This window comes from Glaciimonas sp. Gout2, from assembly GCF_035018905.1.
GTDB lineage: Bacteria > Pseudomonadota > Gammaproteobacteria > Burkholderiales > Burkholderiaceae_D > Glaciimonas.
In genome coordinates this window covers 403,700-461,370 of record NZ_JASJXA010000001.1, presented here as the reverse complement: position 1 = coordinate 461,370, position 57,671 = coordinate 403,700, and the positions used below count along the sequence as shown (strand labels likewise).

Sequence of the window (57,671 nt, the reverse complement as noted above, 5' to 3'; positions counted from 1 at the left end):
CTATGTCAACGGGCAGGTCGTGGCGGTTGATGGAGGCTTTGACGCCACCGGTGTTGGCCTCCCGACGCTGCGGCGGCAGAAAGCCGGGGCAGGGCAGACTAAAGAATAAAATCCGACGACACGATTCGGCAGGAGCCGTTTTGAAGGCGCAGTTCTTTGCGTTGAGAGGCGATATCGTGCATGACTTCGACCACGTATTGCCGTTGGCGCGGTGGTGCGCCAACCTTCTCAGGCATCAAGCTGGCAACTGCGATCGCCTTTTCCACGTTTCCGGTCAACGCCACTCCGCTAACAGAGCATTTCGAGCATCTGGTGCATTCTGGAAGCGTTGGCGGCTTCGGTCTGGTTTCCAGGCGGCCTATGCTAACCGCATCAACGGCATAACGGAGTTGGATTAACTCTCGCGGAAATGCAAGCGCTGCGGCCGTCCGCACAACATCAGCAATGTGGTTAGCAAACACACCAGCGATTACATATAATCCAATTGTCTTACTGCCAGTGGTTTCCTTCACTTTTCCGACCATAAACGGACTGAAGATGCTGCCTGGTTGACCAAATGAATTGATGAAAGCGATACCTGTTGCAGTCACCATCTGAAAGTCGTGCAGACAGTTTATGCAGTTCCATCTTGAAAGCTGCAAACATTCACACCACCGCACCGAGTTTAAAGATCGGCAAGTACATCGCAATGACAAGTCCGCCAATCAGGACGCCCAAGATGACCATAATCAAAGGTTCCATCAAACTCGACATGGATGCCACTGCATCATCCACTTCAGCCTCATAGAAGTCAGCGACTTTACCGAGCATTTGGTCGAGCGCACCGGACTCTTCACCGATTGAGACCATTTGCGTCACCATATTGGGGAACACTTCGGAGTTTTGCATGGCGACTGTCAAACTGGTACCTGTACTGACTTCACTTTGAATTTTTTTGGTCGCGTCCAGGTAGACTGCGTTGCCGGAAGCACCACCGACGGAGTCCAGCGACTCTACTAAAGGAACGCCCGCCGAAAACATAGTGGCAAGTGTGCGAGTCCAGCGTGCGATGGTCGCTTTACGTATTACGGCACCGAAGATGGGCGCTTTTAATAGGGCAACATCCATAAAGCGCTGTACTTTTAATGAGCGTCTCCATGATTGGAACAGCAGGTACAGTCCGCCGAAAATACCGCCAAAGATGAAGTACCAGTTTGCAACAAAGAAGTCGGATATCGCCATCACAACCAACGTTGGGCCGGGTAAGTCAGCGCCAAAGCTCGCGAATACGGTCTTGAACGCAGGAACGACCCAAATCATGATAACTGCGGTGACGACGAAGGCGACGACCAGGATTGATACTGGATAAAACATGGCCGATTTGATCTTACTTTTGATGGCGAGTGTTTTTTCTTTGTACGTTGCCAGACGCGCCAACAAATCTTCGAGAATACCTGCCTGTTCACCCGCGCCGACCAGATTGCAAAATAGTGGATCAAAGTAGAGCGGAAATTTTCGAAAGGCCTGATTCAGACTTGTGCCGGTTTCCACATCCGCCCGGATATCGTTAATTAGCTTCGACACAGATGGATTGGCATGTCCCTTGGCGACGATGTCAAATGATTGCAATAGCGGCACGCCAGCCTTCATCATTGTTGCCAATTGACGAGTGAATAACGCGACGTCTTTTTCGGAAATTCTTTTGCCGCTGCGGAATGTCTTTTTCTTTAGCTTGACGACCAAAATGCCTTGCCGGCGCAACGTAACATTGACCAGCGTTTCACCGCTGGCACGCATCTCACCGCGGACCAATCGTCCTTTTTTGTCTTTACCTTCCCAGGCGTAGATAAATTCTTTGACCTGGCGCGCACTTGTGGTGTTTCGCGCATTTGGTGTAGCAGTTGCCATGACTTTCTTCCTCTTTATCAGGGTTTACGCAAAATCATCCAAGTTATTCAGATCGCTCTGGTTTCGCGGTAGTTGCTAACCTTACAGTTGCCATGTTTTCATTGGTATGTCGTACTGGAACGATATTGCGTAAGTCCTATTCATGCATCTAGTTATTGGTGCAGCCGAGCACTTCTTCGAGGCTGGTCATTCCTTGTTTGACCTTGATCAAACCTGATTGACGTAAAGTGCGGACTCCCTCCAGTTTTGCCTGTGCCTCAATTTCCAGCGCGGTACCATGCGTCAGAATGATACGTTCTAACGCTTCGGTAATCGGCATAATTTGATAGATACCAACGCGGCCCTTGTAGCCCGTGCCATTACAGCGCTCGCAGCCAAGCGGTTTATACGGCGTCCAGGTACCATCGAGATCATCCTCTGCGAGGCCTGCCTCGATCAGTGCTTCATCCGGAATAGAGACTGGTTGTTTACAACTACATAGTCGCCGCGCCAAACGTTGTGCAGTGATCAGGATCACGGATGACGCAATGTTGAATGGTGCTACACCCATGTTCATCAGTCGTGTCAGCGTTGATGGCGCATCGTTGGTATGCAACGTAGAAAAAACCATATGCCCGGTTTGCGCGGCTTTGATCGAAATATCCGCCGTCTCTAAATCGCGGATCTCACCAACCATGATGATGTCGGGATCTTGTCGCAGGAAAGCCTTAAGCGCCACTGGAAATGTCAGGCCGGTACGATCATTGATGCTCACCTGATTGACGCCGGGCAAGTTGATCTCGACCGGATCTTCAGCCGTCGATATGTTGATGCTGGGTTGATTGAGAATGTTCAGGCAGGTATAGAGGGAAACGGTTTTACCTGAACCGGTTGGTCCTGTGACCAGCACCATTCCATATGGCCGCTGGATGGCTTCCATCAAAATTTCTTTTTGCTCGGGATCATAACCAAGTGCATCGATCCCCATCTGGGCCTGACTTGCATCCAGAATCCGCATGACGATTTTTTCACCGAACAAGGTTGGTAAGGTACTTACACGAAAATCGATTGCACGGGTCTTGGACACAACAAGTCGCATGCGGCCATCCTGCGGCACGCGTTTTTCGGAGATATCCAGTTTTGACAAAACCTTGATGCGAGAGGCGAGTTTTTCTTTGATCGATAACGGTGGTTGGGCCATATCGCGTAAGACCCCATCTACACGGAAGCGAATGCGATAAAACTTTTCAAACGGTTCAAAATGAAGATCCGACGCACCTTGATTGATGGCATCGGTTAATATTTTTTGCAAAAAACGCACTACCGGCGCGTCGTCGATTTCATTGGGTGCATCAATCGCAAGCGGAGCGTCTTCCTCTACGAAGTTTATGTCGTCCGAAACCCCGATCATTTCGTTGAGGGTTTGCTCGTTGCTTTTCGTGTACTTTTGAATCTGTTTTAGTAAGGCGGGATGTTCGGCAATGATCGGTTCGACCATCAACTCTGTATGAAACTTGATTTGATCGAGCGCCTGCGTATTTGTTGGATCTGAAATCGCGACATAAATTTTGTTGCCGCGTTTTGCCAGGGCCAGAACTGACTGACTTTCCATCAACTTGGTGTCAATGGCTTTTGCAGGTAACAGACTTATATTAAAGGCGGCGAGATCCACAAGTGGATAGCCAAACGTTTCTGCGCAAAATTGCGCAAGGCCTGAGGCATCCAATTGCCCGCTTGCAAGCAATGCATCAATAAAGCGCATCTGTTCATTGCTGGCGGTTTTATGTAAGCCGTCAACTTGATCGACTGTCAGTCGTCCGGCCTGCACCAGTGCACGCGCCAATCCGGACATTGGACTGCTTAGATTAATATTAGGAAGAACTGCAACCATAGAAAATTTACGTAAAAAGAGCTACTCGGGCAACCGCCATACCGACGATCATGCCTTTGCGAAACTGTTCTGTAAAGACTTTGTGCGCGATTCTGTCGTAGTTTTAGGCGATTACTTAAGTAACGTGTTGTTATAAAGTTGTCTATAGTAAATAACATCCTTTACTTAATAGTCTGACTAGTTAAATCCTGTCGCAAGTCACTAGCCAGATTGCCATGCGAAGAGTTGCATGCTTTATAACGCGGGATGGGCTATTTGCTGCGTAAGTGGTTGGCAGGACGAATGAGCTTGGCGACCTTGATTGCCTGATTCTGTACTTGCGTGATTTCGATCACACAACCAGAAATTTTGACGCTGACGGTATTTTCAGGAATATCCTGAAGCCATTCGAGTACCAACCCATTGAGTGTTTTAGGTCCGTCGATCGGAAAGTTTAAGCCCAGACGTTTGTTGATATCACGCAACGATGTGACGCCCTCAAGACGGCATTCACCTTTATCATTCCAACCAAAACTATCAGCGCGCGCGGCACCTGGTTTGGAGGTTGTGAACTCGCCGATCATTTCTTCGATAATATCTTCTAGTGTTACCAGGCCATGCACTTCACCATATTCATCAACGACGATTCCGAGGCGCTCATGGTTTTCTTGAAAGTATTGCAATTGGGTAAAGACGTCGGTGCCTTCCGGTACGAAATACGGCGGTGTTAGCAGTGCGCGAAAATGGTCAACGGTGAGTTCGTCCTCTTGGTTGAGGAGTGCCATTGCCTTGCGCACGTGCAAAATGCCAACGATCTGGTTGATTTCACCTTCATATACCGGCAATTTGTTGTGATAACAGGTTGTTAATTGATGCTGAATTTCCTCTACCGAAACCGATAGATTCAATGCTTCGACCTGTGCTCGGGGTGTCATCACATCTTCGACCGAGATTTTTTCGAGATCGAACAGATTTAATAGAATGCTTTTATGTTTTTGCGGCATAAAATTGCCGCCCTCTAGAACGATTGAACGCAACTCTTCGGGCGATACACGCAAATCCTGAGCGTGCTTGCCGGTCTTGATGCGCAATACTTTTAATATGCCGGATACAAATAAGTTGACGAACCAGATAATGGGTTTAACCAACGTCATTAAGGGTTTCAGTATGAAGCTGGTGAAAAGGGCGATACGCTCGGGATAGGTCGCGCCAATGACTTTGGGTGTGATTTCACCAAATACAATTAACAGGAACGCAACGCAAGCGGTCGCGATGGTGATGACTTTTTGGTGATTGCCAAATGTATTGATGGCAATGGCAGTCACCAACGCCGTGGCAAGCGCGTTCACCAACGTATTGATGATGAGAATAAGGGATAACAGTTTGTCGGTGCGGTCAAGCAACCACATTGTGGTAGTCGCCGCTTTGCTTCCACGTTTGGAAAGGTGCCGCAGACGATGTTTGTTGGCCGCCATCAGCGCTGTTTCCGACATGGCGAAAAAAGCCGACAATAAAATTAGTAAACCAAGTGCAAGAAATTGCACCCATAAGGGAACGGCATCCAAAGGGTCACCGTATAAGGTATGTGGAAGGGAAAGTAGAGATGGTCATTTTTACATGGAGTGAAAGATGTTGAGTTAAAAAAGCAACTCTTTTCTTGAGGTCGGATTACATACAAACACATTATGCGATCCAGAACTTCACTCCGGTATTCCTTATTTTCCTGAATGGATACTACTTGTTGTGATAGCACTGGTGAGACGCTTTGAGCGCACTTCTTGGTTGCTTCTTTACCGCTTACGGAGTCTGACTTAATGACTGAACTCGTTGCTTCAACGCATTGTTAAACTTAATGTTTTTACTTGGTTTTCAACTCAGTTACTTAATCAACTCAGTTACTTAGCTCAGTTATGTAACTGCGCTAATTAGCTCAATGATTGCGGTCCACTGCAAACGACGCTAACTCTAGCAACGAGGTTTTATATTCGCTCTCTGGCAGCTTTGCAATCGCAGCGGTGGCTAGCTGTGCTGATTTTTTCGCTTCGGCTCGCGTGTAATCGAGCGCTCCAGAATTTGTTATTGCTGAAAGAATAGCATCAAAATGTTGCTCGTCGCCATTTTCGATGCAACTGCGTACCAGCGCGCGCTGCTCGCCGTTGCCATGCTGCATTAAATAGATCAGTGGAAGGGTGGGTTTGCCTTCGCGCAAATCGTCTCCCACATTTTTTCCGATATCTGCCGCATTGCCAGAATAATCAAGCACGTCGTCAATGAGTTGGAAAGCCGTGCCCAGTGAGCGGCCGTATTCGCCCGCCGCGTCAATTGCACTATCATTTGCACCCGCAATGAGCGCGCCTATTTGGGCTGCCGCTTCAAATAACTTTGCAGTTTTGGAGCGAATAACTTGCAGATAGCGCTCTTCACTGACATCCGGATTGTGCATGTTTAACAATTGCAGCACTTCACCTTCTGCGATGACATTGGTGGCATCAGCGACGATTTGCATGACGCGTGGATTGCTGACATCAACCATCATCTGGAAAGCGCGAGAGTACAAAAAGTCTCCCACGAGGACCGACGCAGCATTACCAAACATCGCATTCGCAGTTTTGCGACCACGGCGCAACGATGATTCATCGACTACATCGTCATGTAGCAGGGTCGCGGTATGGATGAATTCGATGACTGCGGCGAGTTCATGGTGCTTGCACCCCTCATAACCAAACGCTTGTGCCATCAGAAGTACCAGCACGGGACGCAGGCGTTTGCCGCCAGCACTGATGATGTATTCAGCAATCTGGTTGACCAAAGGAACTTCGGAATGCAATTTTTCACGAATGACCGCATTAACCGCTTCCATATCGGTCAGGATCGGGTTCATGATGGACTGCTGAGTTGGAATATTGAGAGCGACGGACAAAATAAAGACCTGTTCGTAATCGTTAAAATCGTAAATGCCAACATTATACGACGTCAGCCTTGGAAGGCTGCTTCGTTTATGCATCATGGACTTATTTTGGCACTATTTAGGTGTAATACTTGTTGTGCGCGATGAAGTTGGGCAGAGCAATTTGCACACTCCGCGTCCATTTTCATCAGCCAAAGTCTGGCGTTACCATCCGCCAGACCCGGACTCAGCCCTTCAATTTGGCGAATGCCGCAGCCATCGCGCTATTTGCCGATGCGGCAACTGGTGCGGATTGTTGTCGTTGATGCTGGGAAAGACGTTTGGCGTCGTTACGGTCCCCGCGTTGTTCCGGTTTGCTACCCGGCACCGGCGCACTATCATCCAATCGCATGGTTAACGCAATTCGTTTACGCTTTTCGTCGATTTCCAGTACTTTCACCTTCACGACTTGTCCGGCTTTCACCACGCTGTGCGGATCTTTGACGAAGGTGTTGGATAATGCAGATATATGGACTAATCCATCCTGATGCACGCCGATGTCTACAAATGCGCCGAACGCTGCAACGTTGGTGACAACGCCCTCTAATATCATGTCTGGGCGCAGATCGCGCATTTCTTCTACGCCATCTTTGAAAGTGGCGGTGGTGAACTCAGGGCGGGGATCGCGACCTGGTTTTTCCAGCTCTTTGAGGATGTCGGTAATAGTCGGTACGCCAAATTTCTCGTCGGCGTATTTGGCGGGATTGAGCGATTTCAATAGTTTGTCGTCGCCAATGACGCCTTTCACATCCTTTTTGATGTCGGCCAGAATTTTTTCGACCAACGGATACGATTCAGGATGAACTGCGGACGCATCGAGTGGGTTATTGCCGTTCATGACGCGCAAGAATCCGGCGGCTTGCTCAAATGTTTTATCGCCAAGACGAGGCACTTCGCGCAAACCGGCGCGTGAGGTGAACATCCCTTTCATGTCGCGATAAGTCACAATACTTTGCGCGACGCTGGAATTGAGGCCAGATACGCGGGCCAGCAATGGTGCGGATGCCGTATTTACGTCAACCCCGACCGCATTCACGCAATCCTCGACCACAGCGTCAAGCGAACGCGCCAATTGGGTTTGACCTACATCATGCTGATATTGCCCAACGCCAATTGATTTTGGATCTATTTTGACCAGTTCGGCCAACGGATCTTGTAGGCGGCGGGCAATCGACACCGCACCGCGTATCGATACATCCATGTCTGGTAGTTCGCGTGAAGCGAATTCGGATGCTGAGTAGACCGATGCGCCAGCTTCTGAAACAACGATTTTGGTCAACTTGAGTTCAGGGCGTAGTTTGATCAAGTCCTGCGCGAGCTTATCGGTTTCACGCGAGGCTGTGCCGTTTCCGATCGAAATCAGCGAAACGTTATGTTTTTCCGCCAGTTGCGACAAGGTGTGCAGCGAACCTTCCCAGTCGTTACGTGGTTGATGGGGGTAGATCGTGCTGGTGCCGACTACTTTGCCAGTGGCATCGACAATCGCGACTTTTACGCCGGTACGCAATCCTGGATCGAGGCCCATGGTGGCGCGTGGTCCGGCTGGTGCAGCCAACAAAAGCGCCTTCAAATTGAGCGCGAAAACGTGGATGGCCTCGACTTCGGCTTTTTCGCGCAGGTTGGTCATCAGCTCTGTTTCCAGATGCATGAAGACTTTGACGCGCCAGGCCCAACGTACGGTGTCGGATAGCCATTTATCGGCGGGACGATTTTTGTTACTGATACCGAAACGCGCGGCAATACGCCCTTCGCAGGGATTGTGTGGTGCGTCCCACTTTGGCTTTTCTTCCTCGGTATCGAGTCGCAAGACCACGTTCAGCATCTCTTCACGCCGCCCACGGAACAACGCCAGCGCGCGGTGTGATGGAATGGTGCCGATGGTTTCGGAGTAGTCAAAATAGTCTGCGAATTTTTCGCCAGCGTCTTGTTTGCCTTCGATCACTTTAGATTCGACTACGCCGTGCTCTGTCAGGTATTCGCGCAAGGCTTGCAGCAGCGATGCATCTTCAGCAAAACGCTCCATCAGAATTTGACGTGCGCCGTCAAGCGCAACCTTGGCATCGGCGACGCCGGGATTGTCGCCATTGTCGGTGCTGAAAGCGGGCTTGAAATATTTAATCGCCTCCTCTTCCGGTAGCAATTCTGGATTGGATAACAGCGCATCGGCCAATTCGGTCAAACCGGCTTCAGCCGCGATCTGAGCTTTGGTGCGGCGTTTTAATTTGTACGGTAAGTACAGATCTTCGAGACGGGTTTTGTCTTCCGCCAACGAGATGGCGCTCAGCAATGCCGGTGTCATCTTTCCCTGTTCCTCAATCGAACTCAGGATAGCGGCACGGCGTGCCTCGAGCTCGCGCAGATAGCGCAGACGCTCTTCCAGGAGGCGCAACTGAATGTCATCGAGGCCGCCAGTGGCTTCTTTGCGGTAACGGGCAATAAATGGCACCGTCGCACCTTCATCCAGCAGGGTGACAGCAGCGGCTACTTGGGCTGGTTTGGCAGCGAGTTCTAGGGCAAGACGTTGTTCGATCGAAGGCAGCATGGGTGTCTAGAGAATCAGATTCAGGCGTTGGACAAGAAAGCGATCATACGCAATTCAGATAAATTCGCTAGTCTTGACAAGCTTAAAAACATGGTTTTTGTAAAAAGATGATGAGAATTGGGAATGAAATACGAGTAGTTACGTGCTTTAGTCTCCGTGAGCGCCCCACAAGGGATGTTCATTTGCTATTTTCTTACGGCAAGTATATTTATAAAATTTAATCTGCCTGTATAAAATGCGGGTCGAGCATTTGGACGTAATGTTCGCGCTTTTTTCAATCGGGGTTTGGCGTGATTGGTTCATGTCTTATCTCGGCTGCGCTTTTTAAGCGCCCGCCGCTGACACGTGCAATCCCGGCTAAATCCTGCCAACTTTGTATCGCTTCAAACGGCAGCGTCTGCAATAACGCGATGACGGCTTCGGCCTGATCATAGCCGTGCTCCATGAGCAACCATCCGCCTTGATTTAAATGGTCCGACGCATTGTTAGCGATGATGCGCAAGGCGCTTAGTCCATCTGCATGATCGGTAAGTGCGTTAAGCGGTTCAAAGCGCAGATCGCCTTGCGAGAGATGGCGGTCGCCCTCAACAATATAAGGCGGATTTGCGACGATCATGTCAAAACGCTGAGGCGTTGATTTGCCTAGTGCATCTGATGTATTTAGGGCCGCGTACCAGTCGCTATGTACCAGATTGAATTTGTCGGCACGTAAAGCCAAATGGCGCGCAGCATTGCGGCGTGCGACCGCTAACGCTTCGATGCTGACATCAACTGCCGTGACCTGCACATGCGGGCGCGTAGCCGCAATAGCGATAGCAATAGCGCCAGAACCGGTGCCGAGATCTAAGACGGTTTGAGGCGTGATGTTCTGACTTGGTTGTGCATCGGTCAGGCGTTCTAACGCCAGCTCTACCAACAATTCGGTGTCTGGGCGGGGAATCAAAACGTCTGGCGTCACTTCCAGCATGAGTCCAAAAAATTCCCGTTCACCGAGAATGTAAGCAATCGGCTCGCCCTCCATGCGGCGACGGAACAGCTGCGTTAAAAGCGCCGCTTGCTGAGCGTCGACGCTACGCTGATCTTGTGTGATCAGTTGTGTGCGGGTAAGACCTAGCGCGTGCATGATCAGCAGGCGATTCTCGAGCGGTTCCAGTGGCGCGGTTTTAAGAATCCCCGCAACGCTGAAACCGTGCTCGATAGCGAATGCCGTTTGGGATGATGCTGACGGCGTCGTTTGTTGCTTATCAGTCATTCAAAATCGCCGTGGTTAGTGCGTTTGAGCAAAACTTTACCCAATATGACAGTCAATACGACAAACCAGAACAACGACCATTGCGGAATGGATAAACCGAGAATTGCATCGTAAGAAGCCGAGCATAAGGCCCAGGCGTCGACTTTAAAGACGGATGGCAACAGGATGGCGGTCGGCAATGCGTTTAACGGGGCTTCCAGCGCGTCACGACCACAAGTCGTTGCAGGGTGCGCAATAACCCACAGATGCCAGCCCGCGGTTGCAGCACCACCAAGACCCGCGATCATGCCGATCGCCGCACTGGCTTTACGAATACTGTCGGGCATGCTGGCCGAAACCAGACAAATCAATGCGATGATCGCAAAGGCGTAACGCTGGATCACACAAAGAGGGCACGGCTGCATGTCTTTAACATGTTGCAAATAGAGGGCGGCGCCGATCAGTGCAAGGGCGATAAAAGCGACGGCTAGCAAAATGTGTTTAGATGATTTCATTTTTTTATTGAGGATGGTTAATGTCGATCAACGCATTACAGGCGTGGTGTGTTCGTAGCGTATTGCTTTGAAACCTTGAAGCGGTGATACAACCCAATTTAATATTCATACTCAGACTTGGAACTCTACAGCGGCATTTGGTTGCATTTTGTCATGCATCAGTATAAATCAGCTTACCTTAAAGGTGACTCTAAAAACCTTAACGAGCGGATTTTTCACCCCGCCGGGCAACGCCGGATTGCAGCGTCCTACGAAGAAGTGAATTCGACTGATCGGAGGCTGCGCCTCCGACATGCCAGCTTGGTTTGAGTGTTTGTTTTATCGTTCGTCAGCCAGGGCGGCCAGCAATTCAGCCTGATGTTCGGCTGCCAGCGCATTGCTTAATTCTTCAAGATCGCCATCCATGATGTGGTCGAGTTTGTATAACGTCAGGTTGATACGGTGATCCGTCATGCGTCCTTGCGGAAAATTGTAAGTGCGTATCCGCTCGCTACGATCCCCGGAGCCGATCAGCGATTTGCGGGTTGCGGCTTCTTTCGATTGTTGTTCGCGCAACTGGCCATCTTTGATGCGAGCGGCCAGGACTTTTAGCGCGGACGCCTTATTTTTGTGCTGGCTACGATCATCCTGACATTCGACCACGATTCCGGTGGGGAGATGCGTGATACGGACCGCCGAGTCGGTCTTGTTAATATGCTGACCACCGGCACCGGATGCGCGATAGGTATCGATACGGATATCTGCCGGATTGATCGCGATGTCTGCAACTTCATCTGCTTCCGGCATGATCGCTACGGTACAAGCGGAGGTGTGAATTCGGCCCTGCGTTTCTGTGGTTGGTACGCGTTGCACACGATGCCCGCCTGACTCAAATTTCAGTTTGGAGTAAGCGCCAAATCCAACCAGGCGCACGATTACCTCTTTGTAACCGCCGACTTCGGAATCCGATGCCGATACCATTTCGATCTGCCAGCGATTGCGTTCTGCAAAACGCGTGTACATGCGCAATAAATCTCCCGCAAAGAGAGCTGACTCATCGCCGCCGGTACCTGCCCGAATTTCCAGAAAGATATTGCGTTCGTCGTTAGGGTCTTTTGGCAGCAACATTTTTTGTAAATCTGCTTCCAGTTGCTCCATGCGAGATTTGGCGCTATTGATTTCTTCTTGCGCAAATTCGCGCATGTCAGGGTCCGACAGCATGCCCATGCCGGTCTGGACATCAGCATCGGCTTGCGTATAGCTTAAATACAGAGCAACTAACGGCCCCAACTCCGCGTGTTCACGCGACAGCTTACGATAGCTGTCCATGTTGGAAGTCGCTTCTTCCTGATTTAACAGATCGTTAACCTCGACCAGTCGATTCGACAATTGGTCAAGCTTGGCAAGCATTGATGGCTTCATAGCGTACTTTGGTGGCTTGCAACGAGGGAATCGCTGCGGATGGTGAGCAAAAAAGATATCGTGCAAAAACAGGATGTGCCGACTCAATATGCTGAGTGGCAGACGATAGCGGATGGCTTCGCTAACGCTTGCTGCGGAATAGTTGTGGCAGCAGGACTGCGAGGCGAGCACGTTCGTCGCCTTGTGCATTGTGCAGCGCTTGTTGTGGTCCGTGCAGAAATTTGGCAGCGAGACCTTTAGACAGTGCCTCAAGAACGGTATCGATGTCCTCACCTTTGGCGAGCATCTTGCGTGCCCGTTCCAACTCCAGCATTCGCATTAACTCACTGCTTTCATGCAGATCCTGAATCACAGGGACAACAGCGCGCGTGTCGATCCAGTGCATGAAGGATTGCACGCGGGTTTCGATAATGGCTTCGGCTTGCGATACAGCGGCCAGACGACTTTCCATACCGGTCTGGACGACGGAGGCCAGATCATCCACCGTGTATAAAAATACGTCGTCAAGGCGACCAACTTCACTTTCGATATCACGCGGTACGGCCAGATCGAGCATAAACATCGGTTTGTGGCGACGCGCTTTGACCGCGCGTTCCACCATGCCTAAACCGATAATCGGCAGCGACGACGCAGTACATGAAATAATGATGTCGTAGTTGCCTAACTGATCTGGCAAGTCGGCCAGGCGTAGCGCTTGACCGCTAAAGCGATGCGCCAATATTTCAGCACGGTCAAGCGTACGATTTGCCACGGTCAGAGTTTTTGGATTCTGCGCGGCAAAATGCGTGGCGCATAATTCAATCATTTCTCCAGCACCGATAAACAGCACGTTCTGACCTGAAATGGCGTCGAAAATCCGTTCCGACATGCGTACAGCAGCGGCAGCCATTGAGACGCTGTGCGCGCCTATTTGGGTAGTGCTGCGAACCTCTTTTGCGACAGCAAAAGTGCGTTGAAATAATTGATGTAAATAAGTCCCAAGGCCACCGACGGCTTCCGCATGGCGCACAGCATCCTTCATCTGACCGAGGATTTGCGGTTCGCCCAGCACCATTGAATCCAATCCGGAGGCGACGCGAAAAGCGTGACGTGCCGCGTGGTCATGCGGCAATGTATACAAATGCGGACGCAGATCAGCGTATGAAAGCTTGTGATAATGCGCCAGAAAATGCGCGGTGGAATCAATTGCCGTATCAATGTTGCGGGCTTCGTTCGTCCCGATTACGCTGCCGGACAGGTCACTTGCGGCATATAACTCGGTACGATTGCACGTCGATAAAATCGCTGCTTCGTCTGTGACACCGGACGCGCTGTTGTCACTAAACCATGCACGCGCCGCCGTAACTGCCTGACCAATCTGGTCAGCAGGGAAAGCCACCTGTTCGCGCAATGAAACGGGCGCGGTGGTGTGGTTAAGTCCGACGGCTAGCAAGTGCATTTTGGTAACAACTCAAGAGGAAAGAAGGGGACTCTTTATAGCTCGACATTATACCCCGCAGCGTGGCTGTTGAGATTAAGTGCGCATTTCTTGATGGAATGATAATAATATACAAGAATTGATTGCCAACGAACATGGGACGCTCCCGGCAAATTAAGCCCCGAAATGTTTTTTGGCGCAACAAAATATCCCTTTAGTCAGACTGTCGACAAGGGCAAGATAATGGTAAATGTGGTGCCTTCGCCAACAACACTGCAACAAGATAACGTGCCGAAATGGCGTTCGATCACTGTTTTGACGAATACAAGGCCAAGCCCTACGCCGTCTGTTTTAGGTTGGTCAGGAATGTTGACGCGCTGAAAACGTTGAAATAATTTTGCCTGATCGGCGGCCGCAATGCCATAGCCTTGATCCTGCACCTGGCAAATGACGTGCAAAGGTGTGCCGTCGGATCCCTTTTCTACACTGTAGAGCAGGCTACACGTGATGGTCGTTCCTGCGGAACTGTAGTTGACCGCGTTAGAAATCAGATTGCACAAGGCGCGCGCCATCAAGGAGCGGTCAATTTTAGTAATAAATTCGCCCTCCGCGATCTTTGTAATCAAGGTGATTTTTTTGTTATTGGCTAGTGTCCACATTTCGTCGCTAGCATCCAAAACAACGTCTTGAAAGTCGACTTCTTCAAGCCGATAAGACTCTGATTCAGCGCGTGCCAGTTGGACAAAGTTATCGGCCAGTCCCAAGGTTTTGCGGGAGGCGCGCTCGATTCTGGAGAAAAATTCCTCTTGAGGTAACGCTGAAGACGGGTCACTTTGTAGTTCCAATAACGCTAAAATTGATGCTTGTGGTGCACGCATATCGTGCGATAAAAAGCGTAACGTTTCATCCCGGCTGCGCTCTGCGGCACGAATACTGGAGATGTCCACGATACTGACAATCCAGCCGCTAAGAATCTGTCTGGCCGAATAGCAGGGCGCACTCTTGATTAATAAATCGCGTCCTTTTTGGTCTTGAACGGAAGTGCCATTTGCGAGAGCGGGCTGATACTGGATGTCAAGCAAATCGGGCCACGAGAACGGATGATGCGGCGCGGTTTCAAATGACGGTGGTGATGCGATGTAAGAAAACAATGGCGGCAGGTTTGCGCCGTAAATGTTATGGATGTTCAATGTTGCGAAGTAATCATTGGCCACCCGATTGACGACAACGATGCGACCATCAATAGTGGTGATCAATGTTGCGTCCGGCAAACTATCGAGATTGTCAGAAATGAACTGGCGTAAGTCGCGCACCCTGCGCGCCGCGGTGCGCATCGCGTTGATACGCTGTTCGAGTACGTCTTCACCTTGATAAAGTACGTTGCCGGGAAGGATTGCTTCGGGTAATAAATGCGGCTCCTGATCTAGCAGCATAAATTCTTGTCCGAGGTAGGAAATAGCTGCTTCCAAACGACACCAACTCCACAGCGGATAGGTTAGCCCCGTACCTATCAGGGCTGCACTGGGTGCGACCCACAATCCATGGGTGAACATGAAGTAGCTGGCCGCGACGGTGGTCGCCATCAGTACGGCGGTCAGGAATAAGGAAAAGCGAGGGGTGAGCAGCAAGTAACTGAATAACGCGAGCAATACCGGGAGTATGCTCAATAAGGTAGTCTGGAGGGTTGGCGCGATGTTTATGGATCTGTGGTCCAGCAAACTGGCTAAAATATTGGCGTTGATCTCGATACCCGGCATGACCCCCGATGTTCCCGAAACAGGTGTGGGAAAAGCGTCCGCCATGCCGACCGCCGTGGCGCCTATCAAGACGTATTTATCTTTAAAAAAATCTTTTGGCACCTCGCCTTTGAGGACCGAAACATAAGGAACCGAGCGAAATAGTCCAGAGCCGCCCGCGTAAGGAATATGCATTTGATAGTCGCGTTGCCATTGTCCCGCCGCCACCGTGGGGCCGTTTGCATCCGTCGATCCTTTTAAGTTGTTGTCGACGCTGCTGTCCTTGCCAAGGGGATCAAGAGGATGATTGTCATGCCGGCCTGCGCTTAGATGCGCACCAGGCAATTCGCCGCGAGAATCGGTCACCGCTTGCCCGCCAATGTCAGCTAAAGCCAGCGCAAAGTGTGACCACCAAATGCCATTTTGGCCCTCTTTTAGAAATACGCTGCGTGCCACCCCATCTTTATCAAGCTCCAGATCAATATGACCAATGGCGCGTGTAGTGTGCAGAAATTCCGGGATGGGCAACAGGCTTGTGACGCCACTTCCCATCATCGCCGTGACCATCGGCAACACGACCTTATTGCTGGCCTGTAAAGCCTGCGATAGTGCTGCGTCATTATTGGGTGAGGTGGCAGTCGTGAGCGCTTCAGGCTCCGTCATGATCACGTCCAGACCAATTGCTTTTGGTCTGGCCTGCATGATCGTGTTGATAAGCTGCGCATGCAGAGTGCGCTGCCATGGCCAACGTCCAAGTTGGGAAATACTGTAATCGTCAATTCCGACAATAATAATGTCATCGCGCGCGGGACGCGAATTGAAGCGCATAAATTGGTCATAAAGCGGAAGATCAAGTTGCATCAAACCGTTTTGATAGCCGAGCGCCGCAGTGAGCGAGAGTAATGCGATGGTGAGCGCCAGCCATTGACGTAACGCTACCCGTTTAACATTGCTAATGAAGGCACTGCTGGTCGGTTCGACCATTCTATGCTCCGAAATGGGTGGTTTCCGTTGGTGGCGTTTTAAAAGCCAGTTGGCGTGATACCACCTGTATTGATGAGCGGTGCACCGTCACTGGTTCTCCACAATCCGCCAATGACGATTTTTTGGGCTTCAGAAAACTCGCCAGTGTAGCCATCAGAATCAATCGCCTTGACGCGCACAAAGTAAATCCCGTTAGGCGGATTTGCGATCGAAATTTCCGGAGCTGTTGATTCTTGCGTCAAAAAAAGCGCCGTAAACGCAGCATCACGGGCTATTTCAATCACAAATGTTTGACCGGATTCCCCGTGCCACCTAAAAGCCAGTGTGCTGCCGGCTGGTTCAATTTTTGGTAGTTCCAATGGCGCCATCAGGGTAACCGCCTGCGCATCGCCGAAAGGACCCTGATCATCTTTGCCGTCTCGTGTCACCACGGTTGCGACGTGCCAGAAATAAGGACCAAGTGCCAATTTTGGTGGACTGAATTGCGCGGATGTCAGGGTCGCATCATCGCTGACCAGTTGTGTGAACTGGTCATCGGAGGCGATCTGGATATGATAATGAATGGCGTCGGGGACTTCGGACCAGCTTAAGGATGGATTGGCAATTCGCGCCTTTCCTTTTGGACCGATAGGAAAAGGAGGTTCCGGGCGGGCTTTGAGTTTGAATGCGGTGATGGATGGATAACCTTCGAGACCCTGATTGTCGATGGCGGTCACGCGTGCAAAATAGTTGCTGTCGATCAGCCCATCAAGTCTGATTTCAACGGTATCAGACTCTATTTCGGACAACGTATTCTGGAACGCCTGATCGGTCGCAATCTGTGCCCGATAGCGCCGCGCACCCTGCAATGGATCCACGGTAAGGCGCACGGTTGGTCGTTGCTGTAAAGCAGAGTTTCCCGTAAGCGTTGGCTCTGGAAGCAATGGCACTGCCTTGCTTACTGCTTGCGCATCGGTTATTGATCCTTGTCCAGCCTGTAAGGGCAATCCCGCAGGGCGATTGTTTTTGGCTACGGCAACGGCGCCATGCAACACCTCAGTTGCCATCTTGTTATCGCTGACATTGACCCTGAAATTGGTGCCACGAACGCCAGCAACGGCAAGTGGTGAGCGGACCTCAAAGCGTCCTTTATTTTCTTTCAGCGGGGATACCTGAGAATCAACGCGTCCACGTACAAGCGTAATCTCCGTAACCGGGCTTTGTGTGAACCGGGCGCTTCTTAAGTGGCTGAGTTTTATCTGACTGTTGGAGGGCAAAGCTACTCGTGAGTTGTCTGCAAGCGCCAGCGTGATAAAACTGTTGGGGCCAGTTTCAATGCGCGCACCCTCCTGAAGCGTTGTGTCAATTGCCAGGGGAATATCTTTTCCGTCGGCGGTATTTGCGCTAATAGCCCCCGAGAAAGCAACTATTCTTGCGCTAGCGGGAATTTGTTCCAGCAATGCGACAGGAATAAGGATCGGTGTTCCGATGGGAATGGTGCGTTCATTAGGAATTTTGTTGATCTTTTGGAGCGCAACCCAGTTACGACTCGTGGTCGTCAGGTACTCGGCAATCGTACTTAGCGTATCGCCTTTGCGTGCCCGATACGTGATGGTGGAGGGCGCAACACTGAATGAGTCAGCGTCTAATTTTATCGATGGAGCAGCAAAAACCGGTAAATAGGGGCCCGTTAATAACAACAATAAACTGCCTCGCCATAATTGCTCAAAATTCGTCTTTTGATCCGTCTTTTTTTTGGGGTTCCTGCTGTACGTCGGGTGTTCGATGTAATGCTGCATTTTTTCTCCGACGACCGTTTTACGCGTGATTTGCGCATTCGCGCATTATTCCGACAGTTGTTCCAAACGATATCCGTAGCTATACACAGGTGCAAGTCGAAAACCGTTTTCTGGTCGTAATTGTAGCTTACTGCGAACCCGTGAAACGTGCGTATCCATCGTGCGCGAGGGAATGTCGATGTCACGCGACCACACTGCTTCGAGAATGTATGCACGCGATAGCGGACGACCCATGTTGCGGAAAAAAAGCAGCGCTAAATCGAATTCTTTTTGCGTAATTTCAATTGGCACGCTACTGACGGTCAGGCGTGCAGCGCGGGTTTCGAATATGTAGTGTCCGAACGTAATTTCCTCGCTCGCATTTTGAATGGGATAAGCGCGACGTAATAATGCTTGTACCCGCGCCACCAGTTCACCACGGCGGATAGGTTTGATCATGTAGTCGTCAGCACCAGCCGCGAGTCCGGCCACAATGTCATCCTCGCCAGAGCGACTGGTCATGAACAACACCGGCAGTTCGGGCGGCAATTTCTCTCGCACCCAGTGCAAGACTTCGGACCCACTGAGATCGGGCACTTGCCAATCGAGGATGAGCATGTCGTAGCTCTCTCGTCGCAACTGGCTCAAGATTTCTTTGCCGCTTTGAAAAGGATGGCAAACATGGCCGCTAGCGGTCAGGACTTGGCAAACCAGATCGGTTTGGCTCAAATCATCGTCAAGGACAGCAATTCTCATAGTTTTCTATTATTGGCTTAGTGTTAATTATTGTAAGCCAGTTAGAGCCGATAGCTTGGCCAGTATCCTGACTGCCGATGAAATAGCGAGTGTCCCTGCGTTTTCCCTAGTCTCAAGCTTCGCTGTTGTTGAGGTGTCGTCGGTAATGAGTTTATGTTAACACTTATCACTCTTTGATAGATGCTCTATATGAACATTTTTGTAGTGTACGTGTGGCATTGTGTACGTTTTCCACAGCTGCACTAACGCCATTATAGTAGAAATGTGAAATACTGAAAATTAACGCGTTACAATATTAACTCTATCGCAACATTATTCTGGGAGGTGACCTGAAGCGATATTTTTGGGGCGCTAAACTTGAGCAAAGCACGCAACTTACGAGATCAATAGTGAGGAAATAGCGGACGCGACAGGCGTCCGCAGGTAAAGACTTTGCAGAGCGCTACTTGTAAAAGTAGATGGACTCAAATATCAGGCAGCACAACATTAACATCTAATATTTCCAGGTCACCTTGGCGATCCAGTGAAATTTTGATATCGCTGGCATTGACTTTTGTGTACTTGGAAATAACTTCAATTAATTCTTTATGGAGTGCCGGTAAAAAATCAGGACCTTGGCGACCGCTACGCTCACGTGCAATGATAATTTGCAGGCGCTCCTTAGCGGCAGATGCGCTTTTCGGTTGCTTGGTGAACAAGAACGAGAGTAGAGCCATATTACTTCCCTCCAAAGAGGCGCGAGAGCAAGCCCGGTTTTTGATAGTTGGCAAAGCGCAACGGCACGTCTTCGCCAAGGAAGCGGGAGACCACATCCTCGTAAGCCATAGCGACATCGCTACCCTTTACGTGGATGGCCGGGTTGCCTTGATTTGATGCGTGTAGCACCGCTTCTGACTCAGGAATAATACCGATCAAAGGAATGCGCAAAATATCCTGCACATCGGTATGAGATAACATCTCACCCGCTTCAACGCGCTTAGGTGAGTAGCGGGTAATGAGCAGATGTTCCTTGACTGGTTCTCCGCCATTTTGAGCGCGGCGCGACTTGGCCTGAATGATCCCCAAAATCCGGTCTGAATCACGCACCGACGATACTTCGGGATTGGTCACGATGACGGCTTCATCGGCGAAGGTCAGCGCCATTACCGCACCGCGTTCAATACCCGCTGGCGAGTCGCATACAATAAATTCAAAATCCATTTTTGCCAGATCGTTCAATACACGTTCAACGCCTTCTTCGGTCAGCGCGTCTTTGTCTCTGGTTTGTGATGCTGGAAGAATAAACAAGTTATCGCAATGTTTGTCTTTAATTAAGGCCTGATTAAGTGTTGCTTCGTTGTTAACTACATTGATCAGGTCATATACTACGCGTCGTTCGCAGCCCATGATCAGATCAAGATTGCGTAGGCCAACATCAAAATCCAGGACAGCAGTTTTATGACCGCGCATGGCCAGGCCTGAGGCAAAGCTGGCGCTGGATGTCGTCTTGCCGACGCCCCCTTTACCAGATGTTACAACGATGATTTTTGCCACGAAAACTCCTATTTTTTTAAGAATTAAAACTATGATCTGGAAGGCGAATTAAGTGATATCACATCAATTCGGTCGCCGTTAAGCTGAATTTGTGCCGCCTGTCCCTTCAATTCTGCAGGAAACCCATGTTCAAAGGTCCGATATACACCCGCTATCGATACCAGTTCAGGCTCCATCGCAGTGGCGAAAATACGTGCTTTGGTATCGCCGCTGGCACCCGCTAGCGCCCGGCCGCGCAAGGGCGCATAAACATGGATACTGCCATCTGCAATGATTTCGGCACCGTTATTGACCATCGCTGTAATGATCAGGTCGGAGCCACGGGCATAAATGCGTTGACCGGCGCGCACTGGCGTGTCGACGATCATGGGTTGCTGGAGTGGTGTAGCCGCCGATGTGGCTAGCGTCGCCGGAGGCTGGGATACCACCACCTCTGGGGCGTTTATAGTCAGCACCTCAGTCGGTTGGACAGCGGGGGCATTGGGTTCTGCTCTGGGCGCGATGACGGTATCAATACTGAGGCCATTCGCGATAATCGCAGGATGAATGGTATCCGGCGCATTGCGTACTGCAACTGCATTAAGTTGATACGTTTTCAGCAGTTTGACGAGGGCGCTCCATTCAATGTAGTCATTTGACTCGCCCAAAGCTGCGATGTCGATTACGGCAAATTCATTGTCAAAAAAGTCCGCATTGCCGCCGGTCATCTCTTTTAATGCGTCATCTAAAACGGCAAGATCCACGTCATGAAGAATGACTGAAACTGCTACCACCGTTGCTATCTTTATTTCAATTGGCTTGCGTGTCTTATTTTTGGGCATAAAGCAACAGATTGAATAAGCGAACCACAGTGCAACCAGAGGCCGCTAACGACTCGCAAATAGGGTTAGGAATCAGTTTGGCATGCATAAAAATAACGTATCCAAAAAAACTTGGAATGAACGATCTTACCAAATCTCCGCCCGATAGCAAAAAAAAGCTACGTCGGCGGTTGCCTCGCGACACATAAGTGGTAAACCCGCGACAAATCGAAGAAAAGCGCCGAACCTCAGATAATGTCCCGGTTATTGAAAGAAAATGAAAGATAAGGACCGTTTTATAGCCAACACAGGAAGCGTTTGTTGGCTATTTAACGGGGCAATGGCTCACGCCTTTTTATTTCTTGTAGCCGTTGCCTGTTTTGATAGAAAGCGGCAAGCAATGGCGATTTTGTTATGAATAGCGTCTATGCGTAGATTAACGAACTTATCGAACGCAGGTCAACTGCGGTTTAGGCGCAGTTCTAATTGCGTAATCACGCGCTGCAAATTCGCTTCCTGGTCTTTAGGAACAGTCAAAAACCGGCACCCGAAGTGATAAACCGGATCATTAAACGTTTGGCTATTATGAATAAAGGTGATTTGTATATCCAAAGTCATTTTTCCCAAATCATGAAAGTCGAACGTGGCGTCTGTTAGGTTCATAGCAATAGCAAGCTCACCGATACTGGCATCGGTCGAGCGAAGTCGAACCCCCGATGGTGACAAGTCGACAATGTAGAACGACATCCGGCGTTGATCCGGCAAGGTGGCGGTACAAATATAGGGATTATTCGTCGGTGTCTCTACGCGGAAGTGTTCGCGTCGTTGGATGCGATACAGACTTTCCGGTAATTGCGACTTAAATGCTGGCAGGCCGTCATAAAGCTGGGGTTCGGGATGGCCGCAAACAAACTGGATATGCGCACCGGATTGCAAGCTCGAAAACAGATTTTCTCCAGACTCCTGATGCTGTTGATTTTCAGCATCACTGCCGCTGTAATCGTAGAAAAAAGAACCTGTCGTTTCATCGACTGCCAAAATACGCGTGATGATGCGTGATCCTGATCTGCCGAAGGAAATACTTAGGGGGTCTTTTTGGTGCGCGAGTTGGCGCAGTACGTACACGACTTCTTTCGGATGGATGACCCGAAAATCGTCCAATGCGGCGAGTGATGCCGCCAATGTTGGCGAAGGAGGGAGATCAGTGCTTGTTTCCGATACTGGACTGGTGTTTTTCATATCTTTCCAATGTGTATCAAAACTCGCTTTTAAATGCGAGAAGCAGAAAAAGAGAGCAATTGTCACAAATATTACCTACTTTATGGCAGCTTGAGACAGTTTTTTGCGGGCAAGTATTTAATCTACGCCATAGCCATCAAACTTGCCAGGCATCATCTCTGTAAATAACGCACTCGTCGAGGGTGACCGTGTTCGTCACCGCAAAGACGTCAATATGGTATCTGGCATCGGCGCGCTTAATTGCCGCTTTATTGTAGACCCCATGCTTAGCGCCCAGCGATAAATGTATGCCGCACATCCTCTCATAAGTGCCAATATCGCTCACCATACGGTTTTGCGAAAATGCACGATTCATACCAAAACCAAGTTCACGCAGCCAGACTTCGCCTTCGGACGCGCGGATGTTTGCCAGCACCTGATCAAACTCAGGCGTGGAATCAATGGCCTCCGTCACGCGGCCTTTGACGATCACCAGCGTGATCGGCGTAGCGGGTTTGTTGACGTGAAATTGCGTGTCGCCGAAAACAAAAATACGTACGCGGCCATTGACTGCTTCCAGGTCTTGCGCTTCGGTAAAAACCTCACCAATAGGAAACTGACCGCCGACATTTTTCATGCCGCTATAGTCACCAATGTTGAGTTTTGCAGATTCAAATGGCGAGTCAAAAACCAGGATTTCGCCGCCGCTATCGATGACGCCGATGCTCGCGCTATCAATGCGCGCCTTCAGTGCGACCCCAACGTCGCGATAGTACGTCGGGTCATAGGCCAATGCGTCGATGTAATACAGCGCTTCTGGTCCGGTCATGCGCGAAAGATGAGGATGTTCTATCACCTTTAATGCGCGTTTAAAAAGTTCAACGCGCAGTCGAAACGCTTCAAGCCTAAAGTTGGTGGATTGAATCAATATCACCAAATCGTTCGGCGCAAGGGGTGTAAAAGAGGCAAGCACTACTTCGGGCGTTACTGCGTCGAAGTCGATAAAGGTGGCAGTTGGAAGGCATCGCCGATACGCTTGCGTCAACGCTACTGAGAGAGTAGAGCGGGTATCAAACACCACTAACGCAGCCTGCGCTGGACTGTGTTCGATCGCTATCGATAATACGTCGCGGAGATGGTTTGCTGCCTTACCGACAACCGTCTCGGTAATAAGGTCGCAGACTGGTTCGGAAAGTGTTGCGCTCGGAGTGGAGGTCATTGTCATTTCATCGCATCAAAAATAGTAAAAACGTCACGCGGCCCGGCTTTTCGGGTGTAGCGACGTTTTCTATTGGAGACACATTTTAATCGACAACCACATCAGTGCACGAATAACGTAAGGATGAATGCCAAGACTAGATACAGCGCGAAGTCTGAGACTTCATGCTGTCATTTTAAATGACAAAAAAACCATGCGTCCCATCAAGCGCTAATTGATCCACTAAGCCATACTCCCAATCGAGATAGGCTTGCATGGCAGCGGCTGGATTGTCGGTACCTTCATAAGGACGACGGTAGCGATCTATTCGCGGCGATGCCAGCGCTGATTCACCAGATTCTTGGGGAAGCCCGGCTGCAATCCACGCGGATGTGCCACCTTCTAGCAGCCACACCGGCGTCGTTGTTAACGCTTGCAGGTCTTTGAGGATATAGCGTGCCAGCAAACTCGTGCCGCAAGTGAGTACATAGCGACATGCTGGCGGAACGTTATCCAGCGCGGCGGCGAGTTGCGAGCGGAGTGCAAACCAAGCCCCGGGAATGTGGTGTTTGACATAATTGGCGCTGCTGGTGAAATCAAGGATGACCGTTTCGCCCTCGGCGGCGTTGCTTGGCAGGTCATTTTCCAACCAAGCCGCAAGCCCTTGCGCTGTCACACTGTTTGCGGTTGGTACAGGCGGCAGAAAGGCTTGATCGTTATCGGCGTTCGTACCCTGTTGCGTGAAGTCTTGCGGTCCAGCACCATCAATGACGAACACTTCCCATCCCATTTGCGCTAACCAGGATGCGGTCATATTGGCGCGCACGCCGTCATCATCGGACAGGACGATACGCGCACCGCGCACCGGCGCAGCGTGATCGGTTTCTTGCACGAGCTGCCCACCCGGAGCAGAGCGAAAGTCGGGAAGGTGACCGGCTGCGTATTCCTCGGGCGTGCGCACGTCGAAGCGATAAGTCGTCCGCGTGTTGTCTTTTTTCCATTCTATTAATGTTTGGGACTCGTCTTGTAACGATACTCTTGATACGCGCGCCTTATCAGCCACTTTGCGCGCTGCACGTTGCGCCTGCGCGTGATCCTCAGGCGATAGCGAACCAAAGTCGGCAAATTGGCGAGTTTTGCGGGTATCCAGCGTTTGACCGGCCAGCGTCCAGCCTATCGTGCCGTTGCGTAGTGCAGAAACCGGGTTAGGAATACCCGCATTGACCAGAGATTGTGTGCCGATGATGCTGCGCGTGCGTCCAGCGCAATTAACGATGACGCGGGTTTCGGGGCGCGGCGCAAGCTGTTGCACGCGTAATACTAATTCTGCGCCAGGTACGCTGATGCCAGTGGGAATACTCATCGTGTTGTATTCATCAAACCGACGCGCATCCAGAACCACCACATCCGCATTGGCATTCAATAGCGCCTGCACTTCTGGCGCCGACAGCGAAGGGGTGTGACGTTGTACGTCAACCAGTTCGCCGAAGGCTTTGCTCGGCGCATTCACATCGCGGAAGATTTCACCACCGGCGCTGCGCCAGCCAGCCAAACCGCCATCCAGCAACTTGATGTTGCTATAGCCAAGTTGCTGTAAACGCTGCGCAGCATTTCTCGCAAGGCCTTCGCCATCGTCATACACGACAATCAACGTATCAAGCCGCGGTATGCGTGCGGCACTATCCAACTCAATTCGAGACAGTGACATATTGGCAGCAAATAGCGGATGAGCTTCTGCGAACGGCGCCTCTTCCCGCACATCCAGCAATGCGATTTCCTTGCGCTGCAATAATGCTGTGCGGCATTGTTGATAAGAGATCGTCTCAAAAATTGGTTGAGAAGAACTGACATCAACAGAGTGTGGGACGTTTGGCGTGTTCGTGGAAGGGGATGGCGTCAGGCGGGTCATGGATCGTTGGGATGAATTTATTTAAATGGTTATTGAGTTTTGTTGCATTTTGTTGGATTCAGCAGAGCGATCCCAAATATTGGGTAATAGTGTGTTGGAATAGCCCGAAATAAACTGTTTGGTGCCGCCATCTTCCGTGTAGACCGAGCGTTGCACAGCGCCGATGTTCGCACCATAAACATGGATGCTGATGGATGGCCGGTCGATGAACGCATTCTGTACTTTATGGATATCGCCGATCGTGGGCGAGACGGCCTCGACATCTCCCGGCAATAGATGGGTTGGCGCGCCAACGGGGGTGAAGCGACCATCCCGATCTTTATCTGGCTGATAGCTTTGCGAATATTCAGCGCCCCGCAACATGCCGATCAATCCCCATACGGTATGATCATGAATTGGTGTGGCTTGTCCGGGACCCCAGACAAAGCTCACAATCGAAAAGCGCTCACGCGAATCTACGTGGAGCAAAAATTGTTGATATCGTTCTGGATTTGGAAGCGCGAATGCAGGCGGTAGCCAGTCGTCGACAGCGATAAGCTGTCGCAACAACGCGCCGCCATCGCGCAAAATCTCGGCCTCCGAGGGTCTGCGGTCAAGCAATTCCGCCAGTTCCCCGATAAAACCCCGCAGACGGGCTACGTTCGGCGCGTTATTTTTTCCGATATTTATTGAGTTTGAAAGTGGAGACATGCTGACACGCCTTATTTCTGTAGCGGAAAACTACGATCGAAACCATTGGAAACACTGATCTTATGCTGGATGATACCCGCTTCCGCATAAACGTCGGCAGTATGTTGCTGGGTTTTGATCACAGTATCATCAATCGGTATCCATTTGCCCTGTCGCCGCTCCCAGGATAGTTTGGCTACTTCTTTTGGTACACCAATAAGTTCGGCTAATGACGCGGAATAGGCATCTATATGATCGTTAGACCAACGTTGAGATCGCACCAGGCGTTGCAGCAGATCCTGTAGTGCAGCGTGTTTGGGTTTGATGGCGTCCTCATGGACGATCAGATAACTAAGCCCGGCTGACAAGCCGCGCCCATTCACAACAATTTTCGCGTGGTCAGTCAGTTCAGCCGTTGCCGTATAAGGCTCCCATGTCGCCCAGGCATCAACGGAATTGCCAGCTAACGCCGTCTTGGCGTCAACTGGTGACAAAAATCTAAAAGAAACATCACTGGCCTTGAGGCCAATAGATTGAAGCGCGGCCAGCGTCAGATAGTGACCAATGGAGCCTTTTCCGGTAGCGATGCGTTTTCCCTTCAAACTGGCCGGGCCGGAAAGTGGAGAATTTGCATTGGCAATAATGGCTGTACCAAAGGGATCTGATTTGTTCACTCCTATCGCTTTGAGCGGTGCGCCAGCCGCCAAGGCAAATACCAGTGGTGCATCACCTGCGTAGCCGACGTCGACTGCGCCAGCATTTAAAGCTTCCAGTAACGGCGCTGCGGCCACAAACTCCGACCACTTGATGTCATAGGGCAGATTTTTAAGTTCACCGGCGGCTTCCAGTTGCGATCTTAAGCCGCCTTTCTGATCCGCTACCTTGAGTAGTATTCTGGCCGGTACATCGCCCGCTGATGCCAGTGAAGTGGCTGCAAGACCAAGCGTCATCAAGCTAAGTCCGATGAAACGTTGCAAGCGAACACTGAATAGATTGGACATTTACTTCTGCTTTCGTTGAGCGATACGATCGGCGCTGCGTGCAGCAACTAGTTGCCGTGTTAGCGGTATCAATTTTCGGCCGTAATCGATAGCATCCTCCAATGGATCAAAGCCGCGGATCAAAAATGTCGACACACCAAGATCAACGTAATCTAGCAGCGCATGGGCAACCTGTTCCGGCGTCCCGACCAACGCTGTTGAATTGGATCGCCCACCAATTTCTTTGGCAATCGCGGTCCATAGGCATCTATCGTGACGATCGCCGCGTTCCGCTGTCGCTAACAGACGCCGCGCACCTTCGCTTTGTTTTGAATCACCCGATGCGCTGCTTAAACCACTGGCTTTACGAATACGCCTGGTTTCCGCCAGGATACTTTCAGCGCGTGCCCATGCAGCCTCTTCCGTATCTGCCAGGATGGGGCGGAATGACACAGAAAAGCGTGGTTTGCGACCGTGTTTTTCCGCTTCCGCGCTGACTTGGCGAATGATGTCTCGTACTTGTTCATGGGTTTCTCCCCATAGCGCATACACGTCGGCATGTTTGCCCGCGACCTGCACGGCGGGTGGTGAAGCCCCGCCAAAATAAATGGGAATATGCGGTTTTTGTACTGTCCTGACTTCAGAGTAACTATTTTTGAATCGGTAATATTTTCCCGCATGGTCGAACGGTTGATCATTGGTCCACACTTTGCGCAAAATGCCGAGATATTCATCAGTGCGCGCATAGCGTTCATCGTGGGATAAAAAATCGCCATCGCGTTGCTGCTCTTCATCGTCACCGCCAGAAATAATATGTACCGCCAATCGTCCACCACTGAGTTGATCAAGCGTCGCGAACTTGCGCGCTGCCATTGTAGGTGCAATAAAGCCGGGGCGGTGGGCAAGCATAAAACCGATTTTTTTCGTGGCAGCGGCAGCGTGGGATGTCACCAAAAATGGATCGGCATCGGATGAGTGCTGCGCGATCAAAATCCGATCAAAACCTGATTGTTCATGCGCTTGTGCAAAGCGTGCGATGTAATCCGGATCCAGCGCCGGTCCTTGTGCCGGATGAATTTCAGATACTTTTTTCGGACCGATCATACCGATGAATTCGATGCTCATAGTGGCTCCTGACAAAGCTGACGTAAGTGTAAAGAGTCAGGCTAAAGGATCGTCTTAGTAATCCCAACGAATAATTCCGTATGTCGATATGCGGCCGATCACCAAAGAAAATTTTGCGCGGGAACGTAATGTGCCATAACGCATCTAATCACCCATTAGTGTTGTGGTCATTTTGGAAACTCAATAAAAACTAGATAATTTGACAATATTAAAGTGCGTTTTTTGAAGAGAAAAGAGGTTATCGTGCAAACTAAATGCCCGCTTTTCTATTAAACTTAGGAATAAATTCTGAAGAGGTACGAGTCAATTTATTATGAAAATAGATGATATAGACGCTTTTGTCGCCACCGTGCGATGTCAATCCATTAGCTTAGCTGCAGAAGCATTGCAACTAACGCAGTCTGCGATCACTCGCCGCGTACAAAACTTCGAGGAAGAATTGGGTGTTGAACTGCTTGATCGCACCACTAAACCACCGCGCCCCAATCCCATGGGAAAAGTGGTGTATGAACAGTGCCGCGTCGTACTGCGCGAAGTTGAAGAGCTGCGCGATATGGTGGGAACTGAAGTTGCCCCCGTCGGTACTTTTCGCCTTGGTATTACACAAGCCATCGGCGACGTTGTTCTATTGGATGCACTTAAGCAACTCAAAGGTACTTATCCGGAACTGAGCACGCAGGTATCGACCGGATGGGGAACGCAATTAGTTGCCAAGGTCGCCAACGGCGAGATGGATGCCGCAGCAGCGCTGTTTCCTTCCACTAAGGTGCTTCCTGATAATGTTATTGGTGAGACATTAGGACGTGTTGAATTGGTGGTGGTTGCGGCGAAGGGAATGATGACAAAACGCAGTTATAAACTAAAAGACTGTCATGATATTGGTTGGGTCTTAAGTCCGGATGGCTGCGGTTTTCGTGCGGTGTTACAACGGGCGCTGATCGGTCAGGGATTATCGTTCAAGGTTGGCCTGGAATCTTTCGGCGCTGATCTTCAACTTGGTCTGGTTGCCGCCGGACTTGGTTTGGGTTTTATGCCAGTCCCGCAACTGGAGCGCAGTGCGCACCGCGATCAATTGGATATCATCAATATTAGCGACTTTAAGTCGGTCCTCGATATCTGGCTGATTCAATCACGTTTGCCAACCCCGTTGCAGCAAGCAGTTGATTTTTTCAGTAATTCGGTTGCCACTGCTTTTTCAGACAAAGCAACGGTTTTAGACATAAAGCCTCGTCGGCAGCGGGCAGCTTAATAGGTTACCCCTTTTTTTGAAGGGGCAACTTATTCGATAGGACGGGTGAATAAAGCTATTCCTATAATTGATATTATTTGGATAAGATTATTCCCTCCCCAAAAAAATGCGGTGCCGCACCAATTGGATGCGCATCAAATTAAAATAGCGCATTCCCGTCTTCAATTCTTTATCAATCTTCGATAAACCGTTACGGTCAAGGCCAATTCATATTGGCATAAGATTTGCTTAGTAGTGATTAACAGAGTCAATGATGATTCCGTACTATCAACTATTACGCAGATCTAAAGAAGGATCTGCCAGGACAACGGCGTCCACCTAGCTAGGTATTTTTACCGAGCTAAGTGGGCGCCTTTTTGTTTTTATGGGAAAAAGATCATGACCAGCAAAGCTACCAGCATCAAACTTTTTAGTTTTAGTACGCCGCAAATGCGCGCCTTCCATCTGACCTGGATGGCTTTCTTCGCTTGCTTCTTTGCATGGTTTGCCTGTGCACCCTTGATGCCCGTTATTAAGGGCCAATTCGGTTTAACTATCGGGCAAATCGCCAACATTAATATTGCCGCAGTCGCCGTGACGATTTTGGTTCGTTTAATTATCGGGCCAATGTGTGATCGCTACGGCCCACGTAAAACGTATACCGGTCTTTTGCTGCTAGGAGCGATTCCGGTATTCGGCGTGGCGTTCTCGCAAAGTTATGAAAGTTTTCTATTCTTCCGTTTATGCATCGGTGCGGTGGGTGCCAGCTTTGTGATTACGCAATATCACACCTCAGTGATGTTTGCGTCGAACGTCGTCGGGACTGCCAATGCTGCTGCCGCCGGTTGGGGTAATGTCGGCGGTGGTGCTGCGCAAGCATTGATGCCATTGTTGTTGGCCGCGGTGTTAATGCTCGGCGTCAGCGAAACCATGGGATGGCGCCTTGCGCTGTTGGTGCCGGGCGTATTGATGGTGATCATGGGTGGCGTGTACTGGCGCTATACGCAAGATTGTCCTGAAGGTAATTATGCCGAGTTGCGCGCTAAAGGCATTACGGTAGAAGGCGGCAAAAAAGGCGGCTGGGCCAGTTTCCGCGCCGCTAGTCTTAACTATCGTGTATGGCTGCTGTTTGTCACTTACGGCGCTTGCTTCGGTGTAGAAATTTTTATTCACAATATCGCCGCCATCTACTACGTTGATCATTTTGGTCTGTCATTGAAAAGCGCTGGTATGGCCGCAGCAAGTTTCGGATTGCTCGCATTGTTCGCCCGTGCTTTGGGTGGCTGGTTATCCGACAAAGTGGCGTTGGGTGGCAACTTGAATACTCGCGCCACACTGTTGTTCGTCATGATGGTTGGCGAAGGTTTGGGCCTGCTCTGGTTTTCACATGCAAATAGTGTGACGTTGGCGATCTGCGCGATGTTGACTTTCGGCCTGTTCACCCACATGGCATGCGGCGCAACGTATGCATTAGTGCCGTTTATTGATCGTAAAGCATTGGGCGGCGTAGCGGGCATCATCGGCGCTGGTGGAAACGTCGGAGCGGTTTTGGCGGGGTTTTTGATGAAGGGTTTGGGCGACGTTCAAAGCACCTTGAGTGTGCTGGGTATTTTGGTCACAGTCTCCGCACTGTGCGCCATCGCGATTCGCTTTAGCGCGGCACACAATGCCACCGAGCAAGTCCTCGACAGCAACACCCTGGCCGCTTAAGGAGCCGCAGATCATGAAAATTATCGTCGTTGGTCATGGCATGGTGGGCCACAAATTTCTGGAAAGCCTGGCTGATAGTGGCGCTCCACATCTGGAAGTAACCGTCTTGTGCGAAGAGCCACGCCCAGCATATGACCGGGTACACTTGTCAGAATTTTTCTCTGGAAAATCAGCAGAGGATTTGTCATTGGTTCCTGACGGTTTTTTTGAGCGCGATAATATTTTGCTCAAACTGAATGCCAAGGCCAGCGTCATTGATCGTGTTGCCAAAACGGTGACAGTGAGTACCGGTGAAACGCTGCCTTACGACAAGCTGGTCATCGCTACCGGTTCTTATCCTTTTGTGCCACCGGTGCCGGGGAAGGATCGTAAAGATTGCTTTGTGTATCGGACTATCGAAGATTTAGAGGCGATGCTTGAATGTGGTCGTCGCTCAAAAACCGGCGTCGTTATCGGCGGCGGTTTGCTTGGATTGGAATGTGCCAAAGCCTTGCGCGACATGAATCTGCAAACGCACGTGGTTGAATTTTCACCACGTCTGATGGCAGTCCAAGTCGATGAGGGCGGTGGACGTGTTTTGCGCGCCAAGATAGAAGACCTTGGCGTCACCGCGCATACGCAAAAAAATACAGTCGAAATCGTCGATGGCGAGACCGGCACACACCGCATGAACTTTTCTGACGGCAGCCATCTTGATACCGACATGATCGTGTTCTCTGCCGGTATTCGTCCACGTGATGAATTGGCGCGTGTCAGTGCGCTGGCAGTGGGCGAGCGCGGCGGCATCGTGATCGACAATAGTTGCCTGACCAGTGATCCTGATATCTACGCGATTGGCGAATGCGCACTATGGAACGGAAAGACTTTTGGTCTGGTCGCGCCAGGTTATGACATGGCACGTATCGCAGCCAAACATCTGCTGGGCGAAAACGCCGAATTCAACGGTGCCGATATGAGCACTAAACTCAAATTAATGGGCGTCGACGTTGCCAGTATCGGCGATCCGCACGGCAATGTTCCCGGTAGCCGTTCGTATCATTTCACCGATGAACGCAAGCAAATTTACAAGAAGATCGTCGTCTCCGATTGCGGTAAATTTTTGCTAGGCGGCGTGATGGTTGGTGATGCCAGCGAATATGGCACGCTGTTGCAAATGATGCTGAACCGCATAGAACTACCCGAAGCGCCTGAGTTCCTGATTCTGCCGCAAGCCGACGGTAACGCCAAGCCCGGTTTGGGTGTCGATGCGTTGCCGGATGCGGCACAAATTTGCTCGTGCAATAACGTCTCCAAAGGTGATTTATGCGCAGCAGTATGTGGCGGCGCAACGAATATCGGCGACCTGAAAAGTTGTACTAAGGCAGGTACTTCATGCGGCGGTTGCGTGGCACTCGTCACGCAGATCATGAAGTCAGAAATGAAGAAGCAAGGTCTGGCGGTTAACAACCATGTTTGCGAACATTTTCCCTACAGCCGTCAGGAGCTTTATCACCTCGTCAGAATCGGCAACATCAAGACTTTTAATGCATTGATCAGTCAGCATGGAAAAGGCTTGGGTTGCGATGTGTGCAAACCGGTAGCTGCCAGTATTCTGGCTTCTTGCTGGAACGATTTTGTGCTCAAAAAAGAACACGCTGGCTTGCAGGATTCGAACGATTATTTCCTCGGTAATATTCAAAAGGATGGTACCTATTCTGTCGTGCCACGTATGGCTGGTGGCGAGGTCACGCCCGATGGTCTAATCGCAGTCGGTCAGGTCGCAAAAAAATATGGCCTATACACCAAAGTCACTGGCGGTCAGCGCATCGACTTGTTCGGCGCGCGGGTTGAGCAATTGCCGCCGATCTGGGAAGAATTGATCGCAGCAGGTTTTGAATCAGGTCATGCGTACGGCAAGTCGCTGCGTACCGTTAAATCATGTGTCGGTTCAACCTGGTGTCGATATGGTGTGGACGACAGTATGGGTCTGGCAATTGCGCTGGAAAATCGCTACAAAGGTTTGCGTTCACCGCACAAAATCAAATTTGGCGTATCCGGTTGTACGCGCGAATGCGCCGAAGCGCAAAGCAAGGATGTCGGGATCATCGCCACCGAAAAAGGCTGGAATCTGTATGTCTGCGGCAATGGCGGCATGAAGCCACGGCACGCTGAATTATTGGCCTCCGATCTGGATAAAGCGACGCTGATTCAGACTATTGATCGGTTCCTGATGTTCTATGTTCGCACCGCAGACCGTCTGCAACGCACCAGTGTCTGGCGCGACAATCTTGAGGGCGGTCTTGATTATCTGAAAGAAGTGGTCTTGCAAGACAAGCTACACATTGCAGCCGACCTGGAAGCAGAAATGCAGGCAGTCGTCGATACGTATGAATGTGAATGGAAAAAAGCGGTTAACGATCCAGAAACACGTAAGCGTTTTCGCCATTTCGTCAACACCGATCAAGTTGATGAAAACGTCGTCTTTATGGAGGAACGCGGACAGATTCGTCCGGCAACGTTAGTTGAGCGATCGGCCCGTGTGATTCCGATTATTCCGATAGTGGCTGCGCTTGCAGAGACGGTCTGATTGCTCGACCATTGAAATCAGGAGAATAAATATGCATAGCGATACCCAATTGGGGCAGCTGGATAACTGGATTTCTGTCTGCGAACTCGACCAGATCTTACCAAACACAGGTGTGTGTGCATTGATCAACGGCGCGCAAGTGGCGCTGTTTCATGTCATTGACGGTGAAGACCGTGTATTCGCGATTAGTAATTTTGATCCCCATTCTCAGGCATCGATTTTGTCGCGTGGCATGGTCGGCAATCTTGGTGAGCGTATCGTCGTAGCATCGCCGATGTACAAGCAACACTTTGATTTGCAAACCGGAGAATGCCTGGAATCTCCAGAACACTCGGTCAGCGCCTATCCGACGCGGGTTGTCGACGGAAAGGTGTGGGTCGGCGTATGACCACAACACCAGGCAAGCAGGCTAATCGAACAAAACCATCGCTGGTGGTCATCGGTAACGGCATGGCTGGTATGCGCACGGTTGAAGAGTTACAAAAGCTGGCACCGGATTTGTACGACATTACCGTGTTCGGGGCCGAACCGTATGGCAATTACAACCGCATATTATTGTCGCCCGTGCTCGCTGGCGATAAAAGTGTGGAAGACATTATGTTGCATACACGCGAGTGGTATCAGGAAAATAATATTACGTTGCATGCCGGTGATCCAGTTGAGATGATTGATCGGCGTCGTCGCCTTGTGCGTTCGCGCGCAGGTCTTGAGGTCTCGTATGACCGACTGTTGCTGGCTACCGGTTCCACCCCTTTTATTATTCCTGTACCGGGACATCAATTGCCGGGCGTGATTGCGTTTCGAGATATTCAGGATGTAGAAACTATGCTGGCAGCCGCACGTGATCATCGCCATGCGGTCGTGATCGGCGGCGGCTTGCTGGGTCTGGAAGCCGCCAACGGATTGCTGCGTCAGGGGATGGACGTTACCGTAGTGCACGTGTGTGATAGTTTGATGAATCAACAGTTGGACAAGCCAGCATCTGCGCTCCTGAAAAAAGCGTTGGAATTAAAGGGCTTGCGCATCATGCTCGATACGCATACCAGCGAAATCCTGGGGTCCGAGCGGGTGACAGCCGTGCGGTTTAAAGATGGTAGTGAGATACCGGCTGATCTGGTCGTCATGGCGGCAGGCGTGCGACCCAATATTGCCCTCGCGAAAAAAGCCCTTCTGCATTGTGATCGCGCGATTGTGGTTGACGATACATTGCAAACCTATGATCCACGGATTTATGCAGTTGGCGAATGCGTCCAGCATCGCTTGTCGACGTTTGGTTTGGTCGCGCCGATTTGGGATCAGGCGCGGGTGTGCGGTGCGCATCTGGCTGGTGCTGGTCATCGTCGTTATATCCAGCAAGCGACCGCGACCAAGCTCAAAGTAACCGGCGTTGATCTGTATTCTGCTGGCGATTTTATTGGTGGTGATGGTAGCGAAGATCTAGTGCTGCGCGACCCACGTCGCGGTATCTATAAACGATTGGTATTGAAAGGCAATCTGATCGTGGGAGCGGTACTATACGGAGATGTGAAAGATGGTCCGTGGTATTTTGATTTGATTCAAAACAAAACCGATGTCTCCTCGCTGCGCAATCAATTACTATTCGGCCAGGCGCTATGCGTCCAGGCCGCTTGATGAGGAATCTCCCGTGAATCTCTCCCAGCCTCCGCTGTCATCTGCGCTGTCATCTCTTGAGGCATTCAAAGGCGACCTGATACCAAAAAGCGTATTCACGACATGCCCTTACTGCGGTGTCGGCTGTGGTGTTGCCGCTACAGTGCTGGCTGATGGAAAAATCGGCGTCACAGGAGACGCTGCGCATCCTGCGAATAAAGGGCGTTTGTGCGTCAAAGGTTCGGCATTGGATGAAACGGTTGATCTTCAGGGCCGCCTTCTCTATCCGCAGATTAGGGACGCCGTCACCAATTTGATGCAGCGTTCAAGCTGGGATCACGCGCTGGATAAAGTAGCGTCGGGATTCAATGACATCATCGCCCGTCACGGCCCGGACGCGGTGGCGTTTTACGTATCCGGTCAGCTACTGACCGAGGATTATTACATCGCCAATAAGCTGATGAAGGGTTATATCGGCAGCGCCAATATCGATACCAATTCGCGTCTGTGCATGTCATCAGCGGTAGCGGGGCATAAGCGTGCGTTTGGTGAAGATCTGGTGCCGGTGTGTTACGAAGATCTGGAACTGGCTGACGTGGTGGTATTGGTTGGGTCGAACACCGCCTGGTGTCATCCCATCCTGTTTCAGCGCATTACCAAAATCAAAGAATCTCGACCAGATATGAAACTGATCGTGATTGATCCACGCCGCACCGCGACCTGCGAGTCTGCCGATTTGCATCTGCCGGTCAAGTCAGGAACCGATGTCTGGTTGTTCAATGGATTGCTGCACTATCTGGCAAATAACGGCATGACCGATAGCGGCTTTGTTGATGAGTACACTAATGGTTCCAGCGAGGCGCTTGCCGCCGCCGCAGCCAGCAGCCCTGATCTGCTCACCGTCGCTAAGATATGCAAACTTGACCCCCAAGATTTGCTAACGTTTTATCAGCTATTTGCCGGATCAAAAAAAGTCATCACTGCTTTTTCGCAAGGTGTTAACCAATCGTCGTCCGGCACCGACAAAGTCAACAGCATTATCAATTGTCACCTGATCAGCGGACGTATCGGTCAGCCCGGCATGGGACCATTTTCGATTACAGGCCAACCCAACGCAATGGGTGGTCGTGAAGTCGGTGGGCTGGCGAACATGTTGGCTGCGCACATGGATCTGGATAATCCGGCCCATCGCCGCACGGTTCAGACCTTCTGGGATTCGCCCCAGATTGCCGATAAGGTCGGACTGAAAGCGGTTGATCTGTTCCAGGCAATCGAACAAGGTAAAGTCAAAGCGGTGTGGATTATTGCCACCAATCCGATGGTCAGCTTGCCGGATGCCGATCAGGTGCAACGCGCCCTGTCCAAATGCCAGCTCGTGGTCTGCTCCGATATCATTGAAAAAACCGACACCAATGCGTTTGCTGACGTGCTGTTACCCGCTTTGGGCTGGGGTGAAAAAGACGGGACAGTAACCAATTCAGAGCGCTGCATCTCGCGTCAGCGTGCATTTTTGACCGCACCTGGAGAAGCCCGCGCCGACTGGCAAGTATTGTGCGATGTAGGACAGCGCATGGGGTTTGGCGGATTTGATTTCAGCAGCCCGCACGAAATTTTTGATGAGCATGCACGCTTAAGCACTTTTGCTAATGGCTCGGCCGCAGGCGATGTCACGCCGCGAGTGTTTAATATCGCTGGCCTGACCGGCATGGATAAAGCGCAATTTGACGCTTTGCAGCCTATCCAATGGCCAGTGTCGCGTGACGCGGCAGGTGAGCTGATCAGTACTCAACGACTGTTTGCAGATAACCGTTATTCCCACCCGGATGGCAAGGCCCGCTTTATCGCCACGCCACCGCGCGCGCCGATGCATGCGACGGATGAAGACTTTCCGCTTAACCTGAATACCGGTCGTGTGCGCGATCAGTGGCACACAATGACCCGTACCGGGAAATCAGCAAAACTGGCTGATCATGTGCCGGAATCTTTTATCGACATGCATCCGCAAGATGCATTGTTATACGGCGTGCGTGAAGGCAGTCTGGCGCGTGTTTCATCAAAGTGGGGTGCGATGGTGGCCCGGGTGCAACATGGCGGCGGTATCGCCCGTGGCAGCATTTTTGTACCCATTCACTGGAGTAATCAGTCCGCATCCGATGCGCGTATTGGTGCCGTGGTCAATCCCGTGGTTGATCCGGTTTCCGGCGAACCAGAGTTCAAAAATACACCCGTCAGAGTCGATGATTTTCCGGTCGCCTGGCACGGCTTTATTCTCAGTCGTAAGGAGCTGGACTTGGATAGCGTGACACACTGGACGCGGATTCAGGGACGCACATTTGCGCGGTATGAATTCGCCGGTCGAAATATTATCAACGACCATGGACAGTGGACGCGTGAATTATTAAAAATCGCCGATCCTGATGCTGACTGGCTAGAATACGCCGATACCACCGCAGGCGTGTATCGGGCAGCGCATCTGGTGGACGATCGGATTGATATTTGCGTATTTATTTCTCCGCGACCAGATCTTCCATCAAGAGCCTGGCTGGCGAGTTTGTTCGCAAAAGACTATCTTGAAGATGCAGATCGCGTCGGCCTTTTGATCGGGCAACCAATTGAAAAAGGGGCAGATGCGGGACCGACTGTCTGCTCGTGTTTTGGGGTTGGGCGCAATACGATTTGCAGTGCTATTCGTGAGCAAGGATTGACGACGGTGACGCAAGTGACGACTTGTCTCAAGGCTGGCGGGAACTGCGGATCTTGTGTTCCTGAGATTAAAAAATTACTGGCTACTACGCTGGTGGAAGAAGCGGTATCCCACTAATCACCGCACGGTGAAGAAAGCGAGGCGACAGTTCAGTCGGCAAAGTGTCTATTGCAATGTCACGCCGCGCCGTTAGAATAGCGGCATGACCGCCTCTACTTTCTTCCCGTTACAAAGTCCTTTTGATGAAGGCTATCTTGACGTCGGACAAGGGTATCGCCTTTGGTTTGCGCAATATGGCAATCCTGACGGCATTCCGCTGCTTTGGTTGCACGGCGGACCCGGCAGCGCCAGTAGTCCACGCCACCAAATATTTGCCGATCCGTCGGTCTATCGGCTGATCCTGTGCGATCAGCGTGGTTGTGGTCGCAGCACGCCAACTGGCGCAACCAATTACAACAATACCGAACGGCTACTACAAGATATAGATGCACTGCGTCACCGTTGCGGCCTAGGGAAAATCCTTTTAGGCGGCGGCTCGTGGGGCGCTTGTCTGGCGCTGGCTTACGCCCAACGTTGGCCGTTAAACTTGCTTGGTGTGGTGTTACGTGCGCCTTTTCTAGCGGGAAATAGTGATATTGATCGGTTTTTTCAACCCCGCCCTGATATCGCGGATACAGCGTGGGAGACCTTTGCCGCGCACGTACCGGCGCATGAAAGATCGCAGTTGTTACCCTATATCGCGGACCAGTTTTCAACCGACGGTTCACAGGTGTCGGTGCTGGCGCAAGCATGGCATCGCTACGAGGCAAGCCAGGATCAGCCTGAGGTGATCGTTGAAGCCAATTTTGATTATGTTGAGGTGGAGAAGCTGACGCAACGCTATCGAATTCAGGCACATTACCTGATCAATCATTGCTTCCTGAATGAGGCAGATTTGCTGGACGCAGCGGCCAGTTTAAGCAGTTTTCCGGTTGCTATCCTGCAAGGCCAGGATGATCGGATATGCGATCCCGACAATGCGGTTAGATTGCATGCGCGAATAGCAGGAAGCCGCTTGCGCATGGTCGTGGGTGCTGGCCATAATCCGTTCCATCCCGATATGGCGACAGCATTGTTAGAGGCGCTGAATTGTTTTGCCTTGGACGGAAATTTTGAACATTGGTGACCAGGTAATGAATTGGTGATTAATTGATGCACATAATTATTTCTTTACAGCCAAGGGTGTAAAACCATCATTCAGTGTCTTCAAAAACACAATGACATCCTTGATTTCAGCATCAGTTAACGCTGGACTTCCGCCGATCTTTCGATCGAATGGCGGCTCAACGTTGACGTTAGCGTGATATTGCAACGGCAAATCATTGAATTTCATAACCTGACCATTCTTTCCACGGGGATACCATTTCTGCGGTTGGGTATCGCGTTCGACGTAAAATTTCAACACCTGTTCCAGACTTTTGAAAGCGCCGTTATGGAAAAAAACTCTGCGCGTAGCCACATTGCGCAACGAGGGTGTTCTGAATAGTCCGCAATATTCTGTTTTGTCGCGCAAATCGGTCCGATCAGGCCCGCATAAACCCATATCAAAAAATGCCGGATCAGCATTCGACGGGATGTGCATATTGCGCGGTACGCCGATCGCAATCAAACCATAGTCAGTAAATTGCGGAAATCCGCCATCCGGTTTGATCGCGCTGATATGACAAGACGCGCAATTACCTTTGGCGGGATCATTGAATAGGGCCAGACCACGCAATTCCTGTTTGTTGAGCGCTGTTTGATTGCGTAGAAAGGCATCGTATTTGCTGTTGTAGGGATAAAAATCTGCAGGGCTTTCCTGAAAGATTTCCAGTGCCATTGTTGCTTGTGTGAACGCGCTCTGCGGATGATCAAAAATATCCTGACCTAACGTTTGTCGGAACAATACAGCGTAGGAAGATTTTTTCAGTTTCTCTACAACAGCGGCCGGATTGAGATTACCCATTTCGTGGGCTGACAACAAGGGAATCGCCGCCTGATCGTGCGCTGAAGAGGCACGACCATCCCAGTTACGACCACCGGTTGGACCGGCATCGATACTATCGTCACCGTCATTGTCATAAAAGTGTTCAGTAAAAGCCGGGACGTTTTGCAGATAGCGCAGAGAGGGGACCGCCCTGGTTCCCAACGTTGCCATTTTCTTGCCGCCCAACTGGACCGCCAGATTGTTCGGTGGTCCAAAGGCGTGATCGGGACTATGGCAAGAGGCGCAAGATAGCTTGCCCGAGGCCGATAATGTGCGATCAAAAAACATCACACGGCCCAACGCAGTCATCGCTGCGACGCTGGGTTGCTTCTTAATGTTTGGCGCATAGGCGGCTCCAAGCGAAGCGGGCGCTGTCTGATTTACGGTGTTGGATGCCAAGCTAGTCGCCAAGGCGGCACTTGGTCCGATGCCAATGACGATTAAAACGGCGATGCCACGCAACCAGCTAGTTCCAATACATGGCTTTAACGATGTCATCAGATATTTTTGCACGGCGGAGTTGGTGCTGATTGAAACATCTTTCGGTTCTCGGTCCATGTTGATGGAGTGCAAGATTATCATTTTCCTGTGACTGTTATATGACGGCCTACCCTACTATCCTAATATGACACTATTGATCATATCCGGTGCGTAGAGTGATAGTTGTAATTAGTTGCACTTAATTGTAATTTTGATATTATATTATTTCTCATGCGACCTAATTCATAACGTTGACATATTAGAAGATTACGATGGCTTTTTTTGTCGCTTTAGGAATGTAATGAACCCATTATTTTATCCACTCAAGTTGTCGCTATCGATAGTGATTTTGTCGTTTGGGCTCAGCGCTTGCACAGGCATTGGCAATACTGATTTTGCGGGCAACTTGGGTGGCAATCCTGGTGATATGACCACTGGGCAGGTAATCGGCAGCTACTATGAAAATGCACGGGTTTGTTTTGAAGATAAGGTAAAAAAAGCCACCTGTGATGCGCGGTCCGCGATTGTTAAAACAGGCGGCGATGGATCGTTCATGCTTCCCGGCTCTGCGGTGCTTCCAGTCGTGGCCATGATCGATAATGAATCGATTGAACATGAAGTACCTGGTGATTTAGGTAATGAAGTAGGCCGCACATTGATTTTTCGTGCGCCATCAGGACACACGCGCTTTATCAGTGCGATATCAACGGAACTTGCCGCAGCGATGGACACCAATGGTCGTAATTTTGTGGACGCCAGCACAAAATTAGCCGCAAAATTAACTATAGATCCCGCCACTTTGACGAGTGACTTCAATCAGCTTTCTGGTGAGAATGCAGCAAAAATTCACGCTGAAAATACTGCGGTTACGGCGGTGATAGCATCCGTGATCGCAACTCCGACGGCCACCGCTGTCAATGCCTTTATAGGGGACACACTCAATAAAGCGCTGGCGATGCGCAATATACAGACTGTCGTCGTGATCTATGCCGAGAATCGGGGTTTCGATAATCTCTATGGTTTATTCCCCGGTGCCGATGGTATTCCTGGCGTTAATCCAAGTTCGCGTTCTGCTGCTTATCCACAGAAAGATTTTGACGGTAATACGCTGCCTGCGTTGCCGCCGAGTTGGGGCGGGATGACTGCGGCAGGTCAGACAAAAGTGATTACGCAAGCGCAGACAGCCAACTTCCCGAACAAGCCGTTTCAAATTGACGACGTGAACGGCCCCGTATTTACCGATTCGTCAGTGGTCACGCGTGATCTGGTGCATCGTTTTTATAACAATCAGATGCAAATCAACGGCGGCAAGAACGATCAGTTTGCGGCCTACTCGGATGCTGGCGGTTTAAGCATGGGTTACTACGATGGCAGTAAAATGAAACTGTGGGATATCGCCAAAAAATATACGCTCGCCGATCGTTTTTTCATGGGCGCATTTGGCGGCTCCTTTCTCAATCACCAATATCTGATTTGTGCCTGCGCGCCGACTTATCCGCATGCTGATAACGCCGCTTCTCCAGCCAAAAACAATATTTCGGCTGTTGATGTTGATGCCCAAGGCAACATGTTGCGACTGACTCCCGGCATTGGCAATCCTACTTCTGTACTGAACGGTGCACCGGTCTACCTAAAGGACAGCACGCTCACGCCGAAGGATGCGTCCGGAATGTTTTATGCTGTCAATACGATGCAACCGTTGTATCAGCCAAGCGGTAATGCGGCCAGCGCGGACGCGACGTCCACCTATGCTGACGCCAGCAAAGCGACGACATTACCTGCGCAAACACAGCGCACCATTGGTGATCAACTATCTGCAAAAGGTGTCAACTGGGCCTGGTATTCTGGCGCATGGGATGCCGCGTTAGCTGACGCATCGAGTGCGCGCCGCAACGTCATCTATGCAGGCAAAATTCAGTTCCAGCCTCATCATCAACCGTTTAATTATTATCGCCGTTTCGATCCGGCAACCGCCAGTGGCGTTGCCGAACGCGCAAGTCATCTGAAGGATTTTGACGCCTCTTTTTTACAAGATGCCGCAGCGGGAAAACTCCCGCCAGTGTCTTTTTATAAACCGCAAGGTAACCTGAATCAACATCCCGGCTACGCCAATGTCGCCGATGGCGATGCCCATATCGCCGATGTGATCGCCAAATTACAAGCCAGCCCGCAATGGAAGAATATGCTGATCGTCGTGACCTATGATGAAAACGGTGGTTTCTGGGATCATGTTTCACCACCAAAGGGCGACCGCTGGGGACCCGGAACGCGTCTGCCTGCAATTTTGGTTTCGCCGTATGTAAGGAAGGGTTTTGTCGACCATATGCAATACGACACCGCATCCATCTTGCGCTTCATTACGGGTCGCTACGGGTTGGTGGAACTCGATGGTTTGAAAGCGCGAGACGCAGCGTTAGTGGCGAATGGCGGAGCGGCGATGGGCGACTTGAGTGGCGCGTTGGCTGTGGTGCCTCAGGAGTAGGGAGTTGTTAATAATACTTTGCGATAGCAACATAGCGGCGCCGTGATTGGAAAAACCGGTAAAACGGTCGCCGACCTGAAACAGTGCTTTGGGGATGATAATCTGGATCGCCCCCTCTGTTGCTTCAGCGTTACCGAGGCGTCCACAAACTCGAATACGTAAGGTTATCAATACGATCAACATGGCAACCTTACCCGCACGGACCTAGAGCAAGATGGTCGACCTTACTGCAACACTATTGCTAACAACGGCAATCACTTAACTGCAACCACCAGTGATGCGGGTGCTGTCTGCGTTACTGTGGTAGTTGCTGGGCTCGTTGCCAACGCGGTTCCTGTCGGATGCCAATGCCGATTAAAACCTTTATACCGCACATCATGCTCGTGCCAATGCATTGGTTTAACGATGTAGCCAGATTTTTTGCGTGGTGGAGTTGGTACTGATTGGATATCTTTGGATTCACGTCAACGATAACGGGGTACCCGTATATCATTTCGTGTGGCACCTATATAGCTGGTATTTCATGTAATTGACGTGCTAGAAAAATACTTCTAGCATCAGCGAATTCATATAGTTGACATATTAGGGAATGCTATGGGTTGTTTTGTGGCTTTAGGAATGTGATGAATGCATTTTTTTATTCACCCAGGTTGTGTCTATCGCTGGCTATTTTGTCGTGTGGTCTGAGCCCTTGCAGCGGGATTGTCAACACTGCCTCAGCGGGTATCTTGGGTGGTAATTCCGGAGATGCCACGACTGGTCAGGTCATCGGTGGGTACTATGAAAATGCACGGGTTTGCTTTGAGGATAAAGTAAAAAAAGCGACCTGCGATGCGCGCTCCGTGATTGTTAAAACAGGTACGGATGGATCGTTTAAGCTTCCCGGATCTGCGGTGCTTCCGATTGTGGTGATGATTGATAATGCGGCGATCGAACACGACGTGCCCGGTGATCTAGGTAACGAAGCAGGCCGCACATTCATTTTTCGTGCGCCATCAGGACACACGCGCTTTGTCAGCGCAATATCAACTGAACTTGCCGCAGCGATGGACACCAATGGCGGCAATTTTGCGGATGCCAGCAAAAAATTGGCCGCAAAATTAACTATTGATCCCGCCTATCTTACCGGTGATTTCAATCATCTATCTGGTGAAATCGCAGCAAAAATTCATGCGGAAAATAAGGCAGTCACGGCGGTGATAACATCCGTGATCGCTGCACCGACGGCCACCGCTGACAACACTCCGATCGGGGATACAATTAATAAAGCGCTGGCGATGCGCAACATACAAACTGTCGTCGTGATCTATGCCGAGAATCGCGGTTTCGATAATCTCTATGGTTTATTTCCCGGCGCTGATGGTATTCCTGGCGTTAATCCGAGTTCGCGTACTGCAGCTTACCCGCAAAAAGATTTCGATGGTAATACGCTCCCTGTATTGCCGCCAAGTTGGGGCGGGATGACTGCGGCAGGTCAGACTACCGTGATTACGCAAGCGCAGACAGCCAACTTACCGAACAAGCCGTTTCAAATTGACAACGTCAACGGACTCGTATTTGCCGATTTGTCAGTGGTCACGCGTGATCTGGTGCATCGTTTTTATAACAATCAGATGCAAATCAATGGTGGCAAGAACAATCTGTTTGCGGCCTACTCGGATGCCGGCGCTCTCAGCATGGGTTACTACGATGGCAGCAAAATGAAACTGTGGGATGTGGCGAAAAAATATACACTCGCCGATCGTTTTTTCATGGGTGCATTTGGTGGCTCGTTCCTCAATCATCAATATCTGATTTGTGCCTGCGCACCGACTTATCCAGATGCCGATAACGGCACTTCGCCTGCCAAAAACAGCATTTCAGCTGTCGAGGTGGATGCCAGTGGCAACCTGGTGCGACTGACTCCCGGCATTGGCAATCCTACTTCTGTGCTGAACGGTGCGCCGGTCTACTTAAAGGACGGCACACTCACGCCGAAGGATGCGTCCGGGATGTTTTATGCCGTCAATACGATGCAACCGTTGTATCAGCCAAGCGGTAATGCGGCCAGCGCGGACGCGACGTCCACCTATGCTGACGCCAACAAGGCAACGACATTGCCTGCGCAAACACAACGGACCATTGGCGATCAACTATCTGTCAAAAGTATCAAATGGGCTTGGTATTCCGGCGCGTGGAACGCCGCATTGGCTGACGCATCAAGAGCGCCTCGTAATGTCATCTATGCTGGAAAAATCAATTTTCAGCCCCCTCATCAACCGTTTAATTATTATCGCCGTTTCGATCCGGCGACCGCCAACGGCGCTGCCGAACGCGCCAGTCATATGAAGGATTTTGACGCCTCTTTTTTACAGGATGCCGCAGCAGGAAAACTTCCGCCGGTTTCCTTTTATAAACCGCAAGGAAATCTGACTCAACATTCCGGCTTCACCAACGTCGCCGAAGGCGATGCACATATCGCCGACGTGATCGCCAAATTGCAGGCCAGCCCACAATGGAAGAATATGCTGATCGTAGTGACCTATGATGATAACGGTGGATACTGGGATCATGTTGCGCCGCCAAAGGGCGACCGTTGGGGGCCGGGCACGCGTCTACCTGCAATTCTCGTTTCGCCCTATGTAAGGAAGGGTTTCGTCGATCACACCCAATACGACACTGCATCCATCTTGCGCTTCATTACGCGTCGCTACGGGTTGGTGGAACTCGATGGTTTGAAAGCGCGAGACGCAGCGTTAGTGGCGAATGGCGGAGTGGCGATGGGCGACTTGAGTGGCGCGTTGACGGTGGTGCCTCAGGAATAAAGTATTGGTGGTAATAATTGGGGTGTCAGCGCGGCGGTGAAACGGAGATGGTCAACGTGAATTGGCTTAGTCAAATAGCTTAAAGTGTTTGATGCTAATGCTTACATATTGTCAATACGCCAAAGTGCTTGCAGTATATAAGTAAAAAAATTGACAAATCTTACCGCGCTTGAAAAACATCCAGAACCTGTTGCCGTAGTTTGAGGACAAATAAGTTGCCTCAAAATGTCCTGACAAAATGTGATCAGGACGTTTCCATTAGGATTATTTCGGCTCATAGGCGAACAACTATATATTGCGGTTATAGGCCTTTTTTTTCCTCCTTTTTTGAGGAAAATAATTGACACAAAAAAGGATCAACGTCCCGCGATGGCTCCAATGGAATGGACGCACTCTTTCAAACGGCAACGTGCCAACATGGGAGTATTACCCCTAAATAAAAGGAGCGTCCAAAATGAAGATGACTTCGATTGGAATCGATTTAGCAAAAAATGTATTTCAAGTTCATGGCGTCGATGATCATGGAAATGCCGTGCTTCGAAAGAAACTAGATCGCGTAAAAATGGCTGAGTTCTTTATTAAACTGCAACCGTGTTTGATTGGAATGGAAGCGTGTGGCAGCGCACATTACTGGGGCAGGAAGCTGACCGGGATGGGACATACTGTGAAACTGATGGCTCCTCAATTTGTGTGGGCCTATGTCAAGACCAATAAAAATGACATGGCCGATGCAGAAGCAATTTGCGAGGCCGTTTCTCGACCTAATATGCGCTTCGTTCCAATAAAAACGGACGAACAACAAGCTGTTCTGTCATTGCACCGAGTGCGTCAGTCTTTTATCAAAGTGAGAACGGCTCAAGCAAACCAAATTCGCGGATTGTTGTCGGAGTTCGGCATAGTTATTCTGCAAGCAATTGCGAACATCGCCCGGCGCCTCTCGGAACTCAGGGAAAAATCAGATTAGCCGGCAAGCTTTCGAGATCTGCTACAACGTTTATATGATCACTTGAAAGACATGGATAAACAGGTCGATGAAATGGATGAGAAAATTCAACAATGGCACCGTTCTTCAGAAATGAGCAGAAAACTTGCAGAAATACCTGGAATAGGTCCCATCACTACCACGGCATTAGTGGCTTCAATTGGAGATGAAGTGATGGCAAACCAGGTTAGACCGTGGTCAGGAAAACCTGTAATGCGACATGCGCTTCGAGCGTGTGGTTCTGATTAGGACCTGGCCAGCAAGTTCCATCAGGGACAGAGGCGCAAACCTCAATGAAAGTCCGAATATATGGCTGCAATCTTACCCTTATACTCATCATCGATTTAATGCTTGGCAAACTGAGGGCGTCCATATATGTCGCATTATCCAAACCTGCGTGCCGATCAGGCAGACTACTGGGTCCCAGAGTAATGGACGAATCGAGATGCTCAAATTTAACGGAATGCGATTTCCAATCGACGTGATTTTGGTCTGCGTCCGCTGGTACGCAGCCTACCCGTTGAGTTACCGCCACCTGTAAGAAATGATGAAAGAACGCGGCGTGGTTGTTGATCACTCATCGATCAATCGTTGGGCGATCAAATTCTTACCGCTGCTGGAAAAAGCATTCCGCAAATACAAGCGTCCAGTTGGTAGAGGCTAGCGGAGGGATAAGACCTATATTGAAGTCAAAAGTGTCTAGAAGTGACTCTATCGATCCATGGACAAGGAAGGCAACACGATTGACTTTCTATTGACCGCCAAACGAGACAAAGTGGCTGCACAACGTCTTTTCGACAAGGCCATGCACACGCATGGCGCTCCTGAAAAAGTCACGATGGATAAAAGCGGTACCAACCAGGCCGCGATCAATGCGATCAATGAGATCAATGCTGGCAGAGAAATTCGGATTGTCGTTCGACAGGTCGAATACCTCAACAATGTGTTCGAGCAGCACCATCGGGCTATCAAACGCGCGACCAAACGATGCGAAATTTTAAATCAATGCGATCCGCTCAAAACGTACTGGCCGGCATCAAACTCATGCACATGATTCGCAATGAACAGATGATCGTCACAGCAGAAAATATGATGTCGTTTGCCGATCAATTTTAGGCTTTGGCAGGACAAATCCGTTCGGTTTGAAGCTGGATCAAAAAACTACGAGCAGTCCGATTTTTCTCTGTTAATGCGACAAAGTCAACGCGACGACCAGCTTCAAGTTCTCTTGGGCATCGCGGGAATACTCTCCATGAAATGTAGTACATCCCCCCCTTATCACACGCGGTCACTTGGTTTAATGTTTGATTCATAAAAAAATACGATGACAACCGTCGCGCTTCATAGCCAAGGGTACTTGACGCTCGCCAAGGGGATTCATAATGAATAATTCGCATGTGATTTTAAAGCACATCGCTGTCGCGCTATGCTTAATTGCTGCTTACGGAGTTATACCTGATGTTGCAGCTAATCCTCTTTTTGCGAGACAAACAAGTCTGAAGTGTGCGTCCTGTCACACTATTTACCCTGAGCTAACGCCCTTTGGCCGAAAATTTAAGCTGGGAGGCTATACGCTGGGAGAACGCTAGAAGATTCCACTTTCTCTGATGGCGATCGTTTCGGCTAATTCGATTAAAAACAATACTGACAAATCGACCGGCGATCAGCTTTTCGGGAAAAATCGCGAATTTGTCGCAGAGGCTATCAGCCTCTTTTCTGGCGGCAAATTTAGCGACAACGCCGGGGGTTTCATCCAATGGACCTACAACAACATCAGCACATCGGACAACCGGAATTTTTCAGGGCACAGTGCGCTTGATAACACCGATCTGCGCTTTGTGAAAATGGCTGGGACAGATGAAAAACCGACGTTTTTTGGTGTGACATTGCATAACAACCCTACCGTTCAAGATGTCTGGAATACCACACCTGCCTGGAGCTATCCGTACTATAGCCCGAGTCTTGCAGCCCCAGGTCGTGGCGTTCCAACGTTTCTTGAATCGGGTGCGCGGGTCGCCGGGATTGGGGCATATGCATACGTGCTTGATTCGCTGTATCTGGAGGCGACCTCCTATCAGACGGCGAAAGGTCCGCTTTCGGTCTTGCGCGCGGGCACTCCCGATAATCAGAGGGTATCGCTATCGGGGTCTAATCCTTATTGGCGCATCACCTATACGTTCGGCGATGAAAACCAGAATTTAACAGTCGGCCACTTTGGAACAACAGTCTCCTTAAAAGGGCAGGATGGAATCAACCCCGGGGACCAATTCCGCGATCTGGGGTTCGACGCGCAATACCAATATTTTAGTAAAGATGCCCACCATATCGTCACCGCTCAAGCTTCCACGATCAAAGAAAAAGCGGAGTGGCGATCCGGATTCCCCAACAGAAATGACAATCCCAGTTCGAGCCAACGTTCTACCCGCGCCAAGATCACCTACCTTCTAGACCGGACTTATGGTTTTACGGTCGCCGGGTTCAATGTTGCAGGGGACGCCGACTTCTTAAGATTTGGGACAACTAATGGGAAGCCGGATACAAGAGGGTATATCGTCGAACTAAATTATTGGCCGCACTACACATTCGATTGGGATCCTCAGGCGAACGTCCGACTGGGACTCCAGTATACGGGCTACACCAAGTTCAACGGGGCCAAATCTAATTACGACGCGACGCTCAGGGACGCTAAGGACAACAATACCCTTTACCTTTACGCGTGGTTAATGTTTTAAGAAGCACTATCAAGCATCAGTCGCTTCCCACTTCGCGCAAGCCCAATCTATTTAGGGAAGCAAGTCTCGTTTTGGATATTACATCGGGAGCAGAAGTCATGAATAAGACCAAACCAATATCGCGCCGGAGTATGCTCCGTCAAAGCACTGTGATGTTGGGCTCAATCGTTATTATTCCTATCGCGATTTACTCGCGGTGCGCAAATGCGGGGTCCGCGAGTAAGGGAATGCTTAATTATCAAGATCATCCCAGGGATGGTCAAAGGTGCGCCGACTGCGCTGCATTCAGGCCTTTGTCCACCCCAGATACAGTTACTGGCACTTGTAAAATTGTGGCAGGACCGGTCAATCTTAGCGGCTGGTGTATGGCGTTTTCGTCAAAGTGATGCGTGTGAAATAAATGTAAGCGCTCAGTCACCCGATAGCGTGCCGCGCCCGGCTGTCCGTATGATTCAGGACGCATCCACATAACTGACATTGCGTTTGGGCAGCAAGCCATACTGCGGCCTTAAAAGATTGACGCCACGTCCAACCGCCACTGCGCCAGCCTGGGCGAGGTATCGATCTTGCCTACACTGCCGGTCAAGATCTTGTTGGCAACGCTGGCTGCCATGATTTCTCATCCAGATAGCCAAGAGTTTGCATGCATTGGGTTAGGCGTGCCCGTGTTGCAATTCGAAACACCTGATACACAATCTCGCTGTGTAAGTGACCGATACGTTCGTACAATAAAATCACTCTCAACGTTCTCTGGAGTATCAAATGGAAGTCAGTCAATCAACACCGCGTATGCATCCATTAGTCGCCGGCGCGGCAGGATCTGTTATCTTGGCAAGTCTGCTTGGCGTCGCAGCGATTGCGGGCTTGCTACCGAATTCTCACGGGAATGCAGTGGGATCGCAAGCGCCAGTAGCAACGCCTGCCGCACAGATGGCGATGTCGGTTCCCGCGGCATTGCCGGCGGGCGCACCGGTCTTAGTACAGACACCCAACGGTTACCAATACATGCAGCCAGTGGCTTCACCTGCGGTGGCGGGATATCAGGTTGCCCCGACGCCCAGTATGACTAAACAAAAAACGGTAGTCCATCATGTTTATCGGCATCATGATTCATCTTATGCACAGGCCGAACGGACACCCCAATATGAAGCGCCGATCCAACAGTCCCGCCAAGTAGCTCAAGCCAGTCCGGTGTCACAAATGAGTCCGTTGGGGATAGCTACCGGCGCGGTGATCGGTGGACTCTTGGGACATCAGGTGGGCGGCGGAAACGGTCGTACGCTTGCGACCGTTGCAGGTGTAGTTGGTGGCGGGTATTTAGGTAATACGGTGGCCAAGAATTACGGCTATTAATTGATCTGTGCTGGCGCTAAGGAATGGATCATTAGCTGCGGCAAAGTCAACGCCGCAAGTCAACAGGCCAATGCAATATCGCGTGTGGCTGATCGGACTGGTAGCGGCCAGCCCAGGAGAGCCTGCAAAAGGTGGGGAGATGAGTTGGTTGCCCGTGCTGTTGAAATGACCTGTCGTTCGCGCGGGGCTTACGCAAATCGCTGGCCGAGGTTGATCTGACACCGAAGACGCCGAGATTGGCGGGCGACAGTTCACCATTGAGAACCGCTACTCTGACCTGCACCAGGCAGTGCGCGCGTTCGTCGGTCCAGCGCATCTGGCGATATTTGGCCATGCGGTGGCTAACAACCAGATTCACTCCCATTTGGCGATGCTGCTGCTGATTGGCAGGCCCGTCCGATAACGGGCACCATAGTTGGACCGCAAGATGACATCTTTTATAAGTTGTTCCAATGGACGTGTTCGGAAAAGCAGCATGAGTATGCAAGAAATAAAATCCTTACCGGATGAGTCGGTATAAGCTATTCAATTCTTTCCGTCACATAGTTAACTTCTTTTCCGTCCCAATGATATTCCAGGTAGGCGGCATGGTTGCATTCACTCAAAATGGCAGTTTTGAATGCCGCGACACAGGTACCATTTTCTCGTCTTACACTTGGGTAGCAAATCCCATTCGAGCCACTTTCACGGATTTCTTTTCCTAATGATTGGGAAGATAAATAACTCTTCAGTGAAAATATCTCTGGATGGGTGTCTTTGTCGGGAAATAAATCTGTCACCAAACCTTTAACTCGCGTTTGGTAAAGACGCATTTGAAGGTAAATCGGCTCCTCATGTGTTGCCAGCATAAAGGCTGCAAAATGACGTTTCGTTTCTGCTATGGTAGTTTCTTTTTCTTTTGCCGCATAAAAAACACCATAACTCCCATTCGAAAACCGGCTTCCATCAGGGTTGAGGTGCGTGAAGGCTACCATGATGGGGCCGCTGCCATTCCCATATATGCGCTCACTTTCTGGTTCCAAAGAAATTTCGCCGATTTCATTTCGAATACGCGGATTTGTCATCGCTTCAATTTCATAGAGCGCGTCAAAGTCTGCGGCTTCGGCCACGCGATCAAATATATAAATTGAAGGAAATCTGGTTGAAATAATTCTGAATCAGGGAAGCCAATCGAGTGTCATCTCCGGCAATTGCATTACGACCATCCACCACGAGCAGCATCAAGATATTGGCGCACCACAAACAAATCAGCCACATTCCCTGACAGCATGCGATCCAGCGCACTTTGCCCGCCAAATAGAGGAGTATTGTTTGGCTTGCTAATCCAGGCATCAGCGGAAATAGTATTTGGAAGTAATATTTGTAAGGATTTATAGATGCCTAGCAAATAAGAAATCCGCTCTAAGGTATCGCGACTGAGCAATGCCGTTCGGGCGCTTTATTCCACTTGAAATAGGCCGCACGGCTAGGATTGCCTAGCAAAATGATTTCTTGGTCGTTTTTTAAATGCCAGTCGCGGGCAATATTAAAGAAGGCTCTTAGCCCTGCGCTCGACAGTCTTTTAGGGGCAACTGTAGCTATCTTTGGGTGTAATACAGTCTTAGAAATCCTATTTGTATATAAATGGACTTATTAATTATATTAATCTACAAGTGGATAAAGTGCCAGAAAGCTCACGTTTAGCTGCAAAACGATGCATACATTCAATTTTTTGTTTTTTCGTTATATATTTCTATTTTGCGCTAAAAAAATCGCCCATCAATGATTGACCGATAACGGTTCAAAGATGGGCGATGCCACTCGCTTGCATGGCGACGAGCAATCCTGGCGTTGCTATTTCGGCATTCTTCTTAGACGCTACTAAGCAGCTTCAGATCCGCATGAACCGGAAGCCACTCGATAAAACCAGCGCTTAGTTACTTAGTTATTGAATGTTAATTCGGCGTTATAGCCGGGTTGGACCCATAACGTGTTGCGGTATTGACTTTTCAACGTCGTGAATTTATCTTTTCCAATCATTTCACCGGCACGCAAGGTAACAAACTCGCTATTGATAAAGTCCGCCAAATGTTTCGGCCATTCATAATGACCATTTGCGCCCTTTGTCACTGCGAATGATTTTTGGGTTTGATGGCCTTCTGGGTCGGTCAGTGTAATGCGCACGTTGCTGCCGATCTTCAGGTCGCCGGTTGAGGTGATCGCACTGGCGTTTTTCCAGGTTGGCGCACCGTCAGTTGCCGGGTTTACCGTCACCGTTACTTTTGCATCTTTTGCTTGCGACCAGATCACGTTGAGATACTGGCTATATTGCGGTGCAAAGGACCCATCTTTCTGTTGGACGCCTGCGCGGAATTGCGTGGTGTTATTGAGTTGATCGGCGACATACTTGGGCCAGCGATAATGGGTATTACTACCGCTAGGCAAGATGATGTCGATACTCGTTGGTTTGGCGTTAGGCGCTGTCGCGGTAACATTTACCATACTGCCAATCGGTAAGTCACTGGTTGCATTGATCTGTCCAGCCTTGATCCAGGGCCGGCTAATGATCGGCTCATTGATACTTTTGAGCACTTGGCCGGTATTGGCCAGATTACCGCGGGTTTTAGGCCATGGACCTTTCGCCAGCGGTGTACCGTCGCCTTCAATAGCCATAATGGCGCGGGAATAAACCGCATATAGTGTGCCATCCAAGCCTAGTGTCAATTGCTTGATGCCAGAATAATCGGCGCCCAATTTTTTCCAGATAGGCTCGCCTGTGGCGGCATTGAGCGCGTAGAGGCCGTCTTGAGAAGCAACATAGACTGTGCCTGGAATACCTTCTTCTGGTTTACCCTGGCTGACGACCGGGGTCGCAGCGACAGTTGCATTACTCATATCTGGATTGTCTTTGAACTGATAAATCCAGATAGGACCTTGGCCGACGCCCTGTGCGTTTAGTTTCAGCCCGGCGATAGCACCGTAATACTCTCCCTTCTTCTTTACATCGAAAGGGAAGTAAATCCGTGATCCCGCGATAATCGGCTCGGCGACCCCTTCGTAACCGATATACGCTTTTGCCCTTTTAAAACTGAGCAGAGACTTAAATGATTGATCCGGATAAATGGCATAAAGCGTATATTCACCAGGCTTGTAGTCAGCGGTAGGGGGAAGGTGAGGATTGTCAGGATTGCTCTGGCGGTAGCCTAATGAATACACGATATCGTGGTCACCCATCACCGGTTGGAGCAAGCGCACCGGAAGTTCTTTGCCGGCGGCTGTGATTTGATCCCGATCAGGATGAAATGTGTGGACGTGTCCTTTAAATACCGTGCCTTCGCCGAATTCAGTCAATGGTGAATCAGTTACCTGTGTCGAGATATGTACGGCACCATCTGCGCCGACAATCGGCGAGAGTGGAACGTATCCAAGCCTGATTCCACCCTTCTCGAAAGTGCAGGCTACCTCGTCAAGTTGTTGTTGCCACTTAATATGGCCGTCAAAGCCGACGCTGTATAGCTTATGAAAGGCTAATGTATCTGTCACCGCCTGGCAGCCGTTGAAATACAGTCTTTCATCCATGCCTAACGCGCCAGCGTTTGCCCGCATTCTTTTTACCCCGACATTCTCGATATCATCGGCTGGCAGTGTGGTACTTTGAATAATTTTACCGGAGATGCGATCAATGAACAGTAACTCTGTGTGATCCTCTTTTTTTGCGACGATGACATCATCTTTAAGTAATAAGTTATTAAACGATTTTCCGTGGCTGCCGGTGCTATCAAGTTGGTAAATATGTTCCCATTTTTGTTCGAATTTATTACTTGCGCCTTTGAATGAAAGTAGGCCGTATGCATTTGGCGCTGCGCTATCAGTTCGAGGCAACTTACTCATACCGGTATATAAATCGCCTTGTGCATCCACTACTATGTCTTGAAACTGTGTGAACGTCGCAGCAGTACTCGGTTTATGTAACCATTTTAGATCTCCAGCATCAGCATAGGCCGCGTTGGAGATGAATGTCATCACGATTGCCAGCGGAAGGATGCGCAAAGCGGGGCGTTTCAGATTGGATACGATTTTCATTGTCTTATTTGATTCCTGGGATGGGTGTTACGGTCGCGTGACGTGATATGCGCCATTTTGCAATGGGGTGTGTGAAATGGATATTAGCGGGATTTAAAGGCTACATATTTGCCGGTTATATAAAATGTTAATAGTTTATATTGTCTAAAATATATGCTCATGTGAAATATAAATATTTATAAAAGCGGATTTTAAATTATTTTAATAATTGCGACAAATACGCTTTGGTCGTTATATGTGTAAAACACACTATTCATAAAATATTTATTTGATGGTGAAGGCGTTACCGTGTCAATGATTAAGATTAATCTGATATGAGGCGATTTTATTATGGGAGATAAATCTTATGCGGGAGAATAATCTCGTCAGCGTAACGAGGGAATTTTTTTATATAAATTAATAGTATGTTTCCGCCATTAATAATGGGATATTAGAAAGAGTGAGACTTATATTTTCATTATTATTATAATAATAATGTTCATGTTCATGTAAAAGTCTATCCAGAATGTATCCAAGATAAATCTTGAAATTATTGTCCGTATCGTTCAAGAGTAATCGCGTATAAAAATAGATTCTTCTATATTTTTGATGGTCGCGGCGTGTAGTCGCTTTGGCTCGGTAAGCTTGGACAAAATTGAATGCGGATGAGAGGTGAGATGGCAGCAGTTATGTATAGCCGTCACGTATAACCGGCATGAAGTCTTCAAAAAGCTGCGGCTTTTTTGAGGTAGTGCTGTGAGGAGGTTCTTGCGGATGGTCCGATTATTGGCTCTGACAGGCAAAGCCAACTTTTGCAAATCTGAAATATTTAGGACGGAATACTCAGCACTGCATCGCGCTTGCTGAGGAGATGACTGCGCAATATCGCTGAGAGTCTTTTTCCATCTCTAGCTTCAAGTGCCTCGATCATTTCGCCATGTTCATGTGCGGCGTTGTCCCATTTTTGTGCTTGAAAATTTGATTTGAAGCGCAACGCTTTGAGACGTCGATTCAGGCCCAGATAGGTTTGTCGCAGTACGGAGTTTTTGGCTGCTTCATTAATGCGGTCGTGTATCTCTTGATTACGCACGTAATAGCCCGGTAAGTCATTTTGCGCTTTACAAGCCAGCATCGCGTAATGAAGCGCTTTGATTTCGGCTAGCTCAACCGCGGTAATCCGCTCACAAGCCAACTCTCCCGAGAAGGCCTCAATGCCACTCATCAGCTCAAATGTTTCCCAGATTTCGCTTTCTGTCATCTTTGATACCGACGCGCCGCGATTGGGGGATATCTCAATTAAGCCTTCTGCTGCGAGCACTTTCATTGCCTCACGCAGCGGCGTGCGAGAGATGCCTAGGGTTTCGCAAAGCTCTCGCTCGTTGAGTTTCATGCCAGGTATAAGAACGGCCTCGACGATGAGGTTGCGCAAATGCTCGACCACCGTATCGTGCAGTCGCTGACGCTCTAATTTGGGTAGCAAGGGTTGCGTTGGTAAGACAACTTCGCCCTCAATTGTATTTTTCATTCAAAAAATCCTATTCTCTATCCCGCAATTTTATCATCAAGTGAGGAATTGCCCGAAAATTGTGTTATCCAAGATAGGTAGAAAGTAGGATATCTTTCCGCTAATAACCCTATAAATCTTACATTTTTATTAAATTAGTACCGTATGGCTCAATTCTCCTCAACAGAAAGTTTACTTTACGTTTTGTATTTTGGCTGATAAAGTATTTTGTATTCAAAATTCAAAATACTTTAGAGGCACATATGCTAACACTTGATTTCCATCCAGCCGGTCGTCATTTCTTGCAAATTCCAGGCCCAAGTCCTGTTCCAGACCGTATCTTGCGGGCGATGAGTTATCCCACTATCGATCATCGCGGGCCTGAATTTGGTGCGTTAGGCTTGCAAGTATTGGCGGGCATCAAGAAGATTTTTAAAACCGAGCAGCCGGTTATTATTTATCCCGCGTCCGGGACTGGCGCGTGGGAAGCAGCATTGACCAATACGCTTAGTCCGGGTGACGCGGTGCTGATGTACGAGACCGGGCATTTTGCGACGCTGTGGAAAAAAATGGCGGAGGCGTTAGGTCTTAAGCCGGAGTTTCTTGGTCTGCCGGGCGTGGAGGGATGGCGACTTGGTGTGCAGGCCGATTTGATCGAAGCGCGGCTGCGCGAAGATACGCGCCATGTTATCAAGGCGGTGTGCGTGGTGCACAACGAAACGTCGACCGGCGTGACCTCCAATATCGCGGCCGTGCGTAAGGCAATCGACGCCGCAGGCCATCCTGCATTACTGTTGGTTGATACGATCTCAGGATTGGCGTCGGCCGATTATCGGCATGATGAATGGGGCGTCGACGTGACCATTTCAGGTTCGCAAAAAGGGTTGATGTTGCCACCTGGGATTAGCTTCAATGCTGTCTCAAAAAAAGCCATTGCGGTGGGAAAGCAAGCTACATTACCGCGTGCTTTTTGGGATTGGACCGACATCATAGAAATGAACGCAACCGGCTATTG

Annotated in this window: 40 protein-coding genes and 4 pseudogenes (2 of these 44 running past the window's edge); 16 read left to right on the top strand and 28 right to left on the bottom strand. The window is 50.0% G+C overall.

What is annotated here, in order from left to right; translation table 11 throughout:
- Window positions 1-109: the 3' portion of an SDR family oxidoreductase gene (locus QN379_RS02085; RefSeq protein ID WP_322240398.1), read on the top strand. Its footprint begins 698 nt before the window's first position; the window shows 109 of its 807 coding nt (coding positions 699-807); its start codon lies off the left edge, out of view; it ends in the stop codon at window positions 107-109.
- Here QN379_RS02085 and QN379_RS02080 read toward each other — a convergent pair.
- The 22 genes from QN379_RS02080 to QN379_RS01975 form a co-directional block, all read right to left on the bottom strand.
- Window positions 99-593, bottom strand: coding sequence for a hypothetical protein (locus tag QN379_RS02080; protein ID WP_322235389.1), 495 nt, complete (start codon window positions 591-593; stop codon window positions 99-101). The two genes, QN379_RS02085 and QN379_RS02080, sit on opposite strands and share 11 nt — an antisense overlap.
- Window positions 594-645: 52 nt before the next feature.
- Complete coding sequence (locus tag QN379_RS02075; protein ID WP_322235392.1) at window positions 646-1,887, bottom strand: type II secretion system F family protein; 1,242 nt, start codon at window positions 1,885-1,887, stop codon at window positions 646-648.
- 148 nt (window positions 1,888-2,035) lie between these two features.
- The gene (pilB, locus tag QN379_RS02070) at window positions 2,036-3,718 is read right to left on the bottom strand and encodes a type IV-A pilus assembly ATPase PilB (RefSeq protein WP_323505855.1); all 1,683 of its coding nucleotides are present in this window, start codon (window positions 3,716-3,718) and stop codon (window positions 2,036-2,038) included.
- A gap of 290 nt (window positions 3,719-4,008) precedes the next feature.
- The gene (locus tag QN379_RS02065) at window positions 4,009-5,301 is read right to left on the bottom strand and encodes an HlyC/CorC family transporter (RefSeq protein WP_322235397.1); all 1,293 of its coding nucleotides are present in this window, start codon (window positions 5,299-5,301) and stop codon (window positions 4,009-4,011) included.
- A gap of 365 nt (window positions 5,302-5,666) precedes the next feature.
- The gene (gene ispB, locus QN379_RS02060) at window positions 5,667-6,617 is read right to left on the bottom strand and encodes an octaprenyl diphosphate synthase (RefSeq protein ID WP_322240401.1); all 951 of its coding nucleotides are present in this window, start codon (window positions 6,615-6,617) and stop codon (window positions 5,667-5,669) included.
- 253 nt (window positions 6,618-6,870) lie between these two features.
- Window positions 6,871-9,225, bottom strand: a complete 2,355-nt coding sequence (locus QN379_RS02055; protein WP_323505854.1) for a Tex family protein — start codon at window positions 9,223-9,225, stop codon at window positions 6,871-6,873.
- A gap of 274 nt (window positions 9,226-9,499) precedes the next feature.
- Window positions 9,500-10,477, bottom strand: coding sequence for a peptide chain release factor N(5)-glutamine methyltransferase (prmC, locus tag QN379_RS02050; protein WP_323505853.1), 978 nt, complete (start codon window positions 10,475-10,477; stop codon window positions 9,500-9,502).
- Complete coding sequence (locus tag QN379_RS02045; RefSeq protein WP_323505852.1) at window positions 10,474-10,971, bottom strand: disulfide bond formation protein B; 498 nt, start codon at window positions 10,969-10,971, stop codon at window positions 10,474-10,476. The genes prmC and QN379_RS02045 overlap by 4 nt, the downstream gene beginning before the upstream one ends.
- Window positions 10,972-11,289: 318 nt before the next feature.
- Window positions 11,290-12,372 carry a peptide chain release factor 1 gene (prfA, locus tag QN379_RS02040; RefSeq protein WP_322235405.1) on the bottom strand — a complete coding sequence of 361 codons (1,083 nt, stop codon included), beginning with the start codon at window positions 12,370-12,372 and terminating at the stop codon, window positions 11,290-11,292.
- Window positions 12,373-12,493: 121 nt separating this feature from the next.
- Window positions 12,494-13,810 (bottom strand): glutamyl-tRNA reductase, encoded by a 1,317-nt coding sequence (gene hemA, locus QN379_RS02035; RefSeq protein WP_322235408.1) that lies wholly within the window; start codon window positions 13,808-13,810, stop codon window positions 12,494-12,496.
- A gap of 197 nt (window positions 13,811-14,007) precedes the next feature.
- The gene (locus QN379_RS02030; RefSeq protein ID WP_323505851.1) at window positions 14,008-16,509 is read right to left on the bottom strand and encodes a CHASE2 domain-containing protein; all 2,502 of its coding nucleotides are present in this window, start codon (window positions 16,507-16,509) and stop codon (window positions 14,008-14,010) included.
- A 38-nt stretch (window positions 16,510-16,547) separates the two neighbouring features.
- Window positions 16,548-18,287, bottom strand: a complete 1,740-nt coding sequence (locus QN379_RS02025) for a FecR domain-containing protein (protein WP_323505850.1) — start codon at window positions 18,285-18,287, stop codon at window positions 16,548-16,550.
- A gap of 45 nt (window positions 18,288-18,332) precedes the next feature.
- Window positions 18,333-19,022, bottom strand: coding sequence for a response regulator transcription factor (locus QN379_RS02020; protein WP_322235416.1), 690 nt, complete (start codon window positions 19,020-19,022; stop codon window positions 18,333-18,335).
- A gap of 464 nt (window positions 19,023-19,486) precedes the next feature.
- The gene (minE, locus tag QN379_RS02015) at window positions 19,487-19,738 is read right to left on the bottom strand and encodes a cell division topological specificity factor MinE (protein ID WP_322235418.1); all 252 of its coding nucleotides are present in this window, start codon (window positions 19,736-19,738) and stop codon (window positions 19,487-19,489) included.
- Window position 19,739: 1 nt separating this feature from the next.
- Window positions 19,740-20,555: a septum site-determining protein MinD gene (gene minD, locus QN379_RS02010; protein WP_205322277.1), complete on the bottom strand. Its 816-nt coding sequence runs from the start codon at window positions 20,553-20,555 to the stop codon at window positions 19,740-19,742.
- A 29-nt stretch (window positions 20,556-20,584) separates the two neighbouring features.
- A complete protein-coding gene (gene minC, locus QN379_RS02005) occupies window positions 20,585-21,376 on the bottom strand; it encodes a septum site-determining protein MinC (RefSeq protein WP_322235421.1) in 792 nt (263 codons plus the stop codon).
- Window positions 21,377-21,814: 438 nt separating this feature from the next.
- Window positions 21,815-22,594, bottom strand: a complete 780-nt coding sequence (locus QN379_RS02000; RefSeq protein WP_322235424.1) for a flagellar brake protein — start codon at window positions 22,592-22,594, stop codon at window positions 21,815-21,817.
- A gap of 136 nt (window positions 22,595-22,730) precedes the next feature.
- On the bottom strand, window positions 22,731-23,798 hold the full coding sequence (locus QN379_RS01995) for a hypothetical protein (RefSeq protein ID WP_322235426.1): 1,068 nt from the start codon (window positions 23,796-23,798) through the stop codon (window positions 22,731-22,733).
- A gap of 169 nt (window positions 23,799-23,967) precedes the next feature.
- Window positions 23,968-25,680, bottom strand: a complete 1,713-nt coding sequence (locus QN379_RS01990) for a rhodanese homology domain-containing protein (protein WP_323505849.1) — start codon at window positions 25,678-25,680, stop codon at window positions 23,968-23,970.
- Window positions 25,681-25,701: 21 nt separating this feature from the next.
- Window positions 25,702-26,370 (bottom strand): cysteine dioxygenase, encoded by a 669-nt coding sequence (locus QN379_RS01985; protein WP_322235431.1) that lies wholly within the window; start codon window positions 26,368-26,370, stop codon window positions 25,702-25,704.
- 11 nt (window positions 26,371-26,381) lie between these two features.
- Window positions 26,382-27,350, bottom strand: a complete 969-nt coding sequence (locus QN379_RS01980) for an ABC transporter substrate-binding protein (protein ID WP_322235434.1) — start codon at window positions 27,348-27,350, stop codon at window positions 26,382-26,384.
- Window positions 27,351-28,454, bottom strand: a complete 1,104-nt coding sequence (locus tag QN379_RS01975) for an LLM class flavin-dependent oxidoreductase (protein ID WP_322235436.1) — start codon at window positions 28,452-28,454, stop codon at window positions 27,351-27,353. It abuts the gene before it with no gap.
- A 313-nt stretch (window positions 28,455-28,767) separates the two neighbouring features.
- Here QN379_RS01975 and QN379_RS01970 point away from each other — a divergent pair, with 313 nt between their 5' ends.
- The 7 genes from QN379_RS01970 (at window position 28,768) to QN379_RS01940 (ending at window position 39,438) form a co-directional block, all read left to right on the top strand.
- Window positions 28,768-29,703 (top strand): LysR family transcriptional regulator, encoded by a 936-nt coding sequence (locus tag QN379_RS01970; RefSeq protein ID WP_323505848.1) that lies wholly within the window; start codon window positions 28,768-28,770, stop codon window positions 29,701-29,703.
- Window positions 29,704-30,081: 378 nt separating this feature from the next.
- On the top strand, window positions 30,082-31,392 hold the full coding sequence (locus QN379_RS01965; RefSeq protein WP_323505847.1) for an MFS transporter: 1,311 nt from the start codon (window positions 30,082-30,084) through the stop codon (window positions 31,390-31,392).
- 13 nt (window positions 31,393-31,405) lie between these two features.
- The gene (nirB, locus tag QN379_RS01960; RefSeq protein WP_323505846.1) at window positions 31,406-33,958 is read left to right on the top strand and encodes a nitrite reductase large subunit NirB; all 2,553 of its coding nucleotides are present in this window, start codon (window positions 31,406-31,408) and stop codon (window positions 33,956-33,958) included.
- Window positions 33,959-33,989: 31 nt separating this feature from the next.
- Window positions 33,990-34,346, top strand: coding sequence for a nitrite reductase small subunit NirD (nirD, locus tag QN379_RS01955; protein ID WP_322235444.1), 357 nt, complete (start codon window positions 33,990-33,992; stop codon window positions 34,344-34,346).
- Window positions 34,343-35,590 carry an NAD(P)/FAD-dependent oxidoreductase gene (locus QN379_RS01950; protein WP_323505845.1) on the top strand — a complete coding sequence of 416 codons (1,248 nt, stop codon included), beginning with the start codon at window positions 34,343-34,345 and terminating at the stop codon, window positions 35,588-35,590. The genes nirD and QN379_RS01950 overlap by 4 nt, the downstream gene beginning before the upstream one ends.
- Window positions 35,591-35,603: 13 nt before the next feature.
- Window positions 35,604-38,390: a molybdopterin-dependent oxidoreductase gene (locus QN379_RS01945; RefSeq protein WP_416348509.1), complete on the top strand. Its 2,787-nt coding sequence runs from the start codon at window positions 35,604-35,606 to the stop codon at window positions 38,388-38,390.
- Window positions 38,391-38,475: 85 nt separating this feature from the next.
- Complete coding sequence (locus QN379_RS01940; RefSeq protein ID WP_323505844.1) at window positions 38,476-39,438, top strand: alpha/beta fold hydrolase; 963 nt, start codon at window positions 38,476-38,478, stop codon at window positions 39,436-39,438.
- 36 nt (window positions 39,439-39,474) lie between these two features.
- Here QN379_RS01940 and QN379_RS01935 read toward each other — a convergent pair whose 3' ends face one another.
- The gene (locus QN379_RS01935; RefSeq protein WP_416348513.1) at window positions 39,475-40,776 is read right to left on the bottom strand and encodes a cytochrome-c peroxidase; all 1,302 of its coding nucleotides are present in this window, start codon (window positions 40,774-40,776) and stop codon (window positions 39,475-39,477) included.
- A 283-nt stretch (window positions 40,777-41,059) separates the two neighbouring features.
- Between QN379_RS01935 and acpA (QN379_RS01930) the strand changes: the two genes are divergently transcribed.
- The 7 genes and pseudogenes from acpA (QN379_RS01930) (at window position 41,060) to QN379_RS01900 (ending at window position 51,111) form a co-directional block, all read left to right on the top strand.
- A complete protein-coding gene (gene acpA, locus QN379_RS01930; RefSeq protein ID WP_323505842.1) occupies window positions 41,060-43,240 on the top strand; it encodes an acid phosphatase in 2,181 nt (726 codons plus the stop codon).
- Between the two features lie 623 nt (window positions 43,241-43,863).
- On the top strand, window positions 43,864-46,044 hold the full coding sequence (gene acpA / locus QN379_RS01925; RefSeq protein ID WP_323505841.1) for an acid phosphatase: 2,181 nt from the start codon (window positions 43,864-43,866) through the stop codon (window positions 46,042-46,044).
- Between the two features lie 454 nt (window positions 46,045-46,498).
- Window positions 46,499-47,251: pseudogene (locus tag QN379_RS01920) on the top strand (IS110 family transposase); the annotation flags it as partial.
- Between the two features lie 220 nt (window positions 47,252-47,471).
- Window positions 47,472-48,142: pseudogene (locus tag QN379_RS01915) on the top strand (IS6 family transposase).
- A 491-nt stretch (window positions 48,143-48,633) separates the two neighbouring features.
- Entirely contained in the window at window positions 48,634-49,758 is a 1,125-nt protein-coding gene (locus QN379_RS01910; protein WP_323505840.1) for a cytochrome C, read from the top strand.
- 98 nt (window positions 49,759-49,856) lie between these two features.
- Entirely contained in the window at window positions 49,857-50,144 is a 288-nt protein-coding gene (locus QN379_RS01905; protein ID WP_323505839.1) for a high-potential iron-sulfur protein, read from the top strand.
- A gap of 376 nt (window positions 50,145-50,520) precedes the next feature.
- Window positions 50,521-51,111: a glycine zipper 2TM domain-containing protein gene (locus QN379_RS01900; protein WP_323505838.1), complete on the top strand. Its 591-nt coding sequence runs from the start codon at window positions 50,521-50,523 to the stop codon at window positions 51,109-51,111.
- A gap of 46 nt (window positions 51,112-51,157) precedes the next feature.
- Here QN379_RS01900 and QN379_RS01895 read toward each other — a convergent pair whose 3' ends face one another.
- From QN379_RS01895 to QN379_RS01875, 5 genes and pseudogenes are all read right to left on the bottom strand, one after another.
- The gene (locus QN379_RS01895) at window positions 51,158-51,598 is read right to left on the bottom strand and encodes a hypothetical protein (RefSeq protein ID WP_323505837.1); all 441 of its coding nucleotides are present in this window, start codon (window positions 51,596-51,598) and stop codon (window positions 51,158-51,160) included.
- A 34-nt stretch (window positions 51,599-51,632) separates the two neighbouring features.
- Window positions 51,633-52,316, bottom strand: a pseudogene (locus tag QN379_RS01890) (RES family NAD+ phosphorylase).
- A pseudogene (locus QN379_RS01885) lies at window positions 52,307-52,719 on the bottom strand (MbcA/ParS/Xre antitoxin family protein). The pseudogenes QN379_RS01890 and QN379_RS01885 overlap by 10 nt, the downstream one beginning before the upstream one ends.
- Before the next feature lie 312 nt (window positions 52,720-53,031).
- Entirely contained in the window at window positions 53,032-55,173 is a 2,142-nt protein-coding gene (locus QN379_RS01880) for a hypothetical protein (protein WP_323505836.1), read from the bottom strand.
- Window positions 55,174-55,981: 808 nt separating this feature from the next.
- Window positions 55,982-56,677 carry a GntR family transcriptional regulator gene (locus tag QN379_RS01875; RefSeq protein ID WP_322235465.1) on the bottom strand — a complete coding sequence of 232 codons (696 nt, stop codon included), beginning with the start codon at window positions 56,675-56,677 and terminating at the stop codon, window positions 55,982-55,984.
- Between the two features lie 242 nt (window positions 56,678-56,919).
- On the opposite strand from QN379_RS01875, the gene QN379_RS01870 reads away from it, so the two are divergent.
- On the top strand, window positions 56,920-57,671 hold the 5' portion of the coding sequence (locus tag QN379_RS01870; protein ID WP_322235468.1) for a pyridoxal-phosphate-dependent aminotransferase family protein. It continues 469 nt past the right edge of the window; the window shows 752 of its 1,221 coding nt (coding positions 1-752); the start codon lies at window positions 56,920-56,922; its stop codon lies off the right edge, out of view.

Bases quoted from the DNA above. Each gene is read 5' to 3' on its own strand.
- QN379_RS02025 (WP_323505850.1), bottom strand. From the start codon at position 18,287: ATGCAGCATTACATCGAACACCCGACGTACAGCAGGAACCCCAAAAAA.
- QN379_RS01985 (WP_322235431.1), bottom strand. From the start codon at position 26,370: ATGTCTCCACTTTCAAACTCAATAAATATCGGAAAAAATAACGCGCCG.
- QN379_RS01905 (WP_323505839.1), top strand. From the start codon at position 49,857: ATGAATAAGACCAAACCAATATCGCGCCGGAGTATGCTCCGTCAAAGC.
- prfA (WP_322235405.1), bottom strand. From the start codon at position 12,372: ATGAAGCCATCAATGCTTGCCAAGCTTGACCAATTGTCGAATCGACTG.
- QN379_RS02020 (WP_322235416.1), bottom strand. From the start codon at position 19,022: ATGAGAATTGCTGTCCTTGACGATGATTTGAGCCAAACCGATCTGGTT.
- QN379_RS01965 (WP_323505847.1), top strand. From the start codon at position 30,082: ATGACCAGCAAAGCTACCAGCATCAAACTTTTTAGTTTTAGTACGCCG.
- QN379_RS01900 (WP_323505838.1), top strand. From the start codon at position 50,521: ATGGAAGTCAGTCAATCAACACCGCGTATGCATCCATTAGTCGCCGGC.
- nirB (WP_323505846.1), top strand. From the start codon at position 31,406: ATGAAAATTATCGTCGTTGGTCATGGCATGGTGGGCCACAAATTTCTG.
- QN379_RS01995 (WP_322235426.1), bottom strand. From the start codon at position 23,798: ATGACAATGACCTCCACTCCGAGCGCAACACTTTCCGAACCAGTCTGC.
- QN379_RS02055 (WP_323505854.1), bottom strand. From the start codon at position 9,225: ATGCTGCCTTCGATCGAACAACGTCTTGCCCTAGAACTCGCTGCCAAA.
- QN379_RS01970 (WP_323505848.1), top strand. From the start codon at position 28,768: ATGAAAATAGATGATATAGACGCTTTTGTCGCCACCGTGCGATGTCAA.
- QN379_RS02080 (WP_322235389.1), bottom strand. From the start codon at position 593: ATGGTGACTGCAACAGGTATCGCTTTCATCAATTCATTTGGTCAACCA.
- ispB (WP_322240401.1), bottom strand. From the start codon at position 6,617: ATGAACCCGATCCTGACCGATATGGAAGCGGTTAATGCGGTCATTCGT.
- QN379_RS02000 (WP_322235424.1), bottom strand. From the start codon at position 22,594: ATGAAAAACACCAGTCCAGTATCGGAAACAAGCACTGATCTCCCTCCT.
- QN379_RS01950 (WP_323505845.1), top strand. From the start codon at position 34,343: ATGACCACAACACCAGGCAAGCAGGCTAATCGAACAAAACCATCGCTG.
- acpA (WP_323505842.1), top strand. From the start codon at position 41,060: ATGAACCCATTATTTTATCCACTCAAGTTGTCGCTATCGATAGTGATT.
- hemA (WP_322235408.1), bottom strand. From the start codon at position 13,810: ATGCACTTGCTAGCCGTCGGACTTAACCACACCACCGCGCCCGTTTCA.
- QN379_RS01980 (WP_322235434.1), bottom strand. From the start codon at position 27,350: ATGTCCAATCTATTCAGTGTTCGCTTGCAACGTTTCATCGGACTTAGC.
- acpA (WP_323505841.1), top strand. From the start codon at position 43,864: ATGAATGCATTTTTTTATTCACCCAGGTTGTGTCTATCGCTGGCTATT.
- QN379_RS01940 (WP_323505844.1), top strand. From the start codon at position 38,476: ATGACCGCCTCTACTTTCTTCCCGTTACAAAGTCCTTTTGATGAAGGC.
- nirD (WP_322235444.1), top strand. From the start codon at position 33,990: ATGCATAGCGATACCCAATTGGGGCAGCTGGATAACTGGATTTCTGTC.
- QN379_RS01910 (WP_323505840.1), top strand. From the start codon at position 48,634: ATGGCGATCGTTTCGGCTAATTCGATTAAAAACAATACTGACAAATCG.
- QN379_RS01975 (WP_322235436.1), bottom strand. From the start codon at position 28,454: ATGAGCATCGAATTCATCGGTATGATCGGTCCGAAAAAAGTATCTGAA.
- minC (WP_322235421.1), bottom strand. From the start codon at position 21,376: ATGCCCAAAAATAAGACACGCAAGCCAATTGAAATAAAGATAGCAACG.
- QN379_RS02075 (WP_322235392.1), bottom strand. From the start codon at position 1,887: ATGGCAACTGCTACACCAAATGCGCGAAACACCACAAGTGCGCGCCAG.
- minE (WP_322235418.1), bottom strand. From the start codon at position 19,738: ATGGCTCTACTCTCGTTCTTGTTCACCAAGCAACCGAAAAGCGCATCT.
- QN379_RS01875 (WP_322235465.1), bottom strand. From the start codon at position 56,677: ATGAAAAATACAATTGAGGGCGAAGTTGTCTTACCAACGCAACCCTTG.
- QN379_RS02045 (WP_323505852.1), bottom strand. From the start codon at position 10,971: ATGAAATCATCTAAACACATTTTGCTAGCCGTCGCTTTTATCGCCCTT.
- QN379_RS01935 (WP_416348513.1), bottom strand. From the start codon at position 40,776: ATGACATCGTTAAAGCCATGTATTGGAACTAGCTGGTTGCGTGGCATC.
- QN379_RS01880 (WP_323505836.1), bottom strand. From the start codon at position 55,173: ATGAAAATCGTATCCAATCTGAAACGCCCCGCTTTGCGCATCCTTCCG.
- QN379_RS02030 (WP_323505851.1), bottom strand. From the start codon at position 16,509: ATGGTCGAACCGACCAGCAGTGCCTTCATTAGCAATGTTAAACGGGTA.
- QN379_RS01990 (WP_323505849.1), bottom strand. From the start codon at position 25,680: ATGACCCGCCTGACGCCATCCCCTTCCACGAACACGCCAAACGTCCCA.
- prmC (WP_323505853.1), bottom strand. From the start codon at position 10,477: ATGACTGATAAGCAACAAACGACGCCGTCAGCATCATCCCAAACGGCA.
- pilB (WP_323505855.1), bottom strand. From the start codon at position 3,718: ATGTCCGGATTGGCGCGTGCACTGGTGCAGGCCGGACGACTGACAGTC.